Origin of the sequence: Promicromonospora kroppenstedtii DSM 19349, from assembly GCF_000515355.1 — a bacterium.
GTDB classification, from domain to species: domain Bacteria; phylum Actinomycetota; class Actinomycetes; order Actinomycetales; family Cellulomonadaceae; genus Promicromonospora; species Promicromonospora kroppenstedtii.
Window position 1 is genome coordinate 35,244 of the sequence record NZ_KI911577.1, and the last position, 47,004, is coordinate 82,247.

The window sequence follows — 47,004 nt, forward strand, 5'->3', positions numbered from 1 at the left end:
CGGGGCTGGAGGGCGGCGAGGAGCCGGGCTCCCTCGTCCCGGTCGGCGAAGGGCACCTTCGCGCCGGAGACGGAGCGCTCCTCGTAGACGACGGCGTCGGGGGAGTGGCGGGCGAGCCGCGCGCGTTGCTTGGCGATCGAGCCGGAGACTCGGGAGTCGAATGAGATCCGCGTATAGGCGTGGTCGGTCATGCTGGGACGATACCTCGTAACTCCGTTGCCGGGAAGGTCTTGCGGGGGACGGAGTCACGAAACGACGAAGGCCCCCGTCCCAGGTAGGGGCGGGGGCCTGGCGGGGGTGGGTCAGACGAAGACCTCGCGGTTCGGGTCCCAGTTGCCGACGTACGACAGCACGCGCGCGGGTGTGTTGTCGCGGACGGTCACCTTCCGGCGGTCGCCTCCGCCGACGGGGAAGACGGGGAGGGTCATGTACTCGCCGCGCGCGTCGCCGCCGAACGCCCAGCCGTACGTGTCGAGCACGTACTCGGTGCCCCGGATCTCGACCCGGAACGGCCAGCGGCCCTCGACCGAGTCGGTCAGCACAGCGAAGGTGCTCGGGGTGACAGTCGTGGAGGCCATGAGGGCCCTCCTTCCTGGCCCGAGGGCCGGACGTGGAAGCCGGCCGATCCGGCTCCCTGGGGGAGTGCCTCTACCGTAAGTCACGCAAGGCACCTTGCGCAACTCACGTGGCTACTTCCCTCCGTTCTTCACCCGCCAGGCGTCGAGCAACGGCGCGCGGAACCCGCCGAAGGGCTCCTCGCCGGGCAGCTCGACGACGGGGGCGGCGAGGATGCCGGCGGCCTGGAAGGCGGCGGTCGAGGCGGGGGTGAGCGGGACCTCGACGAACTCCAGGCCGTGGCGGTCGAGGTAGCGCTTCACGGCGTCGCACTGGACGCAACGAGGCTTGGTGTGGACAACGATCACGGTCGGAGGAGGCCTCTCAGGTCGGTGAGGAACGCGCGCCAGGTGTAGCGCGGGCGGGGTGTGGGTTCGCGGTGGGGGCGAGCCGGCAGGTTCGACGTGCCGCAACGGTCGCACCAGAGGGCAGCCTCGCCCGTCGAGATCTCGACCCACCACAGGTGGTCGTGCGGATGCAGGGAGCACGTCTCGTCGGTAGGGGCGATCGTGTAGGCCGTCGGCTTAGCTGGCTCGCGCACGCGCTCGACCTCGGCGACGTCGGGCGGCTCGCCCGAGGCGCGGAAGCGGGCGGGCGGGATGCTCACGTGGAGGTGCTCGCTCACCGCACATCACCCGGCTTGACCCACACGCGCGAGCCGTCGTCGGTGCGCTCGACGAGGAGCTCGCCGGTCTGGACCTGGGTGTCGACGACGTCGCCCGTCATGCGGACGCGGGTCGCCGGGTGCAGGAAGGTGATGGTGTCCATGTCAGTTCTCCTCCGCGAGAGCCACGCCAAGGGCCTTGCGTGACTGGCCAAGCGCCTTCTGACGCTTGCGCTGCACGGTCGCCTTCGAGAGGCCCATGCGGTGGCCGATCTCCGGGTCGGGGACCGGCTCGTACTCGGTGAAGCCGTAGGCGAGCTCGCAGATGCGGGCCTCCTCGTCGGTCATGGCGGCGAAGGCCATGTCGACGAGGATCTTGTCCTCGACGTCGACCACGGGGGAGGGGGCGAAGATCGGGGCAGCGGTGACGCCGTAGCCCTTCTCCTTCGCGCTGCCGTCGGCGTCGTCGGTCTCCGCGTCGAGCGAGTCGGCGCCGACCGCGGCGCGGACGTCGCGGAAGGTCTCGCGGCTCATGCCGAACTCGGCGGCCAGGTTCTCCGCCGCGTCGAGGTCGCCGTCGGCGGCCCGCACGATGCCGTAGAAGCGCGAGAGCGTGCGGGTCGGGATGGCGAAGGCGGGAGCCGCCTCGACCTCCTCGGACAGGGCCCGGTTCAGGCGGTGCACGAGGTGCCCGGCGAGGCGCGGGTTCTGCTCCGGGTCGTGCTCGGCGATGGCCTCCAGGAAGCCGACCAGGGCCGCGGCCTGGAGGTCCTCGATCGAGCGGGAGGAGGTGCCGTAGTCGGCGGCGGTCGGGGAGAGCTGGCCGTCGAAGACGCCGCCCTTGAAGCGCGAGACCGCGGCGCGGATAGCGGGGCCGTAGGCGTCGAGGAGCGCCATCTTGGCGGCCTCGGGGTCCGTGTGGTCGACGCCAGCGGCGTGACCCTGGGCAACGCGGATGAGCTGGGCCTCGGTGACCTCGTCGAGCGAGAGGTCGGCGTCGGTGTAGCGGAACACGCTGATTTCAGACATGGCAAATAGGCCCTTCGTGGGGTGACGGTGTCCCGGAGATCGAGCGACCTCGGGGCGATGAGTGCGAGTCACGCAAGGTGACTTGCGTGACTCATGTGTAACACGGCGCGAGAGGCGAATGCAAGGCGCTTTCGCAGGTCTTTAGATTTCTTCACCCGGGCAGATGCACGACAAAGCCCCCTACCGCTGGCAGATGCAGTGCGGTAGGGGGCTGTCGTCTAGTGCGGTACTACGCCGGGAGCCGCTCCGGCTCCACGGAGAGGGCCTCGGCGAGGTTGACGACGGACACGCCCATCGCCGTGGCGAGCGTGAGCTCGACGTCCGTTGCCGAGCCGATCTCCCAGCCCGGGAGCTCGACGACGACGTCGGCTTCGAGCACGCGCTCGACGGTCCAGCGGAGAGACCCCGCGAGGTCATCCGGCGCCGAGACCGGCGTCCAGACGCTGTAGCCGGCGCGACGGAGCAGGCTCGCCGGCGTGTCGAAGTCGGAGTCGCGGGGTCCCGCGAGCCACGCCTTCATCGAGAGCCCTCGCCGTCGTAGCGGGTGAGTGCTCGGTCTAGCTCCCGGCGGCGCTCGGTCAGCGCCTTCGCTGCGTGTTCGAGCACGCGATCCGCTCGGGATGTTGCCCCCCGCAAGGCCAGACGCCTGGCGTCTAGCACTGTGTCTGCCGTGGGGTCGGAGGGACGGCCGCCGGACGATCGCTCGGTAGTGTCGTCGCGGGGTCTCGGGACGGGAGACGCTTCCCACTGGCGGGCGTAAGCGTCCGGGAGTAGTGCGAGTAGTGCATCGGTCTCTTCTCGAATGACACGCGCGAGATGTGCAACGACGGAGTTGCCCGGGGCCTCGCTGGGGTTGCTGGGGGATGTTTCAGCCATTTAACGGACACTCCTCAGGATCGTGACGCGGAACAGTGGGTGAAGTGGGTCTCACTGGCGGGTGATTCACGCGGGGGCGCCATAGCCATGTCCCCAACTGGGCCCATAAACCTCCGGCTCGGCGACGATCGGCACGCCGTAGAAGTCGGGGGTCTCCATGAGGCGGCCAATCTCGTGTATCGCCTCCTCGGCGTCGGCCGCGGGGGCCTCGGCGATCAGCTCGTCGTGGACCGGGAGCCGGAGCAGGTCGCCCATACCGGCGTCGAAGATGTCGACGATCGCCTGGGCGAGGAGGTCGCGGGCCGTGGACTGCACGACGTAGTTCGTCGCCGCGTAGATGCGGTCCCGGTCAAGGGGCAGGTGCCGGCCCGAGAGGGTGACGACTTCCTTCTTGCCGTACTCCGCGCGGTTGCCGAGCTTCTTGGCGTAGCGCTTGATCCCGGGGAAGGTGGCGTCGTAGCCCGCGAGGGCCTCGCGAACCTGCTCCATGGGCGCGCCGGTCTGGCGCTGGATCGTCGTGGCCCCGCCGCCGTACACCTTGCCGAAGCCGACCGCCTTCGCGATCTTGCGGTGCCGCTTCGTGAAGTCCGGGCCGTAGACCATCTTCGCCGTAAAGGAGTGGAGGTCTTCGCCGGCCCGGATCGCCTCAATCATGGTCGGCTCCTCCGCCAGCGCCGCGAGGACGCGCATCTCGACGGCCGCGTAGTCGGCGGCGATGATCAGATTCCCCGGCTCGGCGATGACCGACCGGCGGATCTTCCAGTCACCGGAGGGGAGCTGCTGAAGCGGCGGGGTCGAGACGGACATGCGCGCGGTGCGGGCCTGGAGGCCACCGATCACGGGGTGGATGCGGTCGTCCGGGTCGCGGAGGTCGAGGAAGGCTTGCGCGTAGGACTTGCCCCACTTGCCGGCGCGCTTCGCGTGGGCGACAGCGTCGGCGAGCGGGTTCGGCTCGCGAGACTCCATGCGCTCCCACTGGAGGTCCAGATCCGCGAGCGGGAGGAGGATCTCCTTGGAGACCTTCAGCGCACCGCCGTCGGTCTCCTCGGTGAGCTCCTCGCCCATGGCGACCAGCGCGGAGGCGACCTGCACAGGTGAGTTCACGTTCGCCACGCCGTACCGCGCGGCGCGTGCCTCGTGCTCCGCCGCCTCAGCCGCAAGGTCCCCGGTCAGCTTCTCCACGTACGGGAGATCGAGGAGCATTCCCTTGCGCTGAAGCAAGGCGAGGAGCGTCGCGAGGTGGTGCTCGAACTGCGAGAGGTGGTTCAGCCCGAGGTCCCGGACCATCGGCGCGAGCTCGTCGAACAGGCGCCGGGCCGCGAGCGGGTCGAGGCCGGCGTACTCGACATAGACCGGGTGGTCGATGTCGATCAGCGCCCAGCCGGTCTCCCTCGTCGCCTTGTACTCCTTGCGGAAGATCGCGTGTAGCTCCTTCTCCGTGTCGGGCACCGTCGGGTCGACGTAGATCTCGGCGAGCTCCTTCAGCCTCAGGCCCGTCCCCCCCTCGTGCCGCTGCCGCGGGTCGAGGAGGTGGGCCATGATGCGCGTGTCGAACGCGCGGGGGCCGAGCTCCTCGATCGTCACGCCGAAGTCGTGGTCGATGACCTGGAGGTCGAAAGGCGCGTTATGGAGGGTGAAGTGCCGCGGCTGCCGGAGGGCTCGCACGATCGCCTTCTCGAACATGTCGGCCCGGAGCACGTAGGCCGTGTCCCGGTTGCCGAACTGCACGAGGCGGCAGGCGAAGCCGCGCGAGTAGATGTTGAGGCCGGTGGTCTCGGTGTCGAGGCCGAGCACCTTGTCGCCGCGGGCGAGGAAGTCGTCGAAGGCGTGGAGGTCGCGGGCGCTCTCCACGTAGTTGATGGTCACCTCGTCGCCAGCGAGGCGGCGGGTTGTCGTTCTCATCGGGCGGGCCCTTTCGTTAGCGGGTGCACGAGACCCCCGCACCTCGTCGAGGAGATGCGGGGGCCGGGGGAGGGTCAGGAACGGAGGCCGGCCCAGCAGTCCGGGCAGGCGCCGAACCGCAGGGTTCCGTCGTCGGTGAACGCGAGCCAGCACGCCGGGCAGATGGATTCCGCCCGGTCGAGACCGAGACCCTCGGAGCCCTCCTCGCGGAGGGTCTCGGTCAGGGCGTCGGCGTAGACGTGCTGGGCCCGGCTGTAGGGCAGGACGAGCGCGGGCATGGCCGCTCCCTTCGGTCAGAGCACGTCGTCGAGGCTCGGGCCCTTGGACGGTGCATCGGGGGTTACAGGGAGGGAATCGGCCCGCGGCGCCGTATCGGCTCGCTCTTCTTCGGGGTCAATTCCCTTGTCGGTCTGGCGCATGCGGCGGATGCCCTCGAACGCCATGCCCTGCTTCCCTCGGCGCTTCGGGTGGCCGCGCTCTTCCAGGGCCCGGAAGAACGTTTGCCGGGTCCAGACCTCGCGGGCGGGGAGGTTCTCCTCCGTGGCCCACGCGAGGTAGGCCTCGAAGAGGAGCTTCCCCTCGACGCGGCCGGCGCCGGAGTCGGCGACGTACACGCCGGGCAGGAAGCCCGCGAGAGCGTCGGACGTCTCGCGGTACTCGGACGTCGCGTTGCGCACGACGTCGGGCTCCTGGAGGCCGGACCGGAACCACTCGATCGAGCCGCGCACGGCCCACGCCAGGATGCCGGCGCGCTCCGCGAGGAGCTTCTCGCCGAGGCGGTGGTCGCGCTCCTCGGGGGCGAAGAACCGCTCCCAGGGGATGAGCTTCACGCGGCGCCAGAGGCCCTCGTCCTGCCCGCGAAACTCGGGCTTAAAGTTGGTCGCCAGCATGAGGAGGAACGTCGGGCGGAACTCGAAGAACTCCTTCCGCATGAAGCGCGCGGCGATCAGGTCCTTTCCGGTGACGCGCTTCAGCACGGCCTCTGCCATGCGCCGGCCCTGGTCGCCCTCGGACGCCATGACCAGGCGCGCACCCTTCAGCGCGGCGAGGTCGTTCGGGATGCCGCCCGAGGGCTTCTCCTCGAACGTGCTGAACGGCGTCGTCACGGTGTGCTCGCGGAAGACCTCCGTCAGCGTGTCCGTGAAGACGCTCTTCCCGTTGGCCCCCTTGCCCCAGAACACCGTGAAGGCCTGCTCGTCGGTGCGGCCGGTGATGCCGTAGCCGACGAGCCGGCGCATGAAGGCCGGCATGGCGGGGTAGGCCGGGAAGACCTCGTCGAGGAACGCCTCCCAGCGCGGGGCCCGTGCGTCGGGGTCGTAGTCGATCTCGACGCGCCGGGTCAGGAGGAGCGCGGGGTCGTGCGGGAGGAGCTCGCCCGTGCGGAGGTTCACCACTCCGTTCGCCACGGCGAGGAGGTCCGGGTGCGTGTCGAAGTCGTTGATGTCGACGGACACGCCCGGCAGGGCAGCGAGCTCCTTCAGCGCCGCGTCGATCCCGCGGGAGCTCTGCGAGTGCGCGGCCCAGCGGAGCCAGGCACGGACGTGCTTCGGCAGGGCGCCCGACTCCGTCGGCGTTGCCGCGGCGGCGAGGTCGTTCGCGATCTGGGCGATCCGGTCGGCCGCCTCCTGGACGAAGGCGCGCGTGCGGTCGAGCCGGTCGGACCTCCAGACACCAGCCTTGAGGAGGAAGAAACCAGCCTCAGGGCTGTACTTCACGCCGGAGCCCTGGGCCTCGACGTACGCCGCGACGAAGCGGGCGTTGCCGAGGTCCGTCAGCGGGTAGCGGTTCTCGTCCCGGCCCCGGAGGACGGCCGCCGAGGAGGTCTCCTCCGTGGTCTCCGAGATGGCACGGACGACGTTCGTCGCGAACCGCGCACCGTCCCGCTCGCGCCAGTCAGTCAGGTCGAGGTCGTCCGGGACGGGCAGGATCTTCACGCGCACGCCGTGAGCGATCAGCCCTTGCGCGAGGTTGGCCGCGAAGGTCCGGCCGGCGGCGTCGCCATCGCCCGCGATGACGGCGAGCCGGTCGCCGATCATCTCGGCCACGGCCTCGACGGCGACGGGGTTCGTCGCGAGGCCGGCGCCCCGGATGCCGACCGTGTCGTAGCCCAGGGCGACGCCGGTCAGCGCATCCCCGGGACCTTCGCAGACGAGTACCTCGTCCCAATCCGAGGCGCCCTCGAACCAAGCGACCTTGGCCCAGCTCGCCCCCTCGGGGGACTTCGGGCCGAGCCACCGGACCTGGGCGTCCTTGGCAAGTGCCCGAGCCTGGTAGCCGCGCGGGACGCCGTCCTTGTCGTTGAACGGGACGACGAGGCGGGCCCCGCCCGGGAGGTCGTCGGCGTAGCCCAGGCCGAGGCGGTAGGCGTCGTCCTCGCCGATGCCGAAGCGACGGGTCGCATACCCCAGCGCCTCCAGTGCAGCCGCGCTGCCCTCCTCCGGGCCACGTCGGAGCATGGCCGACCAGTGGTCGAGGTCGACCGCCAGCCGCGCCACGTCCTCGACGCTCGCCGGGGCGTCGGTGCTCGTCGCCGGCGTGAAGTCGACGTCGCCGGGCTTCATCGTCGCGAGGTCGCGCATCGTCAGCCCGAGGGCCTCGACCACCTTCGGTGTCGGGCAGCCGGCGCGGCAGCGCACGAGGACCTTGCCCTTGTCGGCCACGGTCAGCCGGAGCGACTGGCGGGAGTCGGAGTGCGCCGGGCAGTGGACGAGGACGCCGTCGTCGGTGTGCTCGACGTCGTCGAACTTGGAGATGAGGTCGGCGAGGGTCTTGGTCACGCGGTCACCGCCTTCAGGAGTCGGGCACCGACGAACTCGGTGTAGGCAGGGGGGATTGCTTCGGCGAGGAGTACGCGGTCGTCGAGCCAGTCGATGCCCATAGCGGTCTGCCACTGCTCGACGCTGCCCTTGCCGCCACCGTTGCCGTAGACGGCGAAGTAAGGGCCCTCGTACCACTGGCCGTGCCGGTAGCCCGCGACACGGCCGCGGTGCGGGGCGTGCTCGGGCGCTTCGGTCGACCAGCGGCCAAGCTCGAAGTAGCGGTGCCGGATCACGCCGAGCCCGAACGTCTCGCCGCACAGGGTCAGATCCCGGCGCATGGTTGCGCCCTGGACGTTCTCGATCACGTACGGCAGGCCGACGGCGTCGAGGAGCTCGCGCGTCTCTGGGATCAGGTCGACGTGATCGTCCTTCCAGCCGCGGGCCCGGTTGCCCTTGGTGAGGGCGGTGTTCGCCTGGCACGGCGGCGAGGCGTGGATCGCCGCAAAGTCGGAGCGCCGGAGGAACTCGACGGGGCGGCCAGGCGCGTTGCGGTCCTCGAACCAGACGTGCTCGCCGCGATCGAGGCGGCGGAGGATGTCGAGCGCGCTGGTCGAGCGGACCGGGAACGGGTAGTGGTCCGCGCGGTCCTGGTCGAGCTCGACGCCGTAGACGTCGAACCCGGCTCGGTGGTAGCCCATCGCGGCGCCACCGCCGGCGCTGTAGAGGTCGAGGATCTTAGGTCGTGCGTCGGTGGCCGTCACGCGGCTACCTCCTTCAGGTCGGGTCAGTCGGTGTCGAGGACGGAATCGGCCTGAGGGGTCGTCACGGCTCGCACGAGTTGCGGGAAGTCGCCCAGGCGCATCACGACGTAGGCGTCCTCGATCGGCTTCCGCGGGCGCTTGACCACGGCGACGCCGAAGGGCATGCGGGCGTGGCCCTTCTGGACGCGCACGCCCTCGACGCCCTCGCGGATGCCGGTGAGGATGTCGCGGTAGTTCTTGGCCTGGAGGACAAACGGCGGAGAGTGGATATCGCCGACGTCCTTGTGCCCCTCCTGGCGCGGGCGGTAGGCGAAGATGCCGGCCTCGACGAGGTAATCGCGGACCTGGCGCTCGAACAGGGAGCCCTTGCGGGCGTTGGGGTTGGTCACGTAGCCGCCCCGCACGACGGGCAGGGCTCGCTGAAGACGTCGCGGATGGAGCCCGAGGCGTCAGACGGGAAGGCGACCCCGTGCGGGAGGCCGTCCGGGCACTTCACGGCGTCGATGAGCGCGCTGCCCTCGGCCTCGACGGCGCTGACGAGGGTCACGAACGGATCCCACTCCTCGCCCTTGCCGAAGGCCGGCGCGAGCTCGGTCGAGAGCCACATCGCGAGCGGGTTCGACTCGGCGTCGAGGAGGCGGTTCTTGAACCGGCGCATCGCCGGCAGGTCGTGAGTCATGCAAGGCTCCTTGCGTGGATACGACGAAGGCCCCCGGCGGTCCGGGTGGACTGACGGGGGCCTTCGAGGGGCGGTGCCGCTAGGCGGCGGGGTGGATCAGGCCTTGCCGTGGAGGGTCAGCGTCGGCTTGGTGTAGCGGACCGTCTCGCCGGCGCGTTCGCCGTTCTTCGCGACGAAGGAGACCTCCTCCAGGGCGAGCGTGGCGCGCACCTTGGAGCCGTCCTCGCTCAGGTCGGCGAGCTCCTCCTCGACCTCGTGGTAGGAGAGGTCCGAGACCAGCGACCAGGAGCCCGACTGGAACTTGAAGATCCCGAGGTCGGGCTCGTCCGCCAGGCGGAACCAGAGCTGAATGCGCGGCTCGGCGCCGACGCCCTTCTTCGCCTCAGCCTTGCGCTCCTTGAAGGACTGACCGGCCTGCGGGTCGGGCTGGCCCTTGTCCTCGTCCGGGTAGGTGATCGTCTCGCCGTCGGAGACGCGGATGATCCCCTTCCGGCCGTAGAGAACCATGTCCTGACGGAGGGCCTTGGAGCCGTCGAGGATGATCTCGACCTCGGTCGCCTCGGTGAAGACCTCCAGGCCGTCCTCGCCCTTGGTCTCCCACTCCTCGACGCCCTTCGGGGCGCCCAGCAGGGCGACGAGCTTGTCGGCGACCTCGGGGTCCCCGGTCGTGACGCGCCAGTCGCTCAGCGCGACTGGGCGGTCGTTCTCGACGTAGCCGGAGCGGAAGCGGCCGACGACGTCGTCCGAGAAGCTCGACTTCTTCTTGGGGGCGTTCTCGCCGGTCTCGTCGCCGAAGATCTTCAGTGCCATGTGGGTTCTCGTCCTTCTGTGGAAGGTGGGCGCGGCGCCTGTTGGCTTGCGCGGTGTCGGAGTAGGAATCGGCCTGGGGGCCGGGTGCGGCTCACACGAGTTGCGGGAGGGCCCTTGCGTGGTGGGTCAGGCCGGCATGGGCGTGGCCGGGGGCCGCGAGATCTTCGGGCCCGGGGCGCCGGAAGCGTCCGTGGCGAGCCGCGCCCAGCCGAGGACCGTGGCGATCTTGGCGGAGCGACGGGCGCCCATGTGCTGGAGCACTGCCTCCATGACCGCTACGGCCTTCGTCCCGGATACCTCCGCGTGGAACATGGCCGCGTTGGGGTACGGCTTCAGCGACAGCCGGACCTGGGCGCCCATGAGGGTGGCGGCGCGACCGACGACGTCGCGGTCGGACATGCCGACGCGGACGCGCGGGTACTTCTTGCGGTGGAGGTCGAAAGTCCCCTCCCCTTCGAGGAGGCCGGCAAGCCAGATGGCGTCTTCGCGGGAGATCTCAGGCACGGTTGGCCTCCTTGTTGATCTGCCGCACCTCGGCGGCCTTTTCGGTGAGCAGTGCGGCGAAGTTGTCGGCCTCGTCGGGCGAGAGGAAGAGGTCGAGGTCGTCAGCGTCCGGCACGAAGAACGCGACGCGGACGTCCTCCCCGGGCCACGGGAGGAAGTCCCGCTCTACCTGGACTGCCTCACCAGATCGGAAGGTGAGGTCGCTCATCGGCGACCACCCCGGCGGCCGGTCTCCTCGACGATCGACTCGATCGCGACGCCGTTGCCGAGGACACTCTTCGACGTCTCCCGGTCCCACTCCCAGATCTGCCGGAGTGCGAGGAAGATCTCGAAGAGGCTGTCGTCGATCCGCGCAGGGACCACCTGACCGCCCTCGGGGCGGGCGTGCACGACGATGCCCGCGTCGAGGTGCGGGATGTCGGCCTTCGTGCCGTCCGGGAGGATGATGTAGTCGGCGTTCTTGTACGCCGTCTCCTGGAGCGCGACCTCGGCGTGCACGCCGGAGCGCGTTGTTTTCCAGTCACCGATGGTGGTCATCCGCTCGCCCGTGTCGGGGTCGGTGACCTTCGCGATGAAGTCGAAACTGCCGGCGTAGCCGTGGGTCTCGGACCAGACGGTCTCCTCCAGGAAGAGGAACTCCGGCTCGAACTGCTTCTCGAAGCCCTTGAAGATGCCGACGTAGGGCTTCAGCTCCTCGCGGACGCGTCCGACCTCCTCGCCGCGCGCGAGGCGCTCGAACAGGTCGTGCACCTCCGTGCCGGCCTCGGCCGCCTGGGCGGTGTCGCGGTCCGGCGCCCGCTTCAGCAGGTCGACGGCGGCGCTCTTGTCGTTCATGGCGAGCGTGACGACGGCGCCGATGTTGTTCACGGCGTACTCGGCGACGCTCTTCGAGGCCCAGAACTTCAGGAAGCCCTTGGGCAGCATGTTGAGGACGCTCGTCACGCCGGGCACCTTCCGAGCGCTCTCGGGGTGCACGTAGAGGCGGCTGCCGCCGCGCTTGATCGTGTTGATCTTCGGGTTCGTCACTAGGTGACTCCCTCTCTCGTTCGGTGGGGACGAGAGAGGAATCGGCCTGGGGGCCGGGTGCGGCTCACCTTGCAGGCAAAACAGTTCGATGGTGTAGAAGGTGTAGAAGTTGTAGGTCTCCCTAGTTACCTCTCAAGAAAACAAAACCTTGAAGGGTAATAAGAGAGACCTACAACTTCTACACCTTCTACACCCCTCGGGGGCGTGGAGGTGCTCCTCCGGCGCTAGTCCGTGGCGCTGAAGAGCGGGGCGCCGCCCTCCTCGGCGACGGGCCGGACGGCCACGCGCTTGGACAGGCGGCGCGCGGTGCTCTCCAGGTCTTCGAGCGTGGCCTTCGCGACCTCCGCGGCGTGCGGGTCGAGGCGTGTCAGCTCGGCCCCGTCGACCTTCGCTAGCACGGTCGCTGCCGCGGTGATCGCCATCAGCGAGCCGCCGGCGACGTCGCGGGACGTGAGGGCGCGCACGACGGCGCGGTCTTGCTTGCGGTGCTCCTGGTTCGCCTCGGACTGCGTCTGAGGCTTCAGCCCGTGGTCCGCCAAGGTCTCCTTGTCGACGGACTCGCGCATGATCTCGCTCAGGTGCCAACTCACCGACGAGCGGATCGAGTTCCGGCGCTCGGCCGGGACGCCCGCCTCCGCGTAGACCTCGCCGACCCAGCGCCGGTAGGGGTGCGTGCGTCCGGCGTAGTCGGGCTCGCCGTCCCCGCGCAAGAAGTGTTGCCGGGCCTCGAACAGGACCTCGGCGAACGCGCGCACGTGCGGCGTTCGCTCCTCGACGGGGGCCGCGAGGTAGCGGCGCATGTGCTCTACCGCTTGGCGCTGTAGGGGCGCGAGACTCGGTTCCATACCTACACGGTAGCCCACGCAAGGGGCCTTGCCCAGCGGGCGTGCCCCAAATCACCCCGAAACGACAGAAAGCCCCGGCCCTCACGAGGAGGGCCGGGGCCGGAGTATCAGAAGCGGAGGTCTCGGGCAAGCGCGACAAGCTCGTCGGCCGTGCCGGAGTTTCGGATGGTGAAATCGGTGGGGTAGTCGGCGAGCTCAGTCTCAGACGGGTGGGTGTCCGTTGAGACTAAGTCCGGGCGGACGATGCGGACGAGGATGCCGCCGTCACGTTGGATCGCGTCGGCCTCGTTCTTGTAGCGGACGTCCGTGATGACGACGCCGGGAGCGCCTTCCATGAGCGCACCCGTCGCCTCCGCGAGGCCGGCATTCAACCAGAAGCCCGGGCCGCGACGGCGCACGGCCTGCCCGCTCTGCTGGAGGAGGCGCCGGGCCTCGGGGCCGTAGGGCGTGTCCTTCAGGCCCTCCCAGCCGCCGTAGATCTGGAGAGCCTGCAAGAGCCGGATGGTCGGCTCGGGCTGCCAGGGCGGCGTGATGAGCCACGGGTCGATCTCCTCGACCATCTCGCGGAGCGGGTCGGCGAACGCGACGCGGGTGTAGCCCCGCTCGACCAGGCCGGCCGCGAAGGTGTCTTTGCCGGACCTCTTCACGCCGACCAGGCCGATCAGGGGGTGCGGGATGTCGGTCACTCGACCACCTCCCAATTGTCGGCGCGCTCGACGCGGCCGGAGACGGGCTCGTTGCGGTACGCGCCGCCCCACGTCGCCCGATCCCGCGCACCGTTCAGGTGCGACGTGATGACGGCCTTCGCGGTGCGCTTCCGGTCCCAGGGGCCGAAGCGTCGCTCCTTGCCGTCGGCGTAGACGAGGACGGCCGAGAAGACGGCGTCGCGCTCGGCGTCGTCCTTGTAGCCCTCCCAGGCGGCGCCTACCTGCCTCACTCACCCACCGCCGCGAACTCGACGAGCGTCTTGTCGGTGGTCTCGTCGTACTCGGCCATGACCGGGCGCACGAGCCCGTGACGGGGCGAGTCGTAGAGCATCGGGTCGGCGTTGCGGACGTCGCCGGGGTAGTGCAGGCGGCCGACGATCTCGGTCTCTTCCATGGTCAGTCCTCCCGGTTCCCGCGCACGAAGGCGGCCTTGCGGGTGAGGCGTGTCGCCTCGTTCCGGAGGTGGTTCGCCCGCTTGGGGTCCTTGGCGTGCTTCGCCTGCGTAGCGAGCTCCTCGGCCTTCTTGTGGAGCTGGTCGATGGCCTTGTCGGGGCGGTCGAAGAAGCCCATGGTCAGCGGCCCCCGATCATCGTCACGGTGCCGTCGGCGTGCGTGATGCTGTAGCCGGTCGGCGTGGTGCGGACGACGACGGGCTTGTCGTCCTTGTCCAAGTAGGTTCCAGGGCGCATGGCGGCCTCCTTCGTGCGGTCTGTACTGCCTGACGAGGAGGTAATCGGCCTGGGCCACCGGAGCGGCTCACCCCAAAATGCGAAAAGCCCCCGCCCTCGCGAGGAGGACGGGGGCTAGAGGCGTCAGTCGCCGGACGGGAGGCCCGACTTGGGCGGCGTGGCGGCGAACCCGCCGGCGGCGAGGAAGGCCAGCGAGACGGCGACGATGTCCTCAGCGGACAGGCCATCGCCGACCAGCGGCCCGGTCACGGCCAGGGCGCCGGCCAGGCCAGCGAGGAGGGCGTTCACGATGCGGTTCTTGAACATGGATCTCCGATCAGGGGGTGAGGTTGATGCTCTGGAGCAGGAGCACGAGCCCGCCGAGGACACCGACGCCGCCGCCAACGGCGGACAGGAGGCCCATCGGCGAGACGGTCTTGCGGTCCTCGACGATGCGGAGGCGGGCCTCGTGGTCGTCGAGTTTCGTGCCGTGCTGCCCGAGGACGAGGTCGAGCTTCGTCTCCATCCGGGCCAGAGCGACCCGGGTGTCGACGTTCTCGTCGTCAGGCGAGGCCGGGGTCATGCGGCCTTGACGGCGCGGGCGATGGCGGACTTCGTCCACTTGCCCACGACGCCGTTACGCAGGAAGTAGCCGCGGGCACGCTGGAAGCGGCGGACGAGGGCGTAGGTGCCCATGCCGAAGTCACCGTCGTCCGCGATCTCGATCCCGCGCTTCGCGTAGATCTTGTTCAGGTCGCGCTGGAGCTGCCGCACCTCGGGGCCGGACGAGCCCAGGCCGAGCGACCGGCCGCGGGGGCGGTTGATCGTGTGGCGCACGCGGGCACGGCCCGAGCGCTCCCAGTGCCACGCCTCCTCGCGGCCGCCACCCTGGCGGGCCCAGTAGGGGTGCTGCCAGCCGTACCGGCCGGCGTTCGCCCGCATCCACTCGTGCTCCGTGGAGCCGAAGCGGTTGATGTTCGAGGCGAAGTCCACGGCGAGGCCCCAGCCGTGGTTGGACGTGCCGGGGACGGCGGCCAGGCCGGGGCCCTTGCCGACGGGCGGCGGCTGGTAGAGCCGCTGCTGCGACGCGAGGGTCCGGTAGGTGTCGGTGGCGCGGAGCGACCGGTAGAACTTGCTGGCGAACGCCAGGGCGAGGCTGTCGGCGTCGCGCGCGGCGGACTTGGTCAGCCGGCCGCCGATGACGGTCTCGCGGAGGGAGCTGTCGGGGAGCATGCCGTTGAGTGCCATGTTCGCTAGGCCCTTCTGTTTTTGGGTATGAGAAAGGCCCGCTCCCCGGGAGGAGAGCGGGCCTTGCGGTGAGGGTGGATCAGGCGGGCGGAGCGGGGGCCAGGATCTGGCTCACTCCGAGGCCCCGCCGGACCTGTGCCGACACGAGCGGGGAGTCGGCCAGCAGCGCGAGGAGCGCTTCGAGCGCAGGCTCCAGGACAGGCGCGGGGAAGTAGCCGTAATCGCCCGTGTTGGGGATCTTGGCCGTGGCGTACACCGGGCCCTCCGCCGTCTGTAGCGTGAGCTCCACGACGTAGGTGTACAGGTCGCTCGTGTGTTCAGTGTCCGGGTCGGGGGTCGGGGCAGACCATGCCATGCGGGCTCTCCCTTGGGGTTGAGGTCAGTGGAGTCAGAGGAGGTAGTTGATGGACGACAACGAGACGTTGACGCTCGCCGAGGTGCTGTGCCCGTTCATCTGAATCCGCCCGTCGTCAAGTACGCGGAGACGGGCGGCGACGGCTGTGCCTACGTAGAGGAAGCCGTCGCGGTAGGTCCCCGCCTCCGGACGGGCGGCGACCGATGTCGGGATCTGCACGGGGAACGTGTTGCCCGATGTCCCGGAGGTCCCGGCGGCCGTCCCCTTGAAGTAGACGGCGTCCCCGATGCGGCGCACCAGGGGCGGGTTTCCCGCCTCTGCGGAGAACCCCGACAGGACCATCATTGCCACCCACCCGGTGTCGTACGCTGACGTAAACTTGCCCGTGGCGTCGAACTCCAGCGGCCCCCAGCGCCCCGACCCGTCGCCGCGGACCTCGAAGATCGACTTCGTTGAGTCCGACGGCATGGTCCGCGCCGAGCGCATACGCGCGGGCGTGGCGCCCGGGAAGTTGGACACCGACGGCGGGGCAGTGCCCGAGGTGACCAGGAGAGTTCCCCGGTCCCGGATCGCGCTGGTGTAGTTGACGGACTCCTGGAGCCACATCCCAGACCCGGAGGCAGGCGGTGCTGCTCCGGTCTTCCCGTAGATGCGGGAGATGTTCGGGTCGTCAGCGAGCCCCGTGTAGGGGACCTGTGCCGGTGTGATGCGCACCCACGACCGCTTCAGCGGCTGGAAGGTGCGGATACCGCCGATCACGGTCTCGTGCGTGCCGCCGGAGGTCTGGCCGTCGTAGAACGTCTGAGCCAGGTGCCACGTGTCGAGGGCCGAGTCGGTCCACGTCATCGCCGAGTGGCGGTAGGCGCGGTTGTCCAGCCCGAGCGTACGGAAGCGGGACGTGGTCGGGTCCCACCAGCCGGTGGCCTTCGACGATGGCGGGCTCCACGTCTCGGCGGGCTGGTGTACGCCGGACGCGTTGTAGACGCGGAAGGTCGACGTGCCGTTGTACGAGACGATGAAGCGCGCCGAGCCGAAGTCTGCGGCCGTCCGCATGAACGTCCAGGGGCTGTTGGTGAGCTGACCACCGACGGGCGTGCCGCTGGACACAACGGTCTCGGCGATCGTCGTCCCGCCTACGGGCGTGCTCGTGTCCATGCGGTAGAACCGGGGCCCGCCGCTGAACGACTCGACTACCCAGACGTTGTTGCCGTCCATGGCGAGCTGCGGCTCGCGGGACGTGTTCTGGCGGATGTACTGCCGGAACCGGTTGGTCTGCGTGTAGTCGTAGATGTACCACTCATCGTTACCCTCCCAGCGGAGCATGAACCGCCACTCGCCGTCAGTGCCCACGGCGCCAGACGTCACATGCCAGTCAGACGGGAGATCCCACAGGTCGTTGAACGTGCCGCTCAGGTTCATGTACCACACACGCGCGCCACCGGTCGGGACCCGCTGTATGAACGCGAAGGCGTTCCAGGCCGGCACGTAGCTGGCGCCGCTAATGAGCGAGGCGTCGAGCCCGAAGGTACCGAGGCTGCCCGTGCGAGGCGTGGTGTCCTGCGTGACGTTCTCCCAGAAGGAGCCCACCTGCGGGGCCGCCACGGGGGCGGCGATCTGCTCGGCGAGCGAGATGACTGAGTCCTTCGCGAACTCGTTCAGCGTCGAGTAGAACGAAGCGCCGCCGGTCACTGTCAGGCCGTCGGCCTGCACCTCGCCGCGGAAGTAGGCGTCCTCGGAGGGGTCGGTGGGCAGGTTGACGCGGGTCTCATCGGCGCTGTTGTAGAGCCGGAGACCGTTGGTATCCATCTCCACGCGCTGGCCGGCCTCCGCGGTAGTGATGCGGGAACCGAGGAGGAGCTCCCCGGCGAACGCCTCACCGGTGATAGAGCCGGCGCTGATCTGGTCGGCCGTCACAGAGTCGACGGCGAGCGCACGCGCGGTGATCGAGCCGTCGACCACGAGCGAGGCGTCAGCCATGGGTCGCATGCTGACGTCGGCGACCTCGAACACGGAACCCACGGCGCCCGACGTGTGGATCGAGACAGACAGCTTGTCGTACGTTGTCGGCACGGTGAGGGTGCCCGTTAGGGTCACCCACTCGCCGGCAACGGCGTCTGCGGCGTCGAGGTCCTCGGTCACGGTCGGCCAGAAGTTGGCCGAGCCTGCGCGGTAGAGTCCCGCGCGGATACGGAGAAGCCCGGCGGTGCCGGACACGAGACGAGCCCGCATCGTAAACCGGTAGCTCTGCCCGTGCTCAACAGTCGTACCGCTCGCGGTCAGCTTGTACGCGTCATTCGTCGTGCCCTGGTCGGCCAACAGCGGCGTCACCCGCAGGACGTTTGTCGTGACGGCGTCGGGGCCGTCGGTCACGCTGACGACCGTCGAGTTGCCGCCGCTCCACCCGGCCGGCGCGCCCGTGCCGATGCCGAAGTCGGGGTTGATGAGGAGGTTCTCTGTGCTGGCGATGAGGAGCTTGTCCAGCGTCATCGACTTCGCGGCGATGCGGGCAGCGGAGAGTGTGCCCGTAGTGACCTTCGCGGCGTCGAGCGTCGAGATGGTCGCGTTGGTGAGCGTCTGAGCGGCCCAGGTGTTGCCCGTGGGCGCGCCCGTGCCGACCGTGCACAGGTACTGCGCGGTGATCGTCGAGCCGGAGCGCACCCAGAAGATGTCGCCGGGGCGGCCGGGCGTGGTGGACGTCGGCGCCGCGCTGCCGTAGGTGATCGTGTTCTTACCGTCGGCCGTGAGCTGCGCGGCGTCCGCGTCGCTCTGGGCCTCGGCAATGGCGTCGGTGACGGCCTCGTCGATGGCGGCACTCGGGACCTGCGCGGGCATGCCCGAGGCCTCCGGCCCGAGGGCCGAGGCGAAGGTCTCGTCGACCGAGTCCTTCGCGATGAGGGCTACGTGGTAGGTCGTCCCGTAGGCGAGCGTGGTCTCGGGGGTGCCGAAGCTGCGCACGGTCATGGTGGTACCGGCCAGTTCGCCGGCGAGGGTCGCGGCGCTGGGGACTACGGGCGACGTCGCGGAGATGTGCACCTCGTAGACGACAGGGTTCGGGTGCACGACGCCGGCCCAGCGGAGCATGAGCGCGCCGAATCCGGGGGTGATCGTGGGGGCGCCCGGGGTGACGGGCTCCTCCGGCTCGGGGCCGCCCGACGGCGGGAGCGTCGAGGGGTCGATCACGGAGCCATCCATGACCGGGGCCTGCCCGATGATGTTCAGGACAACGAGCTCGTCGCCGCGGTACGCGAGCGCGACGGCCTCGCCGATGACGCCTGACTCGGGGTCGGGGTCGCGGATGCCCTCGGGGAGGTAGGGGATCAGGGCGTGGTCGACGGTCGCGACGAGCGAGTCGCCGGCCTGCTCGATGCCTTCGACGAGGATCTGCGCGAGCGTCTCGACGACGGGGGCCGACGTCGCGGCGTCCCAGACGTCAACGCGGGTGTCGATCTCCCACAGTGCGGCCGTGGGGGCGGCGAGGATGACCTCTCCCGACTCGTCGTCAGCGCTGGTGTACGTGACTACCTCGGCGCCGCCCAGGAGGAGGGCGCCGCCGTCCGGGTCGAAGTCGGCCGTGTCCTCGACGAGGAGCACGGTCGCTCCCGCGGGCGCCTCCTCGGCGAGCGTGCCGCCAAGGGGCACGGTGTTCACGGCGGCAACGCGCCCGGTGAGGTCGTACGTCATCGCTTGCCCCTTCGTCGAATGGTCTTCTTGCTGGGCGTGAGGCGCTTCAGGTAGCCGACCGGCATGGGCGGCGCACCGTTCGGCGCGAGCGGGATCGCGAACTTCCGGAGGCGGAACTTCAGCGTGAAGTCCGGCGTCTGGACGCTGACCATGTCGTCAGGGTCGAGATGCGGGACCGGGAGCGCGTCGAAGGAGACCTCCACGGCCTCGCGGATGCGCGATTCCAGGAGGCGTTCGGCGTACTCCTTCGCCGCGGCGTGGGAGCGGATCGAGGCGTTCTCCACCCGCTCGACCAGGTAGCGCGGCGCGCCTTCCCGGCCCATGCGGAACGGGGACAGGGGGTGGCTCCGCGGGGCGACGACGGTCGCCGATACGGCGCCCATCTTCCCGTTCGGCGGCTGCCCCTTGACGGAGATCGTGTTCTTGACGTCCGCCATCTGGTAGTTGATCGCGACTTCGCTAACGATGCTGCCGCCCGTGCCCGGCTTGAAGACGTACTTCACGGCCCGGGAGTGGTTCCGCATCACGAGGATGCCGGCGCCGTTGTAGAAGAGCTGTTTGTCGATCGAGCGGGACAGGCTCCGGGCGGCGGACCACACCTGAGCGAAGCGGTCCAGGGACCGGGCCTTCGGCAGGGTCAGGCGCTTGCCGTACGAGTTGCGGAAGTCCGGGATGGAGAAGCGGGTCTCGCCGGCGCGGCTGCTCATGAGCACGCGGATGGCGCCCACGACCGTCATCCCCTTGCGGAGCGTGATCGGGGTCCACACGGCGCCGAGAGCTAGTGCCTCCTTGCCCTGTGCTTCGACCGTGACCGTGACGCCCTCCCGGGACAGCCCGGTCACGGGGCCCGTGAAGACCGTCGCGAAGACGTACCGGTCGAGCTCCTCGACGTGCACGCCGTAGCGAACGCGGATCATCCGGTCGGCGTAGATGGCGCCGTCGTCGGGGCTGTCGGTGTCGAAGTTCAGGGAGTGGCTCGGGTCGAGGAAGGTCAGGGTCGCGGACCGCGTGACCTCGGCGTCGGCATCGACGTTCACCTGCCCGTCAAGGAGCGTGTGCGAGACGGACGACAGGACGCCGCCGTTCAGGGTCAGGACGTCAACGTCGATGCGCCGCGTGTGCGAGGAGCGGAGGGCCGCTTCGTACGCCCTCCGCTCCTCTGTGGTGAGCCCTAGAGTCATCATGTGGCGCGGGGCTCCTTACGGTCAGACGACGGCGTCGAAGGGGAGGTCCCCCACCTGCCAGAAGTCGAACGAGACGTTCTTGTAGACCTCGCCCGCGCGCGTCTTGGGCGACGGGGAGATCGTGATGTTGCCGACCAGCGCCTCGAAGGACATGTCGCCGGCGATGAGCTGAACCGTCTGGTACGGCCGCTCCTTGATGGCGTAGAGGTCGGCCTCCATGGCTCGGAAGGTCTTCCCGAAGCCCGCCATGAGCGCGCCAGAGAGAGACCCCTCCAGGCCGCGCATGCCGTTCACGATGCGCACGGGCTGCGTCGAGCCGATCGGCGTGTAGACGCTGGCGTCGTCCTCCATCGACCACGTGCCCTCGTCGTTGCCCATGAGCGTGACGTTGATGTCGCGGTCCCGGTCGATGAGCCAGATACCCTCCACGGGCACGGCGTAGTAGACGTCCGGGTTGGTCGCCGACGTGCGCCCGTTGACCACGGCGCGCACCTCGTAGCGGTGCGACCAGTTCGGCCGGGAGCCGTGCGAGCGGTAGCGGTAGGTCGTGCCGGAGACGTAGACGTCCTCGGCGTCGACCGTGCGGGAGATCCGGCCGTCGCGAAGGATCACGAACCGGTCCGGGGTCGTCGAGCGCTGCCACTCGATATCGACGGTCGGCGTCTGCCCGACCTGAGCGACGCTCAGTCCGGTCACGCCGCCTACTGCTACGTCGGTGTCGAGGTGGAAATCGGCCTGGGCCTGGGCGTAGGTGGGATCGACCGGGGGTCGCTTCGCGGTTCTGGGAGTCCCAGACCCGCACCTTGACGCGGTAGGTCCAGTCATCGAAGAGGTACCCGCTCGGGATCGTCAGCGACGTCTCCGAACTCTGGCGCTCCTTCGAGTCGTAGACCGGCCGCGAGAGGTCCGTTACGTGGTAGACGAGCACGCGGTAGCGGACCTGCGTCCCGCCCGTCACCGACCAGATGATCGGGGGCGAGCTGTCGTAGGCAGCGCCAGCGCCGAGGTTCGAGATCGTGACTGTCGGCTTGACTCGGCGGGTCATGGGGACGGGCTCGGACCATGTCGACCACAGGCCGGCGCCGTCCCGCGCCTGGACTCGCCAGTTGACCGTCTGGCCGTCGGACATGCCGGCCCATGCGGCGGAGCCGCCGACGAGCGACACGTTGTCGACGTAGTGCACCTCGCCGAGCGCTGCGGAGGAGAACTGCACCTCGGCACGCACCGTCGCGGCGCTGGCCGGAGCAACGGCGGTCACCGTGCGGGCGGCGAACGACGTGGTGTTGTTGCTGGCGGTGCCTGTGCTCGTCGTGACCTCGGCCCCTGCGGCGTTGAACCACCGCAAACGCACGAACGACGAGCGCACGGTCGACGCGGCGCGGACGACGGCGTCGACCGTGTAGGTCTGGCCGGGGACAACCGGGAAGAGGTCCGAGTAGGCGTACGCGTTGCCCGCCGCGACAGCCGTCACCGACAGTGCGCCCGGCCCGGTGTTGACCGGGGTAGTCACCCGGGCGAGCGTCGCGTTGTTCCCCGTCCAGCCCGTGGTGTTCGTCGAGAAGGAGGGGTTGGGGAGTCGCTGGGCGGCGATCTCGGCGAGGTCGACGTCAGACGACGTGGTGAGCACCTCGCCGGAGTCGTAGACCGGCGACGAGAAGCTCTCGGAGGTCGAGACCTGCACGCGCGCTGACGCGAGCTCCGTGTCGCCCGACACGTCCTCGTAGGCGAACGTCACATGCGGGAGCGCGAGAGACGTAGCCGCCTCGGACGGGCGGAGGTCTGTCGGCTGTGAGGGGTTGTCGGCCCAGGTGACCGTGAGGGTCGGGCCGTTGGCGGAGTTGAAGCCGTAGAACTGGTGGGTGGCCGTCGCGGTCGTGGCGATGCGCCAGCCGTAGTTCTGGAGCCCGCCGGCCCAGGCCTGGACGAAGCTCGTCACGTCGATCTGGACCGTGTCGCCGTCGGACAGGGAGCCGACGACCGCCGACCCCGCGGAGGGCCCGCCGGCCGGCATGTTGTTCCAGTTGAGCCGGGACGCCTTCCACGAGGCAGTTGCCCGGCGAGCACTGACGGTCCGGGTGCCCGTGGAGGACCCCCGGGCCGTCAGTGTGAGCGTGGCCGACGTGACCGTAGCGCCCGCGGGGACGGGGCTGCGGAGCCAGACGAACGCATTGGCGATGCCGTCGCGCACCTTCAGGGCAGGCTCGCGCGGGTGCGCCAGGTTGGGATACCCGGAGCTGGCCCAGGCATCGAACCCTGAGCGGACGGTCTGTGTGCTCAATGCGTCCTCCTAGTGGTCAGTTCATCCGGCGGGTGGTGCCGGCGAACTCGTTGGCGTCGTCGATGGCGTCCTCCGCGATCTCGCGGAAGTAGCCCGTGCCCTTCTCCCAGTTCGTGATGACGAGCTCGACACGGCGGCCGTCGGCCGTCCGGGTCTGCTGCCCCTGCCCGCGCTCGTAGCGCCGGGCCTCGGCGATCGAGGAGACGACGCCAGCCTTCAGCGCCTGGGACTCGGCCGGCGTGAGCACGGCCTCGGGCTTGCCGGTCAGGTTCAGACCGACGCCGCCGTTAGGCAGCCATCCGCCCTGGTCGAACAGGCCCGACCAGACGCCACCGTTCTTCATCGCCCAGTGGACGTGATCCCAGTGGTCGCCGCGGGTCGGCTCCCCGAACATGTAGTTCTGCCCGTTCCAGATCTGCCGCCCGTTGGCCGGGGAGTAGATCAGCTCGCGCGAGTTCGGGAAGTGCTTGGCGATCCAGTTGAAGATCGCCATCGAGGGCGTGACGTCGATCGCGCGGCCCTGGCCGTGGTAGGACGGGGTCCCTACGGCCGTGATCGCGCCGGGGCGGAATGCCGAGTTCAGCGAAGCGCCCGGGAAGGCGTTCTTCACGACGTTCCACTGCGCCTGCCAGCCCAGAGCGGGCCCGGCCGGCTTGCCGCCTCCGGCGAGGTCGGACCCTCCGGCCATGCTGCCGACGAGGCTCTTCGCCTTGTCGATCAGTGCGCCGACCGCCTTCTTCGGGAGCTGCGATGCGATCTTGCCGAGCGAGCCGCCGCCGACCCGTCCGAGGACGGAGGCGAGCGGCTTCGACAGAAGGTCGCCGAGCGCCCCGGCGGGGTCACCGAGGAACTTGCCGACGGACGAGGCGACGTTCTTCACGCCCTGCCACGCATCGCCGGCCCAGCCCCAGACGCCGCCATCCTTGAACGCCTGACCCTTGCGGGCACGAGCGTTCAGGGCAGCAACGCCGGCGGGACCGCCGACGGCCCGAGTGAACTCGGGTCGCATGATGGCCTCGCCGCCCGAGAGCGACAGCCGGCCGCCCGTGGGCGAGTAGAAGTCGTGGACGTCGCGACCCGGCGTGTAGCCGGGCAGGACGCCACCGGTCGCGTAGCCCTTGATCGGGTCGACAGGCGGGAGCGTCAGGTCGAGCCCGACAGCGTCGGCGATCTTGTCCCAGGTGGCCTTTATGCCCTTGGTGTAGACCGTCTCGATCACGAAGTTGATCGGAGCTGCCGTGGCGGCCTTGATGCCGTCCCACGCCTTGCCGATCACGGTCTTCGCCGCACGGAATGCGGCGCCGATCACGTCGAGCCCTCGCCGAAGCGGGGTGAACGCCTTGTCTCGAATCCATCCCCAGGCAGCGGAGGCCACCGTCTTGATGCCGTTCCACACGGGCCGGATGACCCGCTCGAACACGATCCGAAGGCCGAGGCCCATGATGCGGAAGCCGAGCGCGATGGGCGTGAAGACCCACCGGTCGAGCCAGTTCCACATAGCGGAGGCGCCACGCTTGATGGCGTCCCAGGTCGGCCGGATGACCGTCGCCCAGATGACGCGGAGGCCGAGGGCCATGATCGCGAAACCGCGACCGATCGGCTCGAAGACCTTCGCCCTCAGGGCGGCCCAGAGGCCGACGGCCACGGCGCGGATCACGCGGAAGAGCGGGGCGCCGGTCTTCGACCAGGCCCAGGAGGCGCCCTTCCACAGGAGCGCCCAGCCTGTCGCCCACGTCACGAAGATGACGCGGATGACGGTCCACGCGACGCGGATAGCGCCGGCGATGGCGTTGAAGACTGGCCGGATGACGTTCCCGTAGAGCCAGCGGGCGGCGATGGCGAGCGCGTCCCACGCCGTCTTCAGTGCGGGCCAGGCCGTACCTGTCCACCAGCCGACGACAGCGCCCATGGCGGCCTTGATGCCGCCCCAGACGGTCGTCACGATCGCCTGACCGGCCTTGGTCTTCGTGAAGAAGAACGCCAGGCCGGCGACGAGACCAGCGATGCCGACGATCAGGAGGCCGATGGGGTTCGCGGCGAGGGCTACGTTCCAGACCCAGGTAGCGGCGGCGATGGCCAGGATCACCCCGGCCATGACGCCGAGGCCGACGGCGAGCGGGCCGACGATGTCGAGGTTGTTCCCGACGACGTCGGCGAGCTTGGTCAGGCCGCCCGCGAGGGAGGACACGACGGGCGCGACGCCGATGCCGACCTTCAGGCGGAGGGTCTCCCACGCGCCGGACAGGCGCTCCAGCGCGCCGGCGGTGCCGCTCATGCGGGCCCTGGCGGCGTCCTCGGCGGCGCCCTGGTCCCTGGTCGCCTTGATGTACACGCCGAGGCCCTTCGCGCCCTCGGTCATGAGGACGGAGGCGGCGCGCGAGGCGTCCGACCCGAAGATCGTGTTGAGGGCCGTGGTGCGCTGGGCCTCGGAGAGTCCGCCGAGGCCGTCCTTCAGTTGCTGTGCTACCTCCGTCAGCGAGACAAAGTTGCCGTTGGCGTCGGTGAAGTCGAGGTTGGCGTCCTTCATAGCCGTGGCGGCCTTGGCCGTCTGCGGCACGAGCCGCGAGAGCATCGTCTTCAGCGAGGTACCGGCGTCGCTCCCCTTGATGCCGGCGTTGTCGAACGCCGCGAGAGCGCCGACCGTGTCGTTCAGGTTGAGGCCTGCGTTCACGGCGCCTGGGCCGACCTGGCTCAGGGCGTGGCCGAGGGACTCGACGGACGCGGTCGAGGCGTTCGCGCCGCCGGCGAGGGCGGCGGATACGACGTTCATCTGATCGCCGGAGAGCTTGAACGTGTTCAGCGCGTTCGAGGCGATCTCGGCAGCCGACGCGAGCGTCGTACCGCCTGCGGCGGCGAGCTGGAGTGTGCCCTCCAGTGCGCCGGCCTGGATCGTGGCGGCGCTCAGGCCGCCCTTGGCGAGCTCCTGCATGGCGTCGGCGGCCTCGTTAGCCGAGAACGACGTCGATGCGCCCAGGTCGAGGGCGAGCTTGTTCAGCTTCGCCATTTCCTTCTGCGGCGCGCCCAGGGTGGCAGCCGTGACGTTCATCGTCTGGGAGAACTTCTTCTCCAGGTTGACCGACGACGCGACGATGCCGCCGATCCCGGCGACGACGGCCAGCGCGGGCCCCCGGAGGCCATCCATGCCCTCGCCGAACCTCTTGCCGAACCGCCGACCGGCCCGCTTACCGGACCGGTCGGCTTCGTTCTCGCTCGCCCCGAGCGCTTGCTTCACGCCCGGGGCGATCTTGCTGGTCTCCGGCAGGATCGGGAGGTAGGCAACGGCTAGCTCAACGGCCACGTCGGGCCTCCTCACATGGTCCCGGCGAGCCACGCCTCCATCTCGTCGATGGAGACAGCGCCCTTGCCGTAGGTGGTGCTCTCCGGCTCGACGCCGGGGCGGGGAATGGGCTTGGGGTACTCGTGACGCCGGCCTCCGCCGCGCTGCCAGTTCGCGACCCTCAGGGCGTCAGCGACCTCGGCCAGGAGGAGCGCGTCGAGCGACCACTCGTGGTCGTCGGGGTGCGTCGCCCGGTAGAAGGCCGAGGTGCGGGGGAGGTGCCGGATCACGGCGTAGAGCTCGTGCCAGGCAAGGGCGTCGGTGCCCGCGTGACGAAGACGGAGCCCGAGGGCGATGAGGTCGGCCTCGATCGCCTCTCGGTGCTCGTCGTCGTCGAGCGTCTCCAGGAGGGCGTGCAGGTCGGCGAAGCCGAGCCCGTACACCGCCCGGATCACGCGGTCACTGAAACGCGGCGCTCAGCTCCCGCATGAGCTTCTTGCCGAACGCCTGGAACTCCTCGGAGGTCATCTCGTCGATGACCTCGACGACGTCCGCGCCGGCGACCTCCTCCAGGATCGTGAAGGTGAGGTCGAGCTCGTCGCGCCGGCGGTTGGCACGGAGCCACTTCGGCGAGCGGACGACGGAGAGGGACTTCTCGAAGGTGTAGGTCTCGCCGTTGTGGTCGAAGGAGAACAGGTCGGCGGTCTTGGTGGTGTCGCTCATGGCTGCTAGGCCCTTTCGTTCGTGGTGGTGCTAGGCCCAGGGGTGGAGCAAAGAAGAGCCCCTCCCGGAGCGGGCCTAGCGGGGGCTCCGGGAGGGGTAGCTAGAGGCGCGCAAGGGGCCTTGCGCGACAGGTCAGGCGGTCGGCTTGCCGTCGTCGATGTACTTCACGGCGTTGGCGTTGAGGTCCGTGTCACGGAACGCCTCGATGGTCACCGTGTAGCCGATGAGCTCGCCGTCGTTGTAGGTCACCTCGCCGACCTCGTTCACCTGGCCGTCCGGGACGTGGATGCGGATCTTCGCGTCGCCGTCCTTCATCTCGAAGACGAACGACTTGTGCGGGAGCACGTCGGCGTTGATCTTCACGGTCCGGAGGGTGCCGGCGGACGGGGTCGCGGCGGTCACGGTGACGTTGTCGTCGCCGTAGACGGCCTTCAGCACGTCGGTGTTCAGCGTCTCCAGGAAGGTGAAGCTGTACGAGACGGAGAAATCGGTCTGGAGGACCTTGACGATGTCACCGCCCCAGGCCTTGACCTTCTCGGTCGACCGGTCGGTCGTCTCGGTCAGGCCGTCCTCGCCGACGTAGCCGGCGCTGACGAAGGCAGCGTCGAGGGCGGTCGTGGCGTCGGTCGGGGCGGTGGCGCCGAGCGGGCCGATGCGGACGCCGCCGGTCGCGAGCGGCTTGCCCGCGACGATGTTCGCAGAGTTGCTCATGCTGCGGTCTCCTTCTGGGAGTCAGAGCCCGCGCGGCGTGTCCGTCGGGGGCGTTCGGGGGTAGGGGTTTCGGCCTCTTCGTCGGCCGGGGCCTCGTCGAGAAGCCAGCCCGCCGCGAGGTGCGACTCGACGCGCTCGTCGGCGACGTCGATCACGACGGGCGGGTAGATGTGCGGGTGGCGGACCTTCACAGAGGGACTCCTCGGGTCTGGAGCTGGGCCGTGAACTGGTAGCAGTCCTGCCCGCTCTCGGGGTCGGGGAAGTACTGGAGGCCGCCGACCTCGTTCACAGCGCTGACGTAGCCCTGAGGCGTGCTCGTCTGGGCGAGCGCGTACACATGGGCGTGCACGCGGCGGGCGAGCTCAGAGGCCGCGACGGAGTCGGGCCCCCACGCCTGGAACACGACCATCGGGCGGTCGGTGACCCGGTCTCGGCGGGGGCCCCCGACGCGGACCAGCTTCACGAAGGAGGCGGGACGCGCTGCGGGGACCTTCGTCACGACTTTGACGGGGGCGACGAGCGGCTTCAGGTAGGCGAGGAGAAGCGCCTCGACGTCCGGGAAGATGACGGCGTCGGTCATGAGCCTCCGCCCAGGGCCCGGAGGAGCGCGTGCTCCTTGGCCTCGCGCCGGATGCCGGCGTAGGTCTTGGTCACGACGTAGCCGCGCGAGCGGCTCTTGCCCGGCTCGACGTCGGCCGCATAGTCCTCGGGGTGGCCGGTCGCATCGACGATGCGGTCGACCTGCTCCTGAAGGGCTGCCTCGACCTCAGGGGATCGGCGGATCTCCTCGAAGGCCGGGAGGTTCCAGCGGATCTTGACTCGTGCCATGGGTCAGCCCTCCACACGCTTCAGGTTGAGGATGATCCCGGCGAAGCTGGGGCCCTTGAAGGGGTTGCGGGTGTAGTCGCCGGCCTCGCCCTCCTGCTCCCACTCCTCGCCGTCCACGACGTAGCGGTCGTGAGGGCCGAGGGCCGCGCCGGCGGGCACGAACACGGTCATGAGCGTCATGACGGCCATGCGGCCGGCCACGGGCTCGACATCGGCGAGGGACGCCGTCGGGGCGATGCCGTAGACCGAAAGGTCGACGGGTGCGGCCCAGGCGTCTACAGGGTTGCCGTGCGCGTCTTCCGCGCCGGGCTCGTAGACACGGTGCCCGATCGTGTACTTCGCCCTCATGGGCGGTACGTCATTCCGAGCTGGAACCAGTACGCCGGACCGGCCTCTTCGGGCCACTCGGGTGTCTGGTCGATGGTGAAGGCCCTGCCCTCGCGAGTGTTGCCGAGGTCGGCGCGGTCCTCGTCGGTGAGGTACATCTCGCCGGGCTGTGACCCGCCGAAGGTGCGGCCCTCGGTGAAGGCGCCGGCCCCTTCCTGTACCTGCCGGTAGCCCTCCGGGTTGCGGAGGAGCCGGATCACCATGCGGGCCGCGACCTTCTGGACGCGGAGCAGGGGGACTGCGGGCGGATCGGCGGCCAGCCGCTCGGGCAGGTCGGGGAACTCTCGGAGGATCGTGTCCTCTGCGTCTTCGAGTAGCCGGGTGAGCTGCTCGTCGGTCGCGGGGATGTCGCTTCCGAGCCACCGGTCGGTGACGTCGGCGGGCTCAGTCCAGATGAGCGCCATAGCGCCTCCTTCCGGGGACGGGAGAGGGAGCGACTCCGAAGAGCCGCTCCCTCAGGGGGTCACGGGGCGAGAACGCCGCGCGTGCGGAGCTTCGCGAGGAGCGCGTTGAAGTTCGTAACGAGCCCCGCGACGTCCGTCGCCGTGGAGTTGGCCTGAGCCGTGGCGGTGCCGGTCAGGACGTCGACCGAGTCGCCGTCCTCGTCCGTCAGAATCACGGTCGGCGCGAACTTGCCGGCCGTGGGCGTGTCGCCCTGGGCGACCTTGAACTGTCGGTCAGCCATGGGTCACGCGTCCGCGTCGGTGACCTTGACGAACTTGTCCAGGTCGCGGACGGCGAAGCCGAGGTGTGCGATCACGCGGAGCGCGAACATGTCCTGCTGGAACAGGTCCACGTAGTCGCGCTCGGCGCCGACGCCGGCGGTCCGGTCGATCGTGGCCTCGGTCGAGACCGCGACGGTGATGTCCTGGACCACGCCGTAGAAGGCGTTGCCGGCCCACTGACCGGCGTAGCCCAGCACGTTCGGGGTGCCGGCCTTGAACGCGTTGCGCGAGTAGGTCAGGTCCGAACCGAGGATGCTCGGCGTGTTCGGGCTCGTGGTGAGCGAGTTGCCCAGCAGCGGGTTGCCGTCGCCGTCGCGGGCCACCAGCAGGGTCTTGCGAGCCTGCGGGGCCAGGACGTAGCCGTCGGTCACGCCGCCGGCCTCGTAGACGGCCGAGTCGATCGCCACGGCGTCGCCGTAGGTGTCGGTGGTGCCCAGGCCCAGCGCGGAGGCGCCGGCGAGGGAGTCGAACGCGTTCGCCTCGGCGGTGGCGTGCAGGGCCTTCAGGTCGAAGGCGGTCGCCAGCGTCTTCGGCAGACGCTCGGAGAGCGCGGCGAAGAGGGCCGGGAGGTCGCGCTTGAACTCGTTCGAGAACAGCTCGATCAGGGCGACCTTGCGGGGCCGGATCGACTTGTTGCCGAACGAGGCCTCGCCAACCTTGATCTTCTCGGTCTCGCCGACCCACGAGGCGACGGGGTCACCGGTGATCAGCGGGACGTCGATGCCGACGCCGGGCAGGTCGATGCGCGTCGACTTCTGCATGACGACAGAGGCCTCCTGGGCGTCCTGCCAGATCTGCGAGGAGACCTCGGCCGGCAGGAGGATGCCCGAGGCATCCCGGGAGTGCGGAACAGCAGGCATGGGTTATGCCCTTTCATCTAGGGGGGATGCGAGAGTCACGGGAGGACCCTTGCGCGACAGGTCAGTTGAAGAGCCCGTCCAGCGCTTCGACGAAGGAGTCCTTCGCGCTGGGGGTGCCGCCCGTGGTCCGGCCCTGTGTCGGGGTCGGCTTGGGGGCGGGGGACTTGCGACCCGCGAGTCGTTCGGCCAGTGCTCGGAGGGTCTTCTCGTCGCCCTGGACACCGTCCAGGACAGTGACGTCCTCCTTGGAGAGCTCCAGGTCGACGGCGATCTTGTAGCGGATGAGCGCGGCCTCGGCCGTCTCGGCGCGCGTGACGGCGTCCGTCAGGGCCTGTGACCCTGCCGCCAGGTCGGCGGCTGCCTTCTCGGCGTCGGACATCGAAGATCGCTTCAGCTCGGCGAGCTCGGTCGCGGCCTTGGCGTTCGCCTTGGCCTTGTCCTCGTGCTTCCGGGCGTGGCCCTTCCACTCTTCGAGCTGGGCGGCCAGGTCCTCGGCGGTCGGGGCGGGGGCGGTGCCCTCGGCCGAAGCCTCGGTGCCAGTGTTCGCGGTGTCGCTCATGGTGTTTCGTCCTCCCGTGCGGGTGATCGGATCGCCCCGTGCGGGGCTGGGGTTACTGCGTCCCAGCCCGGCGGCTGGAAGATATGGGCGGCCTTAGTCCAGGCCGCGTAGGAACTCGCGCACTCGGGCGCGGTCTGCCTTGGTGGGGTTGCGCTTCGAGGCCATGTACTGAATGACCGACGCGGGCTCTCCGCCGCCCCATGAGGGTTCGGCGATGCAGTCGCAGTGGTCGTGCGAGGCGAAGCGCGCGGTGTCGGCGCTGTAGACGTTGCCGCGGCCGATGAGCATTCGGCAGAAGGCGCACGAGTCGCCGTTACCGACCCGACGCCATCCGACGGATTCCGGATCGCTCGCCGCGTTCGCCCTGACCGTGTCCCGTGCGGGAATCAGGGTGAGCCGGTTCGTGACGCCGGAGAGGTTCGTGAGGGCGGTCTCGACCGCTAGAGCGAGGTCGTCCTCGGCGGTCCAGAGCGGGCCGAGCGCCCAGCGGGTGGCGGCCTCCACCTGCTCGACCGGGACAAGTTCGTCAGGGAGTACGGCGCTGTACGGACGCCGCACGTCAGGGGACGAGTCTCGGAGCTCCTCGTAGAAGTCCGCCGCGTCCGCCGCGCCGATCTCTCCGTAGGTCTGCACGAGGTCGGGCAGGAAGGAGAGGAGGGCGTTTTGCGTCGCGGAGGGGTCGGAGGTGTCCAGCGTGCGCCAGAACGCCTCCAGGTCTGCCACGGTGAGCGTTACCAGGTCGGCCTGTGCCGATCGAAAGTCGGCCGTGACGGCGCTACTCGCCATCGCCGGTCACCTCGGGGGCTGCGGGGGTCTGCCCGGCCAGCCGTGCGGCTGTCGCGGCCTGGGCGATCCCGTCGCGGCGGGCCTTCGCGTCGGCGCGGCGCTTCTCGCTCTTCAGCGTGCGCTGTTCCGCCTGGCTCAGACCCATGCGGTCGTAGGTGACCGTGGAGTCCGCCGGCAGGACGCCGGCAGCGACGTACTTCGAGACCTCGTCGGCGGCAGCGGCCCGGGTGGGGGTTGCGGCGTCGCGCCACTTGGTGGTGACGTCGCCGTAGGCCTCGGGGATCGCGCCGTCGCGGATCAGGAGCGCCAGGGCCCCGACCTCGCGCCAGCCGCGGCCGAACGTGGCCTGTCGGCGCTCGGCCTTCTTGATGAGGCGCGCTTCGAGGGCCCGGATGGCGTCGGCCGACGGCGGGTTGGCCGTCGAGATGCCGAGGTAGGTCAGCGGGATAGCGGCCTCGGCCGAGACGAGCTCGGCGTAGCCGCGGATCATCTGGAGGTAGGGCGTCGGGGGCGCCGGCTCGAACTGGCCGACCTCGACCTTCGGGTCCTCAGGGTCGGCGTCGGGGTCCTTCGGGACCGCCAGAACGCGGCCCTGGACGGCGTCCCATCCGGACTTGGGCTGCCCGTCCGGTCCGCTGAACCACGACTCGGCCGCGTTCAGTAGGTAGCGCTGCGGGGCCTGGTAGAACCCGCGGTGCACCTTCATGCCGAGGAGCGACTCGACGGCCTCGTCCGTGTAGGAGCGGAGGGCCGGCGTGATCTCGGAGCGACCACCACGGCGCGAGCCGCGGGGTCGGTTGGGGAGCTGCACGACGCGAACGCGGTTCATGCCGTGCTCGTCGCGCTCGACCTCGGCCCAGCCCCAGCCGACGCGACGGACGCGGACGTCCGAGTTCGGCAGGAAGAGGGTCAGCTCCTTGACCTGGCCGTCCTCCTCGGCGTCCACGGCTACGGCCGAGGAGAGCCGGCGGAGGCGCCGGTCCCACTCGCCGGTCACGCGGTCCGAGGACTCGACCGTGATCAGTGCGTCGGGCTCGCCGACGTCGCCGCGGCCTACGATCGCGAAGCCGGAGCCCGTGATGAGTCCGTCAAGGTGCCCGGCGGACGCCTCGACGTCGAGGTCGTTCTCGGTGTAGAGGCGCTGGAGGCCGAACGGGTCGTTGCCGGACGGGTCCGTCCAGCCGAGGAAGTCGAGGCGCTCCTCCAGGACGTCTACCGCGGTGCCGGCGAAGCCGACGGCCAGCTTGACGGCCCGGTACTTCGGCGGGAGGTTCGCGAGACCGACGTCGGCGATCCGTTGCTTTGCCTCGTAGTAGTCGTTCTTGATCTTGTTGCGCCGGCGGAACCGTCCGAGCCGTTCGAGGTGGTAGTCGATCAGCTCGGCCTCTTCGCGAGGGAGGCGGGTAACCATGCGGGCCTCCTTCGGAGGGGTCTACGACATGACGACGACGCGACGGGGCGCGGACGACTCAGGTCGAGCGGGCTTCAGGGAGAGGCCGTACGCGGCGAAGGTCACGGCCACGAGCGGCGTAATGTCGGTGGCGGTGTCCTTGCGGTGCCAGGCCCAGGCGTCGCCGAGCGGGCGCTTCCGTGCGCTGGCGAGGGCCTCGTTCAGAACGGGCTGGTCAGGGTGGGAGAGGCGCTGGAGGGCGGGCAGGTCGTTGCCGTCCTTGTCCTTCTGCGGGACGCCCATGGCGAGGTCGTAGAACCCGCCGCATGCGGCGACGACGTCGCGGGTCGAGATGACCTGCACACGACGGACCCGGAGGCGCTTCAGATCGGGCAGGAGCGCGGCGCCGGCACCGCCCGAGTCCACGATCACGGCCTGGTGGGGCCACCGGTCGGTGAGCTCCTTCAGGCGTGGCGCGAGCCAGCCGGTTCCCTTGCGGTTCTCGATCGCCTGGACCATGACGCGGCCGTCGGCGAGCCATCCGGCGACACCGATCGAGGCGCGTCCGCGGTCCGGCGAGACGTCGATCGCGAACACGACACGGCCCTCGGGGTCGGACTCGCCGGCGAGGGCGGCCCAGGTGTCCTCCGGGATCACGGCGAGGGAGGCGAGGCCATCCCACATGCCGAGCCGCTCGCGCGAGAAGGTCTCCTCGTCCATCGAGAAGAACTCGTCGCGGATCGTGTCGATCGAGATACGACCGGGGCACGCCGGGTTGGCGCGGCGCCAGGTCGCCTCGTCGTCGATGGGGTCGTCCTTGTCGGCGGACCACTCGAAGTAGGCGAGGCGCTCGTCGATCTCCTTCAGCGCGACCTCACGGAGGCGGGTGAAGACCTCGCCGTTCATGGTCGGACTCGGCGGCGTGCCGAAGAGCCAGATCTGAGGGTTCGGGCGGGCGGAGATCGTCGGCAGGATCGCGGCGAAGGTGTCCTCGGAGAGCTCCTGTGCCTCGTCGAGGATCAGGAGGTCGGCGGAGAAGCCACGGCCCGAGTTCTTCGAGCGGGCGAAGAACTTGATCGTGCGGCCGTCGAAGGAGAGCGACTCCTGAGCGTTGGCCGTCTTGACGACGAGCCGCCCGGTCTGCTCTGCCTTCCGGAGCGCCGGGTGAGACCGGCACAGGGAGAGGATGCGGTCGAAGCCGTTCTTCGCCGTCTTGAACTCGTGTGCCGAGTGGACGAGGAGCTTCGCGTCGGGGAAGGCGCCGAGGAGGAAGCCCAGCTCGATCGCCTCGATGATGGCGCCTTTGCCGTTCTGGCGAGGGATCGAGCAAGCGACGCGGGGCGTCTTCCACATCCCGCCCATGGTCACGCTGAGGGCGTCGCGGAGTACCTCGATCTGCCAGTCGTCGAGCGTGAGCCCAACCGTCGCCGTGCGCTTCGCGATGTCGTCAGCGATCATCCCGCGGCGCGCGGGCGCCCACTTAAGACGCGGGGCCGAGGAGGTCGTCGAGTTCATCGTCGCCCTCCTTGTCCATCTCGGCGAGCTCGGCCAGGACCGCCTGAAGGCGGTTGGCAAGCGGGGCTTGGTCGCGGGGGGCTGTCGGTCTGGTCGAGCGCGTCCGCGAGGTAGTCGCGGAGGGCTTCGAGGGACGCGCGGTGGGAGCCGCCGGAGACGGCCGCGGAGAGGCTGGGGCGGCTCACAGGGCACTCCTCTAGGCGTATCTGAGGCTCACTCGGCCGAGGTGTAAAACCCCAGGTCAGAGGCCTAACTGTGGATGTGAGATCGTGGGGAGAGAAACGCCGTATGCCAAGAGACGACGTGCAGGCCACCCCGAGGGGTCATCCCCCAGGGGGCCGTATCGATGCCTGGGCGGGCCGTGAGCGGCCTACCAGCGTCGGGTGGTGGGGAGCCGCGTCTCGTGTCTGCCGTCGTTCCTGCGGCTGTTACAGCGCCTGTGAGCAGGCTTCAGCGGGCCCGTGATGTGCCCGCCGCGTGCCAGTGGCGTTACGTGGTCGGCAGTGAAGGCCATCGCGTCGAGGTGGTGCAAGGACCAGTCGAAGGGTTGACCGCACAGCCAACAAGGCGTGCCGTGCTTACGAGTGCGCGCCTTCAGGGCAGCGCGTGCGTTGCGGTACGACATGAGGTCGCGCCGAGGATCAGCGTTACCCATGTCAGCGCACCTGCTCAGGTGCGTGCGTGGGGCACAGTGCGACTACCTCGTCGGCGTCGTCCTTGCCTACGTACGGGGCAGGCATGCCACACACGGCCCTGCCCTGTGTGCGGGCCATGCACCTGTACCCGTCACGCCGGAGCACGCGGATACGCACTAGGGCGTCAGGCATGGCAGGCTCCCGGACATGGACTAGGTGAGTGAGGGCACACAAAAGCCCGACCCCTCGCCGTCATGGCGAAGGGCCGGGCTGTGGCTCCTGTAGTCCGCGCGAGGCTCCCGGCATGGGAACCGGGTAGTGGGCGGCGTCGCGCGGTGCACCCATTTGAGCATCCGGAGGAGAGGCTTGGGCGACGGCGCGCTCACAGGAGGGGCCGGCACCGGGCCTATAGGCATACGGTGTCGGCGTCATGCCTCGGGCGACGTGCTGGGCAGCGGTCGTTCCGAGGTCTTCGATGACCGGCCCGTGGCCGAGGCCAGAGGTGCCGGTAGATGAGGGTCCACTATCTCCCCGTGAACCAAGGGATTCGACTCCGGAGCGCATGACTTTGCTCCTCGGCCGGGCGCGCCTCGTACGGGACTTGAACCCGTGATCTCCCGCTCGACAGGCGGGCGTCCACTCCATCTGGACCGACAAGGCATGAGGCAGTAGGTGAGTTGCGTGATGCCTATCCCGCCTCCCGTCGCCCCGTCGGGCCACAGGTCCGGACTCGAACCGGAGACTCACGCACCTACCGCGTAGCACTACCGGGATTCGAACCCGGACCGGACGGTTGAGAACCGCCTAAGCTGCCGTTACTCCATAGCGCCCTGCCCCGTCGGATGACGGCTGACGAGGAAGCCGAGACGGAGAGGACCTCAGTGCGTCCGCTAGTTGGTGTGGCGCGACGCATCGTGAGCCCTGCTCCGTCTACAGAGGTAATCAGCCTGCGCACGTCTACACGTGTCCCATGCGGGCCTTCTTCTTCCGACAGCGGCCCGAGCACGTCACCTCATCGGCTCGGCCTGTGAGCGGGGCGCCGCACACGACGCAAGAGCCGTGTGAGGCGCGGCGGATGCGCCAGGCGAGACGCCGGCGGGCGGCCGCGGCGAGGGCCTCCGAGGAGGCGAACTCGTCCGCGTACCGCTCGGCGTGCGGCTCGATCACTCCGCCTCGCGGACGAGCACGGTGAACTTGCGCTCGTCGCTGCCGCCGTCTGAGAGCACGATCTCGACGAGACGCTCCTGTGAGCCTCCGCCGGCGTGCATGGCGCCGACGAAGTAGCCGAGGCCGTCGTGATACTCGCCGTCGAGCGAGTCGGCGATCAGGTCGGCGACCTCGGTCACGGTGGGCTCTGCCATGGTGCCTCCTAGTGCGTCGGGACGATCAGGCGGACGTGGTTCGACGCGAGCGGCTCGATGCGCACGCTCTGCGACGCCTGGAGTACGAGCGAGCCGTCGTAGGGGTCGACCTCGGCGATGACGTGCCGGTAGCCACCCAGCTTGAACTGAACCTGCTCGCCCTTCCGCGCCGCCAAGCGCGGGTGCTCGTCGTATGGGTTCGCCACGGCGACGGCGTCGTCGGGCATCTCCTTGTCGGCGTACTCCTCGAAGTCGGCGGCGAGGTCGTCGAGCTTGCTCCGGAGCCGTTCGAGCTCGGCCTGTACCCACTTCGGGAGCTTGGCCTCGCGGGGGTCGTTGGTCATGCGTTCACCTTTCCGGCGTCGTGGAGGATCTCGAAGGGGCCGAGGGCAGCGGCCGGACCGCCGTCGGCGGTGTCGACCCACTCGCCCGCGACGAGCGCGTAGATGGCGAAGGCCGTCCGGATCAGGCTCCCGTCGGTCGTCGGGAGGGCGGGCTTGTTCGCCTCCGCGAACGCCTGGAGGTCGGCAGCCAGCTCGGCGGCGGCAGCGGGCGTGAGGTAGGTAGCGCCGGTCGTGCCGGAGAGGCTGTAGACGGGCTCGCCCTTCTGGCGCCCGTCCGGGGCCTCCTCGAACGGCGTGCCGGTCAGCGCGTCGCCGTCCTTGTCGGTGTAGCTGAAGTTCATCTCGCGGCCTCTCTCTTCGCTCGGTTCTTCTCGTTGACGAGCCGCCGGGCTTCCTCGGGGCTCACGTACGTCTTCTTCGTGTGAACCCGCTTGATGCGCTCCGGCCGGAAGCTCCGGCACACGCGCACCTTGCGGGGCCCGCCGTGGCCGGTGACCCACTCGACGCCGGCGGGCGTGGTGACGTGCTCGACGAACCGGAAGCGGCCCGGCTCGCCGTAGACGCTGAACTCCGTGCCGGGGCCGATGTGGCGGCCCTTGGCGCTCGTGTGGGTCGTCGAGCGTGTCCAGTCGGCGGAGGGGTCGTGGTGGGGGACGGGGACGCGGCGCTTAGCCATAGGACTTCCCGCCGATCAGTAGGTAGCCCGCCGACGCGGGTCGCTCCCGGAGCAGTGCGAGGAGGCTCTCGCGCTGTAGGGGCGTGAGTGCGACACGGGAGTAGTCCGCTAGCGCGTCGGCCTGGCGGCGTATGCGGACCTCTCTCGCCCGACGCTCCCGGGCCTCCTTCGTGCGCAGGCGGTGCGCGGCGGGGTCAGCCATCGGCCACCACCGTCACTATCGCGAGCACAGCGAACGAGACGGCCCAGAGGACGGGCCACCACTCCTTGCACCATGCCCAGGCCCGGGCGAGGGCCCGGTCGGCAGCCTGCGCCTTGCGCCGCCAGCGGTAGGGCCTCGTGCGGCGGTGGGACTCCTTCAGGAGCCGCCGGAGCTCGGCGCGGTCCTCGTCGGCGCTACCCATGCTTGATCCGATCGAGGGCCCAGGCGACCCTGTAGGCCGTCCGGATGACGCCGTCGAGGAGGGCGGTCCTCAGGTCCGCGGCGAACCGGTCCCACGCCTCGCGGAGGTCGTCGAACTCGTCTGGGGGCTCGGCGGTCATCCCGTCACCGCCTTACGCAACGCCGCGAGCCGCTCCGCGCCGGAGTCGGTGGCGGGGACGAGGAGGATGTGCGGGCCATACCCGGCGACGACTCCGGACGGGGTGTCGATGCCGTCGTAGGTGACGTCCCCGGCGAGGACCCACTCGCGGGCTAGGTCCTTCACCCAGACGTCGCCGTCGCAGTCGGTCACGACGGACAGGGCGGGCAGTGCCTCCAGCTCTTCCGCGTTCATGCTTCCTCCCTCAGGTCTTCAGAACGGACGCCGGTCTCGGCCAGCCGCTCCGCCATCTCGGCGAGCTCCACCACGACGGCGGCGGGCTCCATGACTCCGAAGCTCGACCCGTCGGGCGAGCCAGCTTCGATGTGCGTCTCGGGCCGCGGCTCCGGCACGACGCGGGGCTGCCCCGGGCCGACGCCCGAGGGCGGGGCCGCGACGTCGACCTCCCACACGGCCGTGATGGCCGTGGGGCGGAGGTAGAGCGGCTTGCCGGAGCGGGCGGTGAGTTGGATGAACTCGATCACTGGCGGGCCCCCGCGTCGTGCAGGACGGTGAAGCCACCGTCGCGGATCAGCTCGACGGGCCACGGGCTGTCGAACTGGTTGAACCACTTCGCCGGGTGGTAGCCCTCGCCGAGGCGGCGGAGCTGTAGGGGCACGCTGCGGCCCCTGTCATGGCCCAGGATCATCGAGCCCGGCGTCCTCGGGAGGGTGTCTTCGTCGCTCACGGGCGGGCCTCCTTCAGCAGGGCGAGCACGCGGTCGGCGGCGAGCTCGGGGTCGACCTCGACGAGCACGCCGGACGCCAGGAACGGGTTCGGCGTGGTCTCGTTGCCGCCCTTGATCGCCTTCGCCAGCGCCTCGCGGGTCGGCAGGGCGGGCGGGGCGTCGGAGGTGAAGTCGGCGACCTCGTCCTCGGCGTGGGCGAACCAGCCGCCGATGAGGTGGTCGGAGACCCACGGGCGCTGTCGAGGGTCCCGGTCGTCCGGCTGCACGCGCATGACGCGAACGCCGGCCTTGCCGGAGACCGTCGCCGTGCCCGCCGTGCCCGGCTCGGGCCGGGCCGGCACCGGCACCTCGCGGCGGACGATGACACCGAAGCGGTCGTCGGGCACGCGCGAGACGACGTCGCCGGGCTGGAGGAGGCCCGTGTGGTCGACGTGGACCTCTTCGGTCGTGGTTTCGGGCTTGTGCGGCAGTACCTTGAACTTGCGGGGCTCAGCCATTGCTCTTCTCCTCACGGTTCCTGCGGGTCATGAGCTCGATCTCCAGGTCGACGACCGCCTTCTCGATCTCGGCGTCGGACGCCAGGAGGTAGCCGGGCGCGAGCGGGTCCTTGTTGGTCTCGGTGTCAGCCATGGGTGAGCTCCTTGCGGACGAGGTCGTCGATCCTGTCGGCGACGAGGTCGACGACGCTGTCGGCGAGGAACGCGTCGCCGATGTCGCGCGTGTCGTACGGGCGCCAGGCCGCGATCTCGTCGCGAAGCTCTTCGAGCACGGCCAGGCGAGCCGACGGCAGCACGGCGGCGAGGGCGTGGCGGGCGAGGTGGTCGGGGGACTCGGGCAGCTCCTGGCCGAAGGAGGCGGCGAGGATCTCGTCAGCCGCCTTCTCGACCAGCTCGGCCGGCACGTCTTCGGGCTTCACGTCGTTGCCTCCTTCTCGCGCGTGGCCAGCTCGAACCGCAGGTTCCGCAACGCGCTCTCGATGGCCTCGTCGGTCGCGAGGGTGTAGAAGTCGCCGAGCACCTTCACGGGCTCGGGGGCCAGGGCCTTCGGGAGGCCGTCGAACCACTCCGCCTCGGCGTCGACCGCGGCGGCCTGAGCCTCGGAGTAGATGGGCTCGTCCTCGACGGGTTCGAGGTCCTCCTCGGCCACGTGGTGGTAGAGCGGCTGGGGCACGAGCTTGTTCGGATGCTTGCCGTAGACGTACCAGACGCCGGACGTGGCCCGGCTCCGGAGGGTCACGACCACCCCGGGGGAGAAGGGGTGTCGCGGGTTCGAGTTGCCGACGATGCGCGCCTTACCGTTGGCGCGGAGCTCGCTCATGCCGCCTCCAGGTCGTCCGGGTGGACCCACTGGTGGAGCCCGTCCATGCGGCGCGTGCGCCACGCCTCGGGGTAGCGGTCAAGCACGGCTGCCGGCCCGAACGCGTCGAGGCCGTCGGAGTTGCCGGGCTCGGAGACCAGCTCGACGACTTCGCCGATCTTGTAGGCGTGCTCGGGGGAGCCGTTCCCGGTCACCCGCACCTTGTCGCCGACGGCGAATGGCTTCTCGTCACCGATGAACTCGGCGATCTCCTCGACCGGGGCCGGCGTGCCGTAGTGCTCGACGGTGGTCGTCGGGGCGGCGGTGACCTCCAGGCGGAGGCCCAACGTCGTCAGCACGGCGCGGACGTCGTTCGCCGGGACGGGCTCGCCGAGCTCGCGGAGGGCGGTCTTGAAGGCATAGATCGCGGCCTGAGCGGCGGTCACCGAGGCAATCGTCGGGTCGCTGTGCATGGGGATGACGGACACGGTCTTGTCGCTCTCGTGGACGCTCACGGGCGGCCTCCTTGGATGACGGCGCGGACGATGGGGGCGACGACGTGCGTCGCGACGAGGGCCCAGGTGAGGGCCGAGGCGAACCAGGCGGCGAGGTCTCGGGCGGTCATGAGCGGCCCTTCAGCGCGTCGCGTAGCGGGACGAGGTCGGGCGTCGCGTGCTTGGCGCACACGGGGTACGGCGGAGCACCGCCCTCCCACTTGTCCTCACGGAAGGCAACAGCCGGACCGTTGCACGGGCGCGAGGCGTCCTCGTCCCAGCGCTGCACTTCCTCGTAGCACTCGGCAGGCTGCGCGGCCTCATGCCGGCGTGCCAGAGCCTCCAGGTCCTCGCGGAGGTTCGCGTTCTCGGCCTCGGCGCGCTGCCGGGCGTGGACCTCGTCGTTCCACCGGGCTTGCCAGTCGCCGGCGGCGGCCAGGTTGGCTGACGCCTGCTCGTGAGCCTCGGCGAGTTCGGCCTCGGCCCGCGCGAGGCGCTCCTCCGCGACTCGGAATCGGTCCTCCGCCACGCGGGCGGCGGTCCGGTACTCGCCGACGTAGCGCTCGTTGCGCTCTACGGCGGCTGTGACGATGTCGGCCCCGTAGGCGTCCGGGTTGATGACGCGGAGGAGGCCCTCCATCAAGGCGCTAGCCATGGTTCGGCTCCTCTGCGGTCGGGTACTCGTCGAGCTGGGCCACGAACTTGGCGACCTCGGCCTCGATCGGGTCGACCGGGGCGGCGGGCGTCTCGGGCTCGGCCGGCGGCGGCGGGACGATCGAGCCGTGCGCGCGCTCGTCCGCGGCCACGGCGGCGGTGATCGCGAGCTGAAGGCGCGGGAAGGTGCCGGGCGGGTACGCCGTCACGAGGGCGACGGCCTCGGCGACGATGACCTCCATCGCCGGGTTCAGGGACTCGTGGCGCTTGCCGCACCCCGGGCAGACCGGGTGGCGGTGGAAGGGGTTGCGCATGTTAGGCCCTCCTCCGGTCGACGCTGTAGCGGCGGTGAAGGCGGATCATCTTGCGGGCACGGCGCGCGGCGGGGCCGTAGCCATAGATCCCGGAGTAGTGGCCCTCGCCGATCGGGCGCCCGAGGTAGTAGGGCACCACCTTGGCGAAGCGCCCTCCGGCATCTCCCGTGCCGTCGATGGTTCGGATCTCGTAGCCGGCGGGCGGGGTGTACTTGCCGAACATGGTCAGGCTCCCTTCGGCTGGTCGTCGTTCTCGATCAGGACCTTGAAGACCTGGCGGGCGGCGGCGTGGTAGACGACGACGCCCTCGGGGGTGGCGAAGCCGCGCTCGGCGGCGGAGCCCTTCTCGACGAGCTCGTCGAGGACGTCGGCGACGATGTCCGTCGCGAACGGGCCCTGGTAGAGCACAGGCACCGTGTGCAGGAGGCCGTCGGACTCCTCCGCGAGGGCGCCGTAGCGGCCCACGTTGAACAGCGAGAAGCGGCGCTCGTCGAGGCCGTAGCCCCGCTGGATGCCCTTGCCCCACCACTCACCGAAGTGGCGGCCAGGGCCGAGGAGCGGGAGGAGGGAGTCCTCGTGCTCGGCCACCCAGGCGGCGAAACCGAAGTTGTCGGTCGACTTGCCCGGCGTGCTGAGGCGGGTACGCGACTGGGCGGCGACCTGGCCGTCCTCGGTCACGATCACGGCGGCGTTCGTGCCGTCGATCTTCTCCGTGATGATGCAGTCGCGGAACAGGCGGGGCGTCTTGGGCCAGCCCTCGAAGGTGATCGGGGCGCTCATCGGTTGCCCCGGCGGGCGACGCGGGCGGCCTTGTTGGCGGCGCGACGGCGGGCCTTCACGTGGGCCGGGACGGTGCCCTCGTACATCGGCCGGTCTCGGAGCGCCAACAGGATGGCGAGCTGCGTCCGCTTCAGCGGCGAGAGCGGCGGGAAGAGAACGTTAGCGAGCGGCGTCGGGTTCACGGTGGGGCTCCCTCGTCTGGGGTTTCGTTCTGACGAGGAGGTAATCGGCCCGGGGAGGCGCGGCGGCTCACACGAGTTTGTGTTCAGTTCTGCGGGCCGTTCGCCGAGGCTGAACACGGGCCCGAACACGCCAAAGGCCCCGGCCCCTCCGTGTGGAGGGCCCGGGGCCTACAGGTACAACCGAGTAGCTACAGCCCGGCTGCCGCGACGCCGTGCGCGGCCTGCTCGGGCGTGAAGCCGTCGAACTCAAGTTGATCCTGTAGCTCTGGCCCGGACATAGGCATGACGTCGAGATAGCCGGCGGCAGCCTCGTCTGCCTCCGCGGTCCAGTCGGCGCCGACGGCCTTCACGGCGTACTTGGCGTCCGCCGTCGAGTGGCCCTCGAACGTGAGCTGTTCCGTGAGGCCGCTCGCCGAGATCGCCATGATCTCGACGTAGCCCTCGGCGGCCAGGCGGGCCTGTTCCTGGGCGACGGACTCGGCCGGCTCCTCGGCCTTCTTCTCGGCGGGCTCCTTGGGCTTGGACGCCGGCGCGGACGACGTGGTCTCGTCGACCGGGGCGGGATCGGCCGCGGGGTCGGCCGGCACGGAGCACGCCGCGAGGCCGACGGCCAGGGTCAGGGCGGTCAGGGTCGCGGCGATGGGGGTACGCATGGGCTTGCCTCTCTGGGGTGGACGGTGCGTAAGTAGAGAGGGCCGCGGGGCGCGATCGTGACGCGGGTCGGCACGAGGAACGGCCCCGGACCATACCCGTCCGGGGCCGTTCAGTTGGGAGGATACACGCCGCGACGGCTACGCGTCGTTGAGGTCGGTGGGCCAGTCGCGGCAGCAGTCGGCGAAGTCGTCGAGGAGCGCGTCGTCGAGGTCGTCGAACGTCACTGCGGGCGGTAGATCCGGTCAACGTCGAAGTCGGACTTGCGGACCTCGACCCAAGGCCTGAGCGTGGCCGTGTCGGCGGACAGGGCGACGATGGTGCCGACGATCTCCGTCCGCTCCGCTCCCGACGTCGAGAGGCTGATACGGTCGCCGACCTCGACCTCGTCCCAATGGGCCGTGCCGTGGTCGCGATGGGTTGTCCAGACGGTCATGTCGGAATCCTAGACGCAAGAGCGAGGCCCCGGCTCCCTATGCGGGGGTCGGGGCCTCGTGTGGTCCAGCGCCGGGCGTGCGCCGTGAGGCAAGGCACGCGGGGCGGGGTCCGGGCGGGCTACTTCGCGGTGCGCGGGTCGAGCGGCGGGCGGGTGGGCCAGGTCCGGCCGCACTCGTCGCAGCCGAAGAGGCCGGGCTCGCCAGCAACGCCGTGGTGGGCGTCGAAGTGCTTACACGGCGGGGCCTCGGCACGGAGCGTGTGGCGGTGGCCGTCCGACATCGTGTAGGAGCCGTCCTCGTTGGCGGCGCGCACGATGGGCGAGCGGCGGGGCAGCTCGGCGACGATCGGGGCGTCGGACTTCCCGACGATGTTGTCGAGCATGCGGACCATGCCCTGTGCGCTGACTTCGCCGGGTCGGTTGCGGTGGCGGTCGGCGAAGGCGCGGATCGCGGCGACCTGACCACCGGTCTCCAGGGCGCGGGCGGTGAGGGCGTGGATCAGGTGGTCGCGGGCGGTGATTGCCGTATCGACGGCCTCGGCGATGGCCTCGTAGGCGTCGCGGTCCGGGTCGGTGTCGTAGAGGGCCCTGATCTGGGCGGGGGTGTCGCTCATGGTGTGCTCCTTGGGGTATGTAGGAGGCGGGCGGTCAGTACAGGTAGCGGTCGGCGAGCCAGAAGATCAGGACGGCGAGCGGGATGCCGCCCACCACGACGCCCACGGCGAAGGCCAGGACGTCGAGGGCGAGGGTAGCGAGCGCGCGGGCTAGGCGGCGGAGCATGGTCAGGCGACCCCACGGGGCCCCATCTTGGCCTGCATGGCGTCCATGCGGCCGAACGGCGGCTGGTGGGCCTTCTGCACCATCGAGTGGCGGCCCTTGGCCGTGCCGCAGATTGCGGCGGCCATCTTCTCGTTGACCTCCGCCCGCAGGGGGAGGGCCTGGCCCGTGCGAGCGGCGAACGCCTTGCAGTGCTTGCAGGCGCACTCGACGGTGACGGTCGGGATGTCCGTGCGGGGCTCGTTGCCCATGGTGTCCTCCTGGTCAGTTGGGCCGGTTCCTCCGGCCATGGCACCAGCGTAGCCACGCAAGGGCACTTGCGCAACCCTCAGGGTGTAGAAGGTGTAGAAGTTGTAGGTCTCCCTGGTTACCCCTCGAGAAAGTAGTTCTTGAAGAAGTAACTAGAGAGAGGTACACCTTCTACACCTTCTACACCATCGGGGGCCTCCGGCCTCTCGCCCGGCGTCAGTCGTCTATCTGCCCGGCGAGGTAGTCGGGCTCGGCCTCCGCTCGGTGCACCTTCTGATCGATAGGCAGGCGGCCCGGTTCGACCACCCAGGGCCCGACCCGGAGGAGGAGCGAGGTCCGGTCCTCCTCGTCGGCCCGTTCCCAGACCTGAGCGAAGGTCTCGCCGGTCGGGACCTCTTCGGTCACGGTCGCGGTCGGAGGGCCTCAGCATCGCGGAGGGCGGCCTTGGCGCGACGGTAGGCGCGATAGGTGGTGTCCTCGTCCTCGTCGGTGACGGCGGCATCCTGGGCAGCTCGGGCAGCGTCGAGGCGGAGGCGGGCAAGCGCGACGCCCACGGCGAAGGCCAGGACGTCGAGGGCGAGGGTAGCGAGCGCGCGGGCTAGGCGGCGGAGCATGGTCAGGCGACCCACGGGCCCATCTTGGCCTGCATGGCGTCCATGCGGCCGAACGGCGGCTGGTGGGCCTTCTGCACCATCGAGTGGCGGCCCTTGGCCGTGCCGCAGATTGCGGCGGCCATCTTCTCGTTGACCTCCGCCCGCAGGGGGAGGGCCTGGCCCGTGCGAGCGGCGAACGCCTTGCAGTGCTTGCAGGCGCACTCGACGGTGACGGTCGGGATGTCCGTGCGGGGCTCGTTGCCCATGGTGTCCTCCTGGTCAGTTGGGCCGGTTCCTCCGGCCATGGCACCAGCGTAGCCACGCAAGGGCACTTGCGCAACCCTCAGGGTGTAGAAGGTGTAGAAGTTGTAGGTCTCCCTGGTTACCCCTCAAGAAAGTAGTTCTTGAAGAAGTAACTAGAGAGAGGTACACCTTCTACACCTTCTACACCATCGGGGGCCTCCGGCCTCTCGCCCGGCGTCAGTCGTCTATCTGCCCGGCGAGGTAGTCGGGCTCGGCCTCCGCTCGGTGCACCTTCTGATCGATAGGCAGGCGGCCCGGTTCGACCACCCAGGGCCCGACCCGGAGGAGGAGCGAGGTCCGGTCCTCCTCGTCGGCCCGTTCCCAGACCTGAGCGAAGGTCTCGCCGGTCGGGACCTCTTCGGTCACGGTCGCGGTCGGGAGGGCCTCAGCATCGCGGAGGGCGGCCTTGGCGCGACGGTAGGCGCGATAGGTGGTGTCCTCGTCCTCGTCGGTGACGGCGGCATCCTGGGCAGCTCGGGCAGCGTCGAGGCGGAGGCGGGCAAGCGCGACGGCTTCGTCTCGGACGGCGGTCGAGTCAGTCGTCACGCGCTCGAAGACGGGCAGCCGGCCGAAGCGGCGGAGGAACTCGGCCTCGACGTAGCGGTCGGCGTTGACGCGGATGACGGAGGCGGCGGGCTGGCCGGGCTCATGCCGGACGCCGCGGCACCGGTAGGTGGCGTGGGCCGGGTTGGCCGCGGCCTGGAAGTAGAGCCGCTCGCCGCACACGCCGCACTCGTAGGCGCGGCCGTGGCCCTCGGTCCGGGATCGGTGCGGCTTCGTCGGCCGGGCAAGGTGGCCCTGGAGCTTGCGCCACTCGGGCAGGCTGAAGACGGCCATGTCGGGGTCGAGCCGGACGCCGTCGGACGTGGCGTCGAGGATGCCGGCGAGGCGCGGGTTCCGCAGGAGGCGACCGAAGGCGGGTGCGCCCATGCCGGCACGCTCCGCCCACGCGCGTTGCGGCTCGCCACGGAGGATCGCGGCGACGGCGTCGCGCAGGAGCGGGGCCTCCTCGGGGTGCGGCCGGAGCACGAGCCCGCGGCCGGCCGGGTTAGGTACGGACTGGAGGCCGAACGGCGCCGAGCCGACGGCGTGCCGGCCCTCGGCCGAGAACTGGGCGAGCGACTCGCGCCGGCGTTCGGCGACGATGCCCGCTTCGAGCTCGGCGATGGCCCCGAGGAGCGTCAGGAGGAAGCGGCCCATGGGCCCGCTCGTGTCGATCGACTGGTCGACGAAGACGATAGACGCGCCCTCGCGCTCGATGCGCTCGACGAGGTCAAGGAGGTCGCGGACGTTGCGAGCGACGCGGTCGATCTTCGTCGCGAGCACGCGGTCGCCGGGCTGGAGGGCGGCGAGGAGCCGGGCTCCCTCGTCCCGGTCGGCGAAGGGCACCTTCGCGCCGGAGACGGAGCGCTCCTCGTAGACGACGGCGTCGGGGGAGTGGCGGGCGAGCCGCGCGCGTTGCTTGGCGATCGAGCCGGAGACTCGGGAGTCGAATGAGATCCGCGTATAGGCGTGGTCGGTCATGCTGGGACGATACCTCGTAACTCCGTTGCCGGGAAGGTCTTGCGGGGACGGAGTCACGAAACGACGAAGGCCCCCGTCCCAGGTAGGGGCGGGGGCCTGGCGGGGGTGGGTCAGACGAAGACCTCGCGGTTCGGGTCCCAGTTGCCGACGTACGACAGCACGCGCGCGGGTGTG

75 protein-coding genes, 2 tRNA genes and 1 pseudogene are annotated in these 47,004 nt (G+C 70.0%); 1 reads left to right on the forward strand and 77 read right to left on the reverse strand.

Annotated elements, in window-relative coordinates:
- The 30 genes from PROKR_RS33480 to PROKR_RS37170 form a co-directional block, all read right to left on the reverse strand.
- Positions 1-191 (reverse strand): recombinase family protein (locus PROKR_RS33480; RefSeq protein ID WP_036959158.1); only part of this gene is annotated, 191 nt, incomplete at its 3' end.
- A 111-nt stretch (positions 192-302) separates the two neighbouring features.
- A complete protein-coding gene (locus tag PROKR_RS01770) occupies positions 303-578 on the reverse strand; it encodes a hypothetical protein (RefSeq protein WP_036959151.1) in 276 nt (91 codons plus the stop codon).
- A 111-nt stretch (positions 579-689) separates the two neighbouring features.
- Complete coding sequence (locus PROKR_RS33485; RefSeq protein ID WP_342665847.1) at positions 690-1,037, reverse strand: glutaredoxin domain-containing protein; 348 nt, start codon at positions 1,035-1,037, stop codon at positions 690-692.
- Positions 920-1,240, reverse strand: coding sequence for a hypothetical protein (locus tag PROKR_RS33490; protein WP_036959160.1), 321 nt, complete (start codon positions 1,238-1,240; stop codon positions 920-922). Before PROKR_RS33490 ends, PROKR_RS33485 begins: the two co-directional genes overlap by 118 nt.
- Positions 1,237-1,383 (reverse strand): hypothetical protein, encoded by a 147-nt coding sequence (locus PROKR_RS32180; RefSeq protein WP_157601818.1) that lies wholly within the window; start codon positions 1,381-1,383, stop codon positions 1,237-1,239. The genes PROKR_RS33490 and PROKR_RS32180 overlap by 4 nt, the downstream gene beginning before the upstream one ends.
- A 1-nt stretch (position 1,384) precedes the next feature.
- On the reverse strand, positions 1,385-2,248 hold the full coding sequence (locus tag PROKR_RS01785; RefSeq protein ID WP_157601819.1) for a sigma-70 family RNA polymerase sigma factor: 864 nt from the start codon (positions 2,246-2,248) through the stop codon (positions 1,385-1,387).
- A gap of 229 nt (positions 2,249-2,477) precedes the next feature.
- Entirely contained in the window at positions 2,478-2,768 is a 291-nt protein-coding gene (locus PROKR_RS01790) for a DUF4406 domain-containing protein (RefSeq protein ID WP_036959162.1), read from the reverse strand.
- Positions 2,765-3,124: a DUF7169 domain-containing protein gene (locus tag PROKR_RS38055; RefSeq protein ID WP_425414845.1), complete on the reverse strand. Its 360-nt coding sequence runs from the start codon at positions 3,122-3,124 to the stop codon at positions 2,765-2,767. The genes PROKR_RS01790 and PROKR_RS38055 overlap by 4 nt, the downstream gene beginning before the upstream one ends.
- Positions 3,125-3,190: 66 nt before the next feature.
- Positions 3,191-5,026, reverse strand: coding sequence for a DNA polymerase (locus tag PROKR_RS01795; protein WP_036959163.1), 1,836 nt, complete (start codon positions 5,024-5,026; stop codon positions 3,191-3,193).
- 74 nt (positions 5,027-5,100) lie between these two features.
- A complete protein-coding gene (locus tag PROKR_RS01800; protein WP_036959165.1) occupies positions 5,101-5,304 on the reverse strand; it encodes a hypothetical protein in 204 nt (67 codons plus the stop codon).
- 15 nt (positions 5,305-5,319) lie between these two features.
- Positions 5,320-7,803 carry a phage/plasmid primase, P4 family gene (locus tag PROKR_RS01805; protein WP_036959166.1) on the reverse strand — a complete coding sequence of 828 codons (2,484 nt, stop codon included), beginning with the start codon at positions 7,801-7,803 and terminating at the stop codon, positions 5,320-5,322.
- Positions 7,800-8,546, reverse strand: coding sequence for a DNA cytosine methyltransferase (locus tag PROKR_RS01810; protein ID WP_157601820.1), 747 nt, complete (start codon positions 8,544-8,546; stop codon positions 7,800-7,802). Before PROKR_RS01810 ends, PROKR_RS01805 begins: the two co-directional genes overlap by 4 nt.
- 23 nt (positions 8,547-8,569) lie before the next feature.
- A complete protein-coding gene (locus PROKR_RS01815; protein WP_157601821.1) occupies positions 8,570-8,935 on the reverse strand; it encodes a hypothetical protein in 366 nt (121 codons plus the stop codon).
- Positions 8,932-9,225: a hypothetical protein gene (locus PROKR_RS01820; RefSeq protein WP_036959103.1), complete on the reverse strand. Its 294-nt coding sequence runs from the start codon at positions 9,223-9,225 to the stop codon at positions 8,932-8,934. Before PROKR_RS01820 ends, PROKR_RS01815 begins: the two co-directional genes overlap by 4 nt.
- Before the next feature lie 96 nt (positions 9,226-9,321).
- Positions 9,322-10,035, reverse strand: coding sequence for a recombination directionality factor (locus tag PROKR_RS01825; protein WP_036959172.1), 714 nt, complete (start codon positions 10,033-10,035; stop codon positions 9,322-9,324).
- Between the two features lie 126 nt (positions 10,036-10,161).
- Positions 10,162-10,539 carry a hypothetical protein gene (locus tag PROKR_RS01830; protein ID WP_036959174.1) on the reverse strand — a complete coding sequence of 126 codons (378 nt, stop codon included), beginning with the start codon at positions 10,537-10,539 and terminating at the stop codon, positions 10,162-10,164.
- A complete protein-coding gene (locus PROKR_RS01835) occupies positions 10,532-10,747 on the reverse strand; it encodes a hypothetical protein (RefSeq protein WP_036959106.1) in 216 nt (71 codons plus the stop codon). Before PROKR_RS01835 ends, PROKR_RS01830 begins: the two co-directional genes overlap by 8 nt.
- On the reverse strand, positions 10,744-11,565 hold the full coding sequence (locus PROKR_RS01840; protein WP_036959177.1) for a hypothetical protein: 822 nt from the start codon (positions 11,563-11,565) through the stop codon (positions 10,744-10,746). The genes PROKR_RS01835 and PROKR_RS01840 overlap by 4 nt, the downstream gene beginning before the upstream one ends.
- A 224-nt stretch (positions 11,566-11,789) precedes the next feature.
- Positions 11,790-12,410 carry a hypothetical protein gene (locus PROKR_RS01845; protein ID WP_169736289.1) on the reverse strand — a complete coding sequence of 207 codons (621 nt, stop codon included), beginning with the start codon at positions 12,408-12,410 and terminating at the stop codon, positions 11,790-11,792.
- A 107-nt stretch (positions 12,411-12,517) separates the two neighbouring features.
- Positions 12,518-13,096, reverse strand: coding sequence for a deoxynucleotide monophosphate kinase family protein (locus tag PROKR_RS01850; RefSeq protein ID WP_051432591.1), 579 nt, complete (start codon positions 13,094-13,096; stop codon positions 12,518-12,520).
- Positions 13,093-13,347, reverse strand: a complete 255-nt coding sequence (locus PROKR_RS01855; protein ID WP_036959179.1) for a hypothetical protein — start codon at positions 13,345-13,347, stop codon at positions 13,093-13,095. The genes PROKR_RS01850 and PROKR_RS01855 overlap by 4 nt, the downstream gene beginning before the upstream one ends.
- Complete coding sequence (locus PROKR_RS32185) at positions 13,344-13,511, reverse strand: hypothetical protein (protein WP_157601822.1); 168 nt, start codon at positions 13,509-13,511, stop codon at positions 13,344-13,346. Before PROKR_RS32185 ends, PROKR_RS01855 begins: the two co-directional genes overlap by 4 nt.
- A 2-nt stretch (positions 13,512-13,513) precedes the next feature.
- The gene (locus tag PROKR_RS32190; protein ID WP_157601823.1) at positions 13,514-13,687 is read right to left on the reverse strand and encodes a DUF6381 family protein; all 174 of its coding nucleotides are present in this window, start codon (positions 13,685-13,687) and stop codon (positions 13,514-13,516) included.
- Positions 13,688-13,929: 242 nt separating this feature from the next.
- Positions 13,930-14,112: a hypothetical protein gene (locus PROKR_RS01860; protein ID WP_036959181.1), complete on the reverse strand. Its 183-nt coding sequence runs from the start codon at positions 14,110-14,112 to the stop codon at positions 13,930-13,932.
- Between the two features lie 10 nt (positions 14,113-14,122).
- A complete protein-coding gene (locus PROKR_RS01865) occupies positions 14,123-14,368 on the reverse strand; it encodes a hypothetical protein (RefSeq protein WP_036959182.1) in 246 nt (81 codons plus the stop codon).
- Complete coding sequence (locus tag PROKR_RS31270; RefSeq protein WP_084800204.1) at positions 14,365-15,033, reverse strand: D-alanyl-D-alanine carboxypeptidase family protein; 669 nt, start codon at positions 15,031-15,033, stop codon at positions 14,365-14,367. The genes PROKR_RS01865 and PROKR_RS31270 overlap by 4 nt, the downstream gene beginning before the upstream one ends.
- Before the next feature lie 79 nt (positions 15,034-15,112).
- A complete protein-coding gene (locus PROKR_RS01875) occupies positions 15,113-15,388 on the reverse strand; it encodes a hypothetical protein (protein ID WP_036959183.1) in 276 nt (91 codons plus the stop codon).
- Positions 15,389-15,421: 33 nt separating this feature from the next.
- Positions 15,422-19,069 (reverse strand): carbohydrate binding domain-containing protein, encoded by a 3,648-nt coding sequence (locus PROKR_RS01880; protein ID WP_036959185.1) that lies wholly within the window; start codon positions 19,067-19,069, stop codon positions 15,422-15,424.
- Positions 19,066-20,253: a hypothetical protein gene (locus PROKR_RS01885; RefSeq protein WP_036959187.1), complete on the reverse strand. Its 1,188-nt coding sequence runs from the start codon at positions 20,251-20,253 to the stop codon at positions 19,066-19,068. The genes PROKR_RS01880 and PROKR_RS01885 overlap by 4 nt, the downstream gene beginning before the upstream one ends.
- 21 nt (positions 20,254-20,274) lie before the next feature.
- A complete protein-coding gene (locus PROKR_RS37170; protein ID WP_036959189.1) occupies positions 20,275-20,949 on the reverse strand; it encodes a hypothetical protein in 675 nt (224 codons plus the stop codon).
- 563 nt (positions 20,950-21,512) lie between these two features.
- Between PROKR_RS37170 and PROKR_RS37175 the strand changes: the two genes are divergently transcribed.
- Positions 21,513-21,656 carry a hypothetical protein gene (locus PROKR_RS37175; RefSeq protein ID WP_245605663.1) on the forward strand — a complete coding sequence of 48 codons (144 nt, stop codon included), beginning with the start codon at positions 21,513-21,515 and terminating at the stop codon, positions 21,654-21,656.
- A 416-nt stretch (positions 21,657-22,072) separates the two neighbouring features.
- Here the strand turns inward: PROKR_RS37175 and PROKR_RS38060 are convergent.
- The 47 genes and pseudogenes from PROKR_RS38060 to PROKR_RS30420 all read right to left on the reverse strand — a co-directional run.
- Positions 22,073-22,531: pseudogene (locus PROKR_RS38060) on the reverse strand (DNRLRE domain-containing protein); the annotation flags it as partial.
- A 16-nt stretch (positions 22,532-22,547) separates the two neighbouring features.
- Positions 22,548-25,829, reverse strand: coding sequence for a phage tail tape measure protein (locus PROKR_RS30390; RefSeq protein WP_051432592.1), 3,282 nt, complete (start codon positions 25,827-25,829; stop codon positions 22,548-22,550).
- 11 nt (positions 25,830-25,840) lie between these two features.
- Positions 25,841-26,263, reverse strand: a complete 423-nt coding sequence (locus tag PROKR_RS30395; RefSeq protein WP_051432593.1) for a hypothetical protein — start codon at positions 26,261-26,263, stop codon at positions 25,841-25,843.
- Between the two features lie 4 nt (positions 26,264-26,267).
- On the reverse strand, positions 26,268-26,531 hold the full coding sequence (locus PROKR_RS01910) for a hypothetical protein (protein WP_036959130.1): 264 nt from the start codon (positions 26,529-26,531) through the stop codon (positions 26,268-26,270).
- 132 nt (positions 26,532-26,663) lie between these two features.
- Positions 26,664-27,242, reverse strand: a complete 579-nt coding sequence (locus tag PROKR_RS01915; protein WP_036959192.1) for a phage tail tube protein — start codon at positions 27,240-27,242, stop codon at positions 26,664-26,666.
- Positions 27,239-27,433: a hypothetical protein gene (locus PROKR_RS01920; RefSeq protein WP_036959193.1), complete on the reverse strand. Its 195-nt coding sequence runs from the start codon at positions 27,431-27,433 to the stop codon at positions 27,239-27,241. Before PROKR_RS01920 ends, PROKR_RS01915 begins: the two co-directional genes overlap by 4 nt.
- A complete protein-coding gene (locus PROKR_RS30400) occupies positions 27,430-27,822 on the reverse strand; it encodes a hypothetical protein (protein WP_051432594.1) in 393 nt (130 codons plus the stop codon). Before PROKR_RS30400 ends, PROKR_RS01920 begins: the two co-directional genes overlap by 4 nt.
- Positions 27,819-28,070: a hypothetical protein gene (locus tag PROKR_RS01930; protein WP_036959194.1), complete on the reverse strand. Its 252-nt coding sequence runs from the start codon at positions 28,068-28,070 to the stop codon at positions 27,819-27,821. Before PROKR_RS01930 ends, PROKR_RS30400 begins: the two co-directional genes overlap by 4 nt.
- A gap of 3 nt (positions 28,071-28,073) precedes the next feature.
- Entirely contained in the window at positions 28,074-28,418 is a 345-nt protein-coding gene (locus tag PROKR_RS01935) for an early set domain-containing protein (RefSeq protein WP_036959196.1), read from the reverse strand.
- A complete protein-coding gene (locus tag PROKR_RS01940; protein ID WP_036959197.1) occupies positions 28,415-28,861 on the reverse strand; it encodes a hypothetical protein in 447 nt (148 codons plus the stop codon). Before PROKR_RS01940 ends, PROKR_RS01935 begins: the two co-directional genes overlap by 4 nt.
- 59 nt (positions 28,862-28,920) lie before the next feature.
- A complete protein-coding gene (locus PROKR_RS01945) occupies positions 28,921-29,142 on the reverse strand; it encodes a hypothetical protein (RefSeq protein ID WP_036959199.1) in 222 nt (73 codons plus the stop codon).
- 3 nt (positions 29,143-29,145) lie between these two features.
- Complete coding sequence (locus PROKR_RS01950; protein ID WP_036959201.1) at positions 29,146-30,042, reverse strand: phage major capsid protein; 897 nt, start codon at positions 30,040-30,042, stop codon at positions 29,146-29,148.
- A 61-nt stretch (positions 30,043-30,103) separates the two neighbouring features.
- Entirely contained in the window at positions 30,104-30,601 is a 498-nt protein-coding gene (locus PROKR_RS30405; RefSeq protein WP_051432595.1) for a hypothetical protein, read from the reverse strand.
- A 93-nt stretch (positions 30,602-30,694) separates the two neighbouring features.
- The gene (locus PROKR_RS30410) at positions 30,695-31,387 is read right to left on the reverse strand and encodes a VG15 protein (protein ID WP_051432596.1); all 693 of its coding nucleotides are present in this window, start codon (positions 31,385-31,387) and stop codon (positions 30,695-30,697) included.
- Complete coding sequence (locus tag PROKR_RS01965; RefSeq protein ID WP_051432597.1) at positions 31,377-32,798, reverse strand: phage portal protein; 1,422 nt, start codon at positions 32,796-32,798, stop codon at positions 31,377-31,379. The genes PROKR_RS30410 and PROKR_RS01965 overlap by 11 nt, the downstream gene beginning before the upstream one ends.
- Positions 32,799-32,819: 21 nt before the next feature.
- The gene (locus PROKR_RS01970; RefSeq protein ID WP_051432598.1) at positions 32,820-34,292 is read right to left on the reverse strand and encodes a terminase large subunit; all 1,473 of its coding nucleotides are present in this window, start codon (positions 34,290-34,292) and stop codon (positions 32,820-32,822) included.
- A gap of 370 nt (positions 34,293-34,662) precedes the next feature.
- Positions 34,663-34,947 (reverse strand): HNH endonuclease, encoded by a 285-nt coding sequence (locus PROKR_RS38065; RefSeq protein ID WP_157601814.1) that lies wholly within the window; start codon positions 34,945-34,947, stop codon positions 34,663-34,665.
- A 566-nt stretch (positions 34,948-35,513) separates the two neighbouring features.
- Positions 35,514-35,587 (reverse strand) — tRNA-Asp (locus tag PROKR_RS01975).
- A 99-nt stretch (positions 35,588-35,686) separates the two neighbouring features.
- Positions 35,687-35,757: transfer RNA gene (locus PROKR_RS01980), tRNA-Glu, on the reverse strand.
- 333 nt (positions 35,758-36,090) lie between these two features.
- Positions 36,091-36,288 carry a hypothetical protein gene (locus PROKR_RS01990; RefSeq protein WP_036959205.1) on the reverse strand — a complete coding sequence of 66 codons (198 nt, stop codon included), beginning with the start codon at positions 36,286-36,288 and terminating at the stop codon, positions 36,091-36,093.
- Between the two features lie 8 nt (positions 36,289-36,296).
- Positions 36,297-36,632, reverse strand: a complete 336-nt coding sequence (locus PROKR_RS01995; RefSeq protein WP_036959207.1) for a DUF7239 family protein — start codon at positions 36,630-36,632, stop codon at positions 36,297-36,299.
- Positions 36,629-36,973, reverse strand: a complete 345-nt coding sequence (locus PROKR_RS02000) for a hypothetical protein (protein WP_036959209.1) — start codon at positions 36,971-36,973, stop codon at positions 36,629-36,631. The genes PROKR_RS01995 and PROKR_RS02000 overlap by 4 nt, the downstream gene beginning before the upstream one ends.
- Positions 36,970-37,308 (reverse strand): DUF7246 family protein, encoded by a 339-nt coding sequence (locus tag PROKR_RS02005; protein WP_036959210.1) that lies wholly within the window; start codon positions 37,306-37,308, stop codon positions 36,970-36,972. Before PROKR_RS02005 ends, PROKR_RS02000 begins: the two co-directional genes overlap by 4 nt.
- Before the next feature lie 194 nt (positions 37,309-37,502).
- Positions 37,503-37,712 (reverse strand): hypothetical protein, encoded by a 210-nt coding sequence (locus tag PROKR_RS02015; RefSeq protein ID WP_036959212.1) that lies wholly within the window; start codon positions 37,710-37,712, stop codon positions 37,503-37,505.
- The gene (locus PROKR_RS32205; protein ID WP_157601824.1) at positions 37,705-37,851 is read right to left on the reverse strand and encodes a hypothetical protein; all 147 of its coding nucleotides are present in this window, start codon (positions 37,849-37,851) and stop codon (positions 37,705-37,707) included. Before PROKR_RS32205 ends, PROKR_RS02015 begins: the two co-directional genes overlap by 8 nt.
- A complete protein-coding gene (locus tag PROKR_RS02020) occupies positions 37,848-38,084 on the reverse strand; it encodes a hypothetical protein (RefSeq protein ID WP_036959213.1) in 237 nt (78 codons plus the stop codon). The genes PROKR_RS32205 and PROKR_RS02020 overlap by 4 nt, the downstream gene beginning before the upstream one ends.
- On the reverse strand, positions 38,081-38,374 hold the full coding sequence (locus PROKR_RS02025; RefSeq protein WP_036959214.1) for a hypothetical protein: 294 nt from the start codon (positions 38,372-38,374) through the stop codon (positions 38,081-38,083). The genes PROKR_RS02020 and PROKR_RS02025 overlap by 4 nt, the downstream gene beginning before the upstream one ends.
- Positions 38,371-38,577, reverse strand: coding sequence for a hypothetical protein (locus PROKR_RS02030; protein WP_036959215.1), 207 nt, complete (start codon positions 38,575-38,577; stop codon positions 38,371-38,373). The genes PROKR_RS02025 and PROKR_RS02030 overlap by 4 nt, the downstream gene beginning before the upstream one ends.
- A complete protein-coding gene (locus PROKR_RS02035) occupies positions 38,574-39,074 on the reverse strand; it encodes a hypothetical protein (RefSeq protein WP_036959216.1) in 501 nt (166 codons plus the stop codon). The genes PROKR_RS02030 and PROKR_RS02035 overlap by 4 nt, the downstream gene beginning before the upstream one ends.
- Positions 39,067-39,207: a hypothetical protein gene (locus PROKR_RS32210; protein WP_157601825.1), complete on the reverse strand. Its 141-nt coding sequence runs from the start codon at positions 39,205-39,207 to the stop codon at positions 39,067-39,069. The genes PROKR_RS02035 and PROKR_RS32210 overlap by 8 nt, the downstream gene beginning before the upstream one ends.
- Positions 39,200-39,493 (reverse strand): hypothetical protein, encoded by a 294-nt coding sequence (locus PROKR_RS02040; protein ID WP_036959217.1) that lies wholly within the window; start codon positions 39,491-39,493, stop codon positions 39,200-39,202. The genes PROKR_RS32210 and PROKR_RS02040 overlap by 8 nt, the downstream gene beginning before the upstream one ends.
- Positions 39,490-39,894, reverse strand: coding sequence for a hypothetical protein (locus PROKR_RS02045; protein WP_036959218.1), 405 nt, complete (start codon positions 39,892-39,894; stop codon positions 39,490-39,492). Before PROKR_RS02045 ends, PROKR_RS02040 begins: the two co-directional genes overlap by 4 nt.
- Positions 39,891-40,388, reverse strand: a complete 498-nt coding sequence (locus PROKR_RS02050) for a hypothetical protein (protein WP_036959219.1) — start codon at positions 40,386-40,388, stop codon at positions 39,891-39,893. Before PROKR_RS02050 ends, PROKR_RS02045 begins: the two co-directional genes overlap by 4 nt.
- A 106-nt stretch (positions 40,389-40,494) precedes the next feature.
- Positions 40,495-41,022 (reverse strand): hypothetical protein, encoded by a 528-nt coding sequence (locus PROKR_RS02055; protein WP_157601826.1) that lies wholly within the window; start codon positions 41,020-41,022, stop codon positions 40,495-40,497.
- Entirely contained in the window at positions 41,015-41,335 is a 321-nt protein-coding gene (locus tag PROKR_RS02060; protein WP_036959222.1) for a hypothetical protein, read from the reverse strand. The genes PROKR_RS02055 and PROKR_RS02060 overlap by 8 nt, the downstream gene beginning before the upstream one ends.
- Before the next feature lies 1 nt (position 41,336).
- Positions 41,337-41,558 (reverse strand): hypothetical protein, encoded by a 222-nt coding sequence (locus tag PROKR_RS02065; protein WP_036959224.1) that lies wholly within the window; start codon positions 41,556-41,558, stop codon positions 41,337-41,339.
- Positions 41,559-41,560: 2 nt separating this feature from the next.
- Positions 41,561-42,115 (reverse strand): RNA ligase family protein, encoded by a 555-nt coding sequence (locus tag PROKR_RS02070; protein WP_211239994.1) that lies wholly within the window; start codon positions 42,113-42,115, stop codon positions 41,561-41,563.
- A complete protein-coding gene (locus PROKR_RS02075; protein ID WP_036959226.1) occupies positions 42,112-42,297 on the reverse strand; it encodes a hypothetical protein in 186 nt (61 codons plus the stop codon). Before PROKR_RS02075 ends, PROKR_RS02070 begins: the two co-directional genes overlap by 4 nt.
- A 188-nt stretch (positions 42,298-42,485) precedes the next feature.
- Positions 42,486-42,950, reverse strand: coding sequence for an Ltp family lipoprotein (locus PROKR_RS30415; RefSeq protein WP_051432599.1), 465 nt, complete (start codon positions 42,948-42,950; stop codon positions 42,486-42,488).
- 221 nt (positions 42,951-43,171) lie between these two features.
- Entirely contained in the window at positions 43,172-43,384 is a 213-nt protein-coding gene (locus PROKR_RS02085; protein WP_036959228.1) for a sortase family protein, read from the reverse strand.
- 119 nt (positions 43,385-43,503) lie between these two features.
- A complete protein-coding gene (locus PROKR_RS02090; protein ID WP_036959229.1) occupies positions 43,504-43,998 on the reverse strand; it encodes a hypothetical protein in 495 nt (164 codons plus the stop codon).
- Between the two features lie 34 nt (positions 43,999-44,032).
- Positions 44,033-44,164 carry a hypothetical protein gene (locus tag PROKR_RS37775; RefSeq protein ID WP_281171663.1) on the reverse strand — a complete coding sequence of 44 codons (132 nt, stop codon included), beginning with the start codon at positions 44,162-44,164 and terminating at the stop codon, positions 44,033-44,035.
- A gap of 2 nt (positions 44,165-44,166) precedes the next feature.
- Positions 44,167-44,451, reverse strand: a complete 285-nt coding sequence (locus PROKR_RS02095) for a hypothetical protein (RefSeq protein WP_157601827.1) — start codon at positions 44,449-44,451, stop codon at positions 44,167-44,169.
- A gap of 175 nt (positions 44,452-44,626) precedes the next feature.
- The gene (locus PROKR_RS02100) at positions 44,627-44,815 is read right to left on the reverse strand and encodes a hypothetical protein (protein WP_036959231.1); all 189 of its coding nucleotides are present in this window, start codon (positions 44,813-44,815) and stop codon (positions 44,627-44,629) included.
- On the reverse strand, positions 44,812-45,039 hold the full coding sequence (locus tag PROKR_RS02105) for a hypothetical protein (RefSeq protein WP_036959232.1): 228 nt from the start codon (positions 45,037-45,039) through the stop codon (positions 44,812-44,814). Before PROKR_RS02105 ends, PROKR_RS02100 begins: the two co-directional genes overlap by 4 nt.
- Positions 45,027-45,308 (reverse strand): hypothetical protein, encoded by a 282-nt coding sequence (locus PROKR_RS02110; RefSeq protein WP_157601816.1) that lies wholly within the window; start codon positions 45,306-45,308, stop codon positions 45,027-45,029. Before PROKR_RS02110 ends, PROKR_RS02105 begins: the two co-directional genes overlap by 13 nt.
- Positions 45,309-45,483: 175 nt before the next feature.
- Entirely contained in the window at positions 45,484-46,830 is a 1,347-nt protein-coding gene (locus PROKR_RS30420; protein WP_051432600.1) for a recombinase family protein, read from the reverse strand.
- Positions 46,831-47,004: the final 174 nt, after the last annotated feature.

Excerpts from the sequence above, each read along its gene's own strand:
- PROKR_RS01845 (WP_169736289.1), bottom strand. The coding sequence starts at position 12,410 with ATGGAACCGAGTCTCGCGCCCCTACAGCGCCAAGCGGTAGAGCACATG.
- PROKR_RS01875 (WP_036959183.1), bottom strand. The coding sequence starts at position 15,388 with ATGGCATGGTCTGCCCCGACCCCCGACCCGGACACTGAACACACGAGC.
- PROKR_RS32185 (WP_157601822.1), bottom strand. The coding sequence starts at position 13,511 with ATGGAAGAGACCGAGATCGTCGGCCGCCTGCACTACCCCGGCGACGTC.
- PROKR_RS01770 (WP_036959151.1), bottom strand. The coding sequence starts at position 578 with ATGGCCTCCACGACTGTCACCCCGAGCACCTTCGCTGTGCTGACCGAC.
- PROKR_RS01940 (WP_036959197.1), bottom strand. The coding sequence starts at position 28,861 with ATGGCGCTCATCTGGACTGAGCCCGCCGACGTCACCGACCGGTGGCTC.
- PROKR_RS37775 (WP_281171663.1), bottom strand. The coding sequence starts at position 44,164 with ATGCTCCGCCGCCTAGCCCGCGCGCTCGCTACCCTCGCCCTCGACGTC.
- PROKR_RS02020 (WP_036959213.1), bottom strand. The coding sequence starts at position 38,084 with ATGAACGCGGAAGAGCTGGAGGCACTGCCCGCCCTGTCCGTCGTGACC.
- PROKR_RS01950 (WP_036959201.1), bottom strand. The coding sequence starts at position 30,042 with ATGCCTGCTGTTCCGCACTCCCGGGATGCCTCGGGCATCCTCCTGCCG.
- PROKR_RS30415 (WP_051432599.1), bottom strand. The coding sequence starts at position 42,950 with ATGCGTACCCCCATCGCCGCGACCCTGACCGCCCTGACCCTGGCCGTC.
- PROKR_RS02000 (WP_036959209.1), bottom strand. The coding sequence starts at position 36,973 with ATGAACTTCAGCTACACCGACAAGGACGGCGACGCGCTGACCGGCACG.
- PROKR_RS32190 (WP_157601823.1), bottom strand. The coding sequence starts at position 13,687 with ATGGGCTTCTTCGACCGCCCCGACAAGGCCATCGACCAGCTCCACAAG.
- PROKR_RS02005 (WP_036959210.1), bottom strand. The coding sequence starts at position 37,308 with ATGGCTAAGCGCCGCGTCCCCGTCCCCCACCACGACCCCTCCGCCGAC.
- PROKR_RS01965 (WP_051432597.1), bottom strand. The coding sequence starts at position 32,798 with ATGGTTACCCGCCTCCCTCGCGAAGAGGCCGAGCTGATCGACTACCAC.
- PROKR_RS02065 (WP_036959224.1), bottom strand. The coding sequence starts at position 41,558 with ATGTTCGGCAAGTACACCCCGCCCGCCGGCTACGAGATCCGAACCATC.
- PROKR_RS01935 (WP_036959196.1), bottom strand. The coding sequence starts at position 28,418 with ATGAGGGCGAAGTACACGATCGGGCACCGTGTCTACGAGCCCGGCGCG.
- PROKR_RS31270 (WP_084800204.1), bottom strand. The coding sequence starts at position 15,033 with ATGGCACTCAACGGCATGCTCCCCGACAGCTCCCTCCGCGAGACCGTC.
- PROKR_RS32210 (WP_157601825.1), bottom strand. The coding sequence starts at position 39,207 with ATGGCTGACACCGAGACCAACAAGGACCCGCTCGCGCCCGGCTACCTC.
- PROKR_RS38065 (WP_157601814.1), bottom strand. The coding sequence starts at position 34,947 with ATGGGTAACGCTGATCCTCGGCGCGACCTCATGTCGTACCGCAACGCA.
- PROKR_RS01930 (WP_036959194.1), bottom strand. The coding sequence starts at position 28,070 with ATGGCACGAGTCAAGATCCGCTGGAACCTCCCGGCCTTCGAGGAGATC.
- PROKR_RS32180 (WP_157601818.1), bottom strand. The coding sequence starts at position 1,383 with ATGGACACCATCACCTTCCTGCACCCGGCGACCCGCGTCCGCATGACG.
- PROKR_RS02055 (WP_157601826.1), bottom strand. The coding sequence starts at position 41,022 with ATGGCTAGCGCCTTGATGGAGGGCCTCCTCCGCGTCATCAACCCGGAC.
- PROKR_RS02090 (WP_036959229.1), bottom strand. The coding sequence starts at position 43,998 with ATGAGCGACACCCCCGCCCAGATCAGGGCCCTCTACGACACCGACCCG.
- PROKR_RS01990 (WP_036959205.1), bottom strand. The coding sequence starts at position 36,288 with ATGGCAGAGCCCACCGTGACCGAGGTCGCCGACCTGATCGCCGACTCG.
- PROKR_RS30400 (WP_051432594.1), bottom strand. The coding sequence starts at position 27,822 with ATGACCGACGCCGTCATCTTCCCGGACGTCGAGGCGCTTCTCCTCGCC.
- PROKR_RS01945 (WP_036959199.1), bottom strand. The coding sequence starts at position 29,142 with ATGGCTGACCGACAGTTCAAGGTCGCCCAGGGCGACACGCCCACGGCC.
- PROKR_RS02045 (WP_036959218.1), bottom strand. The coding sequence starts at position 39,894 with ATGAGCGAGCTCCGCGCCAACGGTAAGGCGCGCATCGTCGGCAACTCG.
- PROKR_RS01835 (WP_036959106.1), bottom strand. The coding sequence starts at position 10,747 with ATGAGCGACCTCACCTTCCGATCTGGTGAGGCAGTCCAGGTAGAGCGG.
- PROKR_RS02110 (WP_157601816.1), bottom strand. The coding sequence starts at position 45,308 with ATGGCCGGAGGAACCGGCCCAACTGACCAGGAGGACACCATGGGCAAC.
- PROKR_RS02070 (WP_211239994.1), bottom strand. The coding sequence starts at position 42,115 with ATGAGCGCCCCGATCACCTTCGAGGGCTGGCCCAAGACGCCCCGCCTG.
- PROKR_RS32205 (WP_157601824.1), bottom strand. The coding sequence starts at position 37,851 with ATGACCGCCGAGCCCCCAGACGAGTTCGACGACCTCCGCGAGGCGTGG.
- PROKR_RS01970 (WP_051432598.1), bottom strand. The coding sequence starts at position 34,292 with ATGAACTCGACGACCTCCTCGGCCCCGCGTCTTAAGTGGGCGCCCGCG.
- PROKR_RS01865 (WP_036959182.1), bottom strand. The coding sequence starts at position 14,368 with ATGACCCCGGCCTCGCCTGACGACGAGAACGTCGACACCCGGGTCGCT.
- PROKR_RS01880 (WP_036959185.1), bottom strand. The coding sequence starts at position 19,069 with ATGACGTACGACCTCACCGGGCGCGTTGCCGCCGTGAACACCGTGCCC.
- PROKR_RS38055 (WP_425414845.1), bottom strand. The coding sequence starts at position 3,124 with ATGGCTGAAACATCCCCCAGCAACCCCAGCGAGGCCCCGGGCAACTCC.
- PROKR_RS30405 (WP_051432595.1), bottom strand. The coding sequence starts at position 30,601 with ATGAGCGACACCGCGAACACTGGCACCGAGGCTTCGGCCGAGGGCACC.
- PROKR_RS01860 (WP_036959181.1), bottom strand. The coding sequence starts at position 14,112 with ATGTTCAAGAACCGCATCGTGAACGCCCTCCTCGCTGGCCTGGCCGGC.
- PROKR_RS01795 (WP_036959163.1), bottom strand. The coding sequence starts at position 5,026 with ATGAGAACGACAACCCGCCGCCTCGCTGGCGACGAGGTGACCATCAAC.
- PROKR_RS02035 (WP_036959216.1), bottom strand. The coding sequence starts at position 39,074 with ATGGCTGAGCCCCGCAAGTTCAAGGTACTGCCGCACAAGCCCGAAACC.
- PROKR_RS02095 (WP_157601827.1), bottom strand. The coding sequence starts at position 44,451 with ATGGCCGGAGGAACCGGCCCAACTGACCAGGAGGACACCATGGGCAAC.
- PROKR_RS01785 (WP_157601819.1), bottom strand. The coding sequence starts at position 2,248 with ATGTCTGAAATCAGCGTGTTCCGCTACACCGACGCCGACCTCTCGCTC.
- PROKR_RS30420 (WP_051432600.1), bottom strand. The coding sequence starts at position 46,830 with ATGACCGACCACGCCTATACGCGGATCTCATTCGACTCCCGAGTCTCC.
- PROKR_RS02015 (WP_036959212.1), bottom strand. The coding sequence starts at position 37,712 with ATGGGTAGCGCCGACGAGGACCGCGCCGAGCTCCGGCGGCTCCTGAAG.
- PROKR_RS01995 (WP_036959207.1), bottom strand. The coding sequence starts at position 36,632 with ATGACCAACGACCCCCGCGAGGCCAAGCTCCCGAAGTGGGTACAGGCC.
- PROKR_RS30410 (WP_051432596.1), bottom strand. The coding sequence starts at position 31,387 with ATGGCGAGTAGCGCCGTCACGGCCGACTTTCGATCGGCACAGGCCGAC.
- PROKR_RS01820 (WP_036959103.1), bottom strand. The coding sequence starts at position 9,225 with ATGACTCACGACCTGCCGGCGATGCGCCGGTTCAAGAACCGCCTCCTC.
- PROKR_RS02085 (WP_036959228.1), bottom strand. The coding sequence starts at position 43,384 with ATGACCGTCTGGACAACCCATCGCGACCACGGCACGGCCCATTGGGAC.
- PROKR_RS01885 (WP_036959187.1), bottom strand. The coding sequence starts at position 20,253 with ATGATGACTCTAGGGCTCACCACAGAGGAGCGGAGGGCGTACGAAGCG.
- PROKR_RS02060 (WP_036959222.1), bottom strand. The coding sequence starts at position 41,335 with ATGCGCAACCCCTTCCACCGCCACCCGGTCTGCCCGGGGTGCGGCAAG.
- PROKR_RS01800 (WP_036959165.1), bottom strand. The coding sequence starts at position 5,304 with ATGCCCGCGCTCGTCCTGCCCTACAGCCGGGCCCAGCACGTCTACGCC.
- PROKR_RS01825 (WP_036959172.1), bottom strand. The coding sequence starts at position 10,035 with ATGGCACTGAAGATCTTCGGCGACGAGACCGGCGAGAACGCCCCCAAG.
- PROKR_RS01915 (WP_036959192.1), bottom strand. The coding sequence starts at position 27,242 with ATGAGCAACTCTGCGAACATCGTCGCGGGCAAGCCGCTCGCGACCGGC.
- PROKR_RS01910 (WP_036959130.1), bottom strand. The coding sequence starts at position 26,531 with ATGAGCGACACCACCAAGACCGCCGACCTGTTCTCCTTCGACCACAAC.
- PROKR_RS01790 (WP_036959162.1), bottom strand. The coding sequence starts at position 2,768 with ATGAAGGCGTGGCTCGCGGGACCCCGCGACTCCGACTTCGACACGCCG.